The following is a 55027-nucleotide window of genomic DNA, read 5'->3' on the forward strand; positions in this document are numbered from 1 at the left end:
GCGGGGCGCTTTTCGTCAACGGGGTTCCGCTTAGCGGAACATCGCGCTGATCGATTCTTCGTTGCTGATGCGGCGAACCGCTTCAGCGACAACCGGTGCAATATCCAACTGGCGGATACGGTCACAGGCTTGAGCAGCGGCCGACAGCGGGATGGTGTTGGTCACCACCAGCTCGTCGAGTACCGACTTCTCGATGTTCTCGATCGCTCGGCCCGACAGAACCGGGTGCGTGCAATAGGCGTAAACCTTGGCAGCGCCGTGTTCTTTCAGAGCCTTGGCCGCGTGGCACAGTGTGCCGGCGGTGTCGACCATGTCGTCTACCAGGATGCAAGTGCGCCCTTCGACGTCGCCGATGATGTGCATCACTTCGGAGTGATTAGCCTTTTCACGGCGTTTGTCGATGATACCCAGATCGACACCCAGCGACTTGGCAACAGCCCGTGCACGCACGACGCCACCGATGTCTGGGGAGACGATCATCAGGTTCTCGAAACGCTGGTCTTCGATATCGTCGACCAATACGGGCGAGCCGTAGATGTTGTCGACCGGGATATCGAAGAAACCCTGGATCTGGTCAGCGTGCAGGTCGACAGTGAGAACACGGTCGATACCCACGACAGTGAGCATGTCAGCGACAACTTTGGCGCTGATGGCTACACGTGCCGAACGCGGACGGCGGTCCTGGCGGGCGTATCCGAAGTAAGGAATCACGGCGGTGATTCGGGAGGCTGAGGAGCGGCGGAAGGCGTCGGCCATCACTACCAGTTCCATCAGATTATCGTTGGTCGGAGCGCAAGTCGGCTGAATGATGAAGACGTCTTTACCGCGGACGTTTTCATTGATCTCAGTGCTGATCTCACCGTCGGAGAACTTACCGACAGAAACATCACCAAGTGGGATATGCAGCTGACGTACGACACGTCGAGCCAGATCGGGGTTAGCGTTCCCCGTAAAGACCATCATCTTGGACACGCGCAGTACCTGAAGGCTGAGGGTATACCTGGATGAGTATAGGAAAATGGCAGGGGCGGCTGGATTCGAACCAACGCATGGCAGGATCAAAACCTGCTGCCTTACCGCTTGGCGACGCCCCTGTATCTGTTGCTGCGAGTACTGTGTACTCGACTTCTAGAGCAGACTCTGTAGCTTGCGATGCAACATCGAAACGTTGCTTCCTTTTGCCACAAACCCTGTTTGAGTCTCTGAAAGAAGGGCCAGAACTTTATCAGCTTCGGCTTTGCTTGGGAAGGCCCCAAACACGCAACTTCCAGTACCGGTTAATCGAGCTTCAGTATATTTACCAAGAAGATTCAACGCATTGCGAACTTCCGGGTAACTTTGCTCTACCACCGGTTGGCAGTCATTTCGACTGTTTCCCTCGGGAACGGGGCGCATCTTAAGGGGGAGGGAATCACGTGTCAACTGCGGATGTGAAAAAATTTCCGCTGTGCTGACAGACACTTGCGGCACCAGCACGACATACCACGGCTCGGCCGGATCGACCGGGGTGAGCTGCTCGCCAACACCTTGGGCGAAGGCCGCATGGCCGCGCACGAACACCGGTACATCGGCGCCCAGGCTCAGTCCCAGCGCAGCCAGGCGATCAAGGTCCCAGCCCAGTTGCCACAGATGGTTGAGGCCGAGCAAGGTGGTCGCGGCGTCGGAGCTGCCGCCGCCAATGCCGCCGCCCATGGGCAGAAGCTTCTCCAGCCAGATATCCACACCTTGAGTGCAGCCTGACTGCTGCTGCAATTGGCGCGCAGCGCGCACGATCAGGTTGCTGTCGTGGTCGACTCCGGGGACGTCCGTCTGCAGGCGCACCTGATCGTCGTCGCGCAGGGCAAAGTGCAACTGGTCAGCGTGGTCAAGAAACTGAAACACGGTTTCCAGCTCATGGTAACCGTCATCGCGGCGGCCAATGATATGCAGCCACAGGTTCAGCTTGGCCGGTGCCGGCAGGCTCAGCGTGGTCATCGATCAATGCCCCAGTTGCCGCGGTTGCCAGTCTTTGACCACCAGGGTGACGTCGATGTCCTTGCCATGCAGCTTGATTCGCTCTGGCAGCCAGTAGCCATTCTGCTCGGTGTAGCTCAGGTACTGCACCTGCCAGCCATCCTGGTTCAGGCTGGCCAGGCGGCTGTCCTGGTCGAGGGTCAGTTGGCTCTTGCTGTCGGGGGCGGGCAGGCCGCGCACCCACCAGACCAGATGCGACACCGGCAATTCCCAGCCAAGCTGTTCGGCGAGCAGAGCCTCTGGGCTCGGCGCTTCATAGCGGCCCTGGTTGGCTACCTCCAGCACCACGCCGCCGGGACGACCGGTCAGACGCGCGGCACCGCGGCCGAGCGGGCCAGCCAGGCGGATGTCGTAGTAATCCTGGCGCTGCAGCCAGAACAAGGTGCCGCTACCGGAGTCCTTGGGCGCGCGGATGCCGACCTTGCCGTTGATCTGCCAGCCGTCGAGGCTGCTCAGCTGTTGTTTGTGTTGACGCCACAGTTGTGGGTCGCCCTGGCCCTGCACGGCTTCACGACTACCAAAGCTGCTGCAGCCAGCGAGCACGGCGATCAGGGTAAAGGTAAGGCAATGACGCAAAAACATGGCTTAGAGAGTCTCTGATCCGGTCAGGCGCAAGACGGTCTTGCGCAGGACACTACTGTCGGGTTGGGTTTCGAAGGCTTTGGCCCAGACCTGGCGCGCTTCGCGGCGCTTGCCATTGGCCCAGAGCACTTCGCCCAGGTGGGCTGCCACTTCGTGATCGGGGAAGCGCACCAACGCCTGGCGCAGGTAGCGCTCGGCTTCATCCAGATTGCCCAGGCGATAGTTCACCCAGCCAAGGCTGTCGAGCACGGCAGGGTCGTCCGGGGTCAGTTGGTGGGCTTTTTCGATCAGGGCTTTGGCTTCGGCATAGCGCGTGGTGCGGTCGGCCAGGGTGTAGCCGAGGGCATTCAGGGCCATGGCGTTTTCCGGCTCGCGGGTGATGATGGCGCGCAGGTCCTTTTCCATCTGGCCGAGGTCGTCACGCTTTTCGGCGAGCATGGCGCGGGTATAAAGCAGGTTGATGTCGTCCGGGTAGCGCTTGATAGCTTGCTGCAGGACCTTGTCGGCCTGCGCCGGCTTGTCGTTGTTGCCGTAGCTTTCGGCCTCGATCAGGTACAGCTGGATGGCGTAGTCGGGCTGTGCTTCGCGGGCTTCGGCGAGCAGGCGCGAGGCCTCGCGGCCGCGGCCGTTGGCGATGAGGATGTCGGCCTGGCGCAGTTGCGCCGGCAAGTAGTCAGCGCCTGGGCCCACCAGTGCGTATTCGCGCAGTGCCGCTTGCGGGTCGTTGCGCTGCTCGCGGATCCGGCCCAGGTTGAGGTGCGCGGCATCGACGTTGCTGTCGCGTTCGACCAGCTCTTGCAGATAGCCTTCGGCCTCGTCCCAGTCCTTGTTTTCCAGGCATACCAGCGCCAGGGAATAGCGCAGTTCGTCATCCTCCGGGTACTGCTGGAGCATGCTTTCGAACTCGGCCTTGGCGTCGCCGATGCGGTCCTGTTCGACCAAGGTGCGCGCATAGGTCAGGCGCAGGCGCTTGTCTTCCGGGTTGTCGCGGATTGCTCGGCGCAGCAGTGGCAATGCTTCAGGGCCGCGGTCGAGGGCTTGCAGCAGGCGTGCACGGAGCAGGATCGGAGCGATTTCGCCATTTTGCGGTGGGTGCTGCTCCAGCAGAGCCAGCGCTTGCTCCGGTTTGTCGTCCTGATTGAGCAGCAGCGCCTTGCCGAAGATCAGCTGGCCGTTCTCGGGGTACTTCACCAACAGGCGCTCGAAGCTCTGCATCAAGCCATCCCGGGTGCTTTGATCGGTCTCGGCTGCAGACAGCGCGAGGAAGTCGAAATGGGTATCGCCCTGACCTTGCAGGACCTTTTCCATGAATACCATCGACTCGTCGTAGCGCCCGCCACGCGCCAGCTGGATCGCGGCGGCGCGTTGGGCGTCGAGGTTGTCCGGGTCGTTGCGGGCCCAGATCAGCGCGGTATCCAGCGCCGGTTCGTCGGCACCAAGGTACTCGGCAATGCGGAAGGCCCGCTCGGAGACGCCTGGGTCCTGGGTTTTCTCGGCCTGGTCCACGTAGTTGGCCAGGGCGATATCGAAACGGTTGCGCTGGCCGGCCAACTCGGCGACGAGCAGGCTGTAGAGGGTTTCCGGCTTGAACGATCCGTACACCACGGGCTTTTCCTGCGCAGCCTTGGCGGCCTCTGCAGCAGGCGGCTCGGCGGCGTTCTGCGGGGCCAGGCTTTGGCAGCCCTGCAGCAGGGCGAAGGTGAGCAGCAGTGCGTGGGATCTATTCATAGATAAGGTATAAAAGTGCTATCCGGCGGTCGCAGCATGATGACACAAGCGCAGTGGCAAACCCACCTGCGAAGCCATACCGCGTGATTAAGAATCAGGCGCGTGTAGTGGCCATCATGGCCACGATCTATTACGACAATAGTGAACGGTGGTTGTTCTGGAACCTGCGAAGTAGGACAATTATCGGCTTCACGTCACAACCAGCGACCTTGCATGGCCTTTCTTGCACTTGGTATCAACCATAAGACTGCCTCGGTAGACGTACGCGAGCGCGTGGCGTTTACGCCCGAGCAGCTGGTCGACGCCCTGCAGCAGCTCTGCCGACTGACCGCCAGCCGCGAGGCAGCGATCCTGTCGACCTGCAACCGCAGCGAGCTTTACATAGAGCAGGACCAGTTGACCGCCGACGCGGTGCTGCAATGGCTGGCCGACTACCACCAGCTCAGCGTAGATGAACTGCGCGCAAGCGCCTACGTGCATGAGGAACATGACGCCGTGCGGCACATGATGCGGGTCGCCTCCGGGCTGGACTCGCTGGTGCTGGGCGAGCCGCAGATCCTCGGCCAGATGAAGTCGGCCTACGCCGTGGCGCGTGAGGCCGGCACCATCGGGCCGCTGCTGGGGCGCCTGTTCCAGGCCACCTTCAGCGCCGCCAAACAGGTACGGACCGACACCGCGATCGGCGAAAACCCGGTGTCGGTGGCGTTTGCCGCGGTCAGCCTGGCCAAGCAGATCTTCAGTGACCTGGGCCGTAGCCAGGCGCTGCTGATCGGTGCTGGCGAAACCATCACCCTGGTTGCCCGCCATCTGCATGAGCAGGGCGTGCGCCGTATCGTCGTGGCCAACCGTACCCTGGAGCGGGCAAGCATGCTCGCCGAGCAGTTCGGCGCCCATGCCGTACTGCTGGCGGACATCCCTCAGGAGCTGGCACACAGCGATATCGTTATCAGTTCCACTGCCAGTCAGTTGCCGATTCTGGGCAAGGGCGCGGTCGAAAGCGCGCTGAAGCAACGCCGGCACAAGCCGATCTTCATGGTCGACATTGCCGTGCCGCGGGATATCGAAGCGCAGGTCGGCGAGCTGGATGACGTCTACCTGTATACCGTTGATGACCTGCACGATGTCGTCGCCGAAAACCTCAAGAGTCGCCAGGGCGCGGCGCAAGCTGCCGAAGAGCTGGTTGCGGCCGGCGCCGGCGACTTCATGGTTCGCCTGCGCGAGCTGGCTGCGGTCGACGTGCTCAAGGCCTACCGCCAGCAAAGTGAACGGCTACGCGATGAAGAGCTGCAGAAGGCCCAGCGGCTGCTGGCCAACGGCGGCAACCCGGAGGACGTGCTGGCCCAGCTGGCCCGAGGGCTGACCAACAAATTGCTGCACGCACCCAGCGTGCAGCTGAAAAAGCTCTCGGCCGAGGGCCGCGTCGATGCGCTGGCCATGGCCCAGGAACTCTTTGCCCTCAACGAGGGCTCCACGGACAAACCCCCGCAATGAAAGCGTCGCTGCTGAATAAACTGGATATCCTCCAGGACCGCTTCGAGGAACTGACTGCTCTGCTCGGTGACGGCGAGGTCATTGCCGACCAGACGCGCTTCCGGGCCTATTCCAGGGAATACGCCGAAGTCGAGCCGGTGATGAGCGCCTACCAGGAATGGCGCAAGGTCCAGGCTGACCTCGAGGGCGCGCAGGCGCTGCTCAAGGACAGCGACCCGGACATGCGCGAGATGGCCGTCGAGGAAGTCCGCGAAGCCAAGGAGCAGTTGGTCGAGCTGGAGTCGCAGCTGCAGCGCATGCTGCTGCCCAAGGACCCCAACGACGGTCGCAACGTGTTCCTGGAAATCCGTGCTGGCACCGGCGGCGACGAGGCGGCGATTTTCTCCGGCGACCTGTTCCGCATGTACTCGCGGTATGCCGAGAAGCGCGGCTGGCGCCTGGAGATTCTGTCCGAGAACGTCGGCGAGCACGGCGGCTATAAAGAGATCATCGCCCGCATCGAAGGTGATAACGTCTACGCCAAGCTCAAGTTCGAGTCCGGCGCGCACCGTGTGCAGCGGGTGCCGGAGACCGAATCGCAAGGGCGTATCCATACCTCCGCCTGCACCGTGGCAGTGCTGCCCGAGCCCGACGAGCAGGTGGCGATCGAGATCAATCCGGCTGACCTGCGTGTAGACACCTACCGGGCCTCCGGTGCTGGCGGTCAGCACATCAACAAGACCGACTCGGCGATCCGCATCACCCACTTGCCGACCGGCATCGTGGTCGAGTGCCAGGAAGAGCGTTCCCAGCACAAGAACCGCGCCCGCGCCATGTCCTGGCTGTCGGCCAAGCTCAACGACATCCAGACCAGCGCTGCGCAGAACGCCATTGCCAGCGAGCGCAAGCTGTTGGTCGGCTCGGGTGACCGCTCCGAGCGCATTCGCACCTATAACTATCCACAGGGACGGGTGACCGATCACCGCGTCAACCTGACCCTGTACTCCCTGGATGACATCCTCGCCGGCGGCGTCGATGCCGTGATCGAACCGTTGCTGGCCGAATACCAGGCCGATCAATTGGCTGCCCTGGGGGACTGATGACCATTATTGCCAGCCTGCTGCGCAACGCGCAGTTGCCAGATTCGCCGACCGAACGGCTCGATGCCGAGTTGCTGCTGGCGGCTGCCCTGGGCAAGTCGCGCAGCTTTCTCCACACCTGGCCTGAGCGCATCGTCAGCAGTGAGGCCGCGCAGGTGTTTGCCGACTACCTCGCGCGCCGCCGTGACGGCGAGCCGGTGGCTTATATTCTCGGTCAGCAGGGGTTCTGGAAGCTCGACCTCGAGGTTGCGCCAGACACCCTGATCCCGCGGCCCGATACCGAGCTGTTGGTTGAAACCGCCCTCGAGCTGCAAGCCGGCGGCCCGGCGCGGTTGCTCGATCTGGGCACTGGCACCGGCGCGATCGCCTTGGCCCTGGCCAGCGAACGCCCGGTTTGGCAGGTGGTCGCGGTAGACCGGATCGACGCCGCCGTGGCGCTGGCCGAGCGTAATCGTCAGCGCTTGCAGTTGAGCAACGTCGAGGTGCGCAAGAGCCACTGGTTTGATGCCCTGGCTGGCGAGCGCTTCGCGATGATTCTGAGCAACCCGCCGTATATCCGTGCTGCCGACCCGCATCTGGTCGCTGGCGATGTGCGCTTCGAGCCGAGCAGTGCCCTGGTGGCAGGTGACGATGGCCTGGATGATCTGCGCGTGATCATCGCCCAGGCGCCTGAGCACCTCGTCGAAGGCGGCTGGTTGTTGCTTGAGCACGGCTACGATCAGGCTGATGCTGTGCGTGAACTGCTCAGCCAACAGGGCTTCACCGAGGTCGCCAGCCGGCGTGACCTGGGCGGCCACGAACGCATCTCGCTGGGGCGCCTGCCATGCTGAGTGATCAGGAACTGCTGCGCTACAGCCGGCAGGTCCTGCTGGCTCAAGTGGATATCGACGGCCAGTTGCGGCTCAAGCAGAGCAAGGCGCTGGTGGTCGGCGTCGGCGGCCTCGGCTCGCCGGTGGCGTTGTACCTGGCAGCGGCGGGGGTTGGCGAGCTGCATCTGGCCGACTTCGACACGGTCGACCTGACCAACCTGCAGCGGCAGATCATCCATGACACCGACAGTGTCGGCATGGGCAAGGTCGACTCGGCGATCAGGCGGCTGCAGGCGATCAACCCGGAGATCAAGCTGGTTGCGCACCGCTTGGCGCTGGACGAGGATTCCCTGGCAGCGGCTGTGTCAGCGGTCGATGTGGTGCTGGATTGCTCGGATAACTTCACCACTCGCGAGGCGGTCAATGCCGCGTGCGTAGCTGCGGCCAGGCCTCTGGTCAGCGGCGCGGCGATTCGCCTCGAAGGCCAGTTGTCGGTGTTCGACACCCGGCGCGATACCAGCCCTTGCTACCACTGCCTGTATGGCCACGGCAGCGAGGCCGAACTGACCTGCAGCGAAGCCGGTGTGATCGGCCCGCTGGTAGGCCTGGTCGGTAGCCTGCAGGCACTTGAAGCACTCAAGCTGCTGGCCGAATTCGGCGAGCCGCTGGTCGGTCGCCTGCTGCTGATCGATGCGCTGACTACGCGCATGCGCGAACTGCGGGTCAAGCGTGACCCGGCCTGCGCCGTGTGCGCTCAGCGCCATGGCTGAGCGCTCGGCGCCGGTCGGCGTGATGGACTCGGGGGTCGGCGGTTTGTCGGTGCTCGCCGAGATCCAGCGCCGACTGCCCAACGAATCACTGCTGTACGTGGCCGACAGTGGTCACGTGCCCTACGGCGAAAAATCCCCTGACTACATCCGCCAGCGCTTGCGCCATATCGCTGAGTTTTTTCAGCAGCAAGGTGCCAAGGCGATGGTGCTGGCCTGTAATACCGCGACCGTGGCCGCCGTAGCCGATCTGCGCGAGCAGTACCCGCAGTGGCCGTTGGTGGGGATGGAACCTGCGGTCAAACCGGCGGCGGCGGCGACTCGTTCAGGCGTAGTGGGAGTGCTGGCCACCACCGGTACTCTGCAAAGTGCCAAATTTGCCGCCTTGCTCGACCGCTTCGCCAGCGACGTCCGCGTCATCACCCAGCCCTGCCCGGGGTTGGTCGAGCGGATCGAGGCGGGTGACCTGATCAGCGCCGAGTTGCGCCGTTTGCTCGCAGGCTATGTTCAACCGCTGCTGCAGGCGGGTTGTGACACGCTGATTTTGGGCTGTACGCATTATCCCTTCTTGCGCCCGCTATTGGCCGAACTGGTTCCGGCAGATGTAGCGATCATCGATACCGGCGCTGCGGTGGCCCGGCAACTTCAGCGTTTGCTCGGCGAACGCGACCTGTTGGCAGAGGGGCCGGCGCAGCAGACCGCCTTCTGGACCAGCAGTGATCCGGACAATTTAAGAAAAATCCTACCTTTGTTGTGGAAGAAGTCCGACAGTGTGCGAAGCTTCCCACTGTAAAAAAAATGTGAAAAGACACCTAGAAAGCTGAACTATCGTACAAGCTTTGATTTCTATTAGGTGCCGATGAGGCATAACACTTAAAACAGCAAATGAAAGGGATGTTTCTCATGAAGAAACTGCTTGGTTTGGCGGCGGCTGCCGCCTTGGCGATGGGGCAAATGACAACGGCGCAGGCGGCGGACGTGTCGCTGTCGGTAGGGCAGACCGGCGATTCCACCATGGTCTACCGCCTGGGCCTGCAATCGAACTGGGATGCCAGCTGGTGGCAAACCAGTGTTGGTCGGGTAACCGGCTACTGGGATGGCGCCTATACCTTCTGGGACGGCGACACCACTGCCAGCAACCACAGCCTGTCGTTCGCGCCGGTATTCGTCTATGAATTCGCCGGTGACAGCGTCAAGCCGTACATCGAAGCAGGTATCGGTGTCGCTGCGTTCTCGCGCACCAAGCTGGAAAGCAATGACCTGGGCTCGTCGTTCCAGTTCGAAGACCGCATCGGCTTCGGCCTGCGCTTTGCTGGGGGCCACGAGATCGGCGTGCGCGCGATCCACTACTCCAATGCCGGGATCAAGCAGCCCAATGATGGTGTAGAGAGCTACTCGCTGCATTACCGTATGGCGCTGTAAGCGCGCCGTCAGGTAGCCGGGGCCGCCAGGCGGCCCCGGAACCGCTCTAGCGCGGTAACGGCCACAGGCTGCTCAGGCTCCACACTTCCAACACCAGTTCCGACTCCCGTTCAGCCAGGCTGCTGACCAGCACTTGCGCTGCGGTTTCGGCTGTCCATTGTTCGGGGATGGCATGCGCGGCTGTGACCGGCGCCTGCAGCGATTGTGGTGCGACCACGGTCAAATCGATGCTATGCGCCTGCAGAAGCTCGGGCGCGAGGTAATCAAAGGTTCCGGCATTGATGATCAGAGCATCCAGCGCGCCCCAGACCGCTTGCACCTGTGCAGCGGCCTCGGTGGCCTGGTGTGTGTCACACACTGCCCTCTAATCCTGCCGAGCGGGTAAGCCCTTGAAGGCCTCCAATGCGCGCTGGCGACTGCTTGCGAGATCCACAATTGGACTCTGATAAGAGGTAGCAAAAAGATCAGCAGATTTCATGGGCAAATGAATGGATTTATCGTCGCGGGCCTTCAATTGGGGGAGCCACTGACGAATAAAGCGCCCTTTGGGATCAAAACGTTGCGATTGCGTCACCGGATTGAAGATGCGGAAGTACGGTACCGAGTCGGTGCCGGTCGATGAGCTCCACTGCCAGCCACCATTGTTGGCGGCCAGGTCGCCGTCGATCAGATGACGCATGAAGTGCCGCTCTCCGTGGCGCCAGTCGATCAGCAGGTTCTTGCTCAGAAACATCGCGACGATCATGCGCAGGCGGTTATGCATCCAGCCAGTTGCCAGCAGTTGCTGCATCGCTGCGTCGATGATGGGGAAGCCGGTGCGGCCTTGTTCCCAGGCCTTCAAATCTTCCGGTGCATCGCGCCAGGGCAGGGCAGCGGTGTGTGCGCGGAATGGTTGGTGGCGGGAGACCTGTGGATAACCGACCAGGATGTGTTTGTAGAATTCACGCCAGAGCAGTTCGTTGATCCAGGTCTGCACGCCGGCACTACCGCTGTCGAACTCGCCGCGATTGGCCGACAACGCCGCATGCAGGCACTGCCGAGGGGAAATTACCCCCGCTGCCAGGTATGCGGACAACTGGCTGGTGCCGGGTTCGGCCGGTAAATCGCGCAGTTGCAGGTAATCATCGATGCTGTGTTCGGCAAACTCGGCGAGGCGCCGCTGCGCTTCTTTTTCACCGGCGGGCCACAATTCCCGCAACGCCTGAGTGGGCTCGGCAAATCCGTCGAAGCCAGATGGGATCGGGTCGCTGGCGATCTTCGTCGCAGCTTGTTTCGCAACTCTGCTGGCCATGGCAGGCATGCCATGCTGCAGACGCTCGAGGCAGGCACGCTTGAACTGGCCGAACACCTGAAAATACTGGCCGGCCTTGGTCAGCACGGTGCCGGGGTTGAGCAGCAACTGATCAAGGTAACGATGCACGCTGATGTCGCTGCTGCGCAGCAGGACCTCTGCGCACTCATCGCGGAGTTGCTCGTTGACGCCATATTCGTCATTCCAGTGCACTGCTTCCACCGCGTGCTCCCGGCAGATATCGAGCAGCACTTGCGGCACCTGAGCCCAGTCGTCCGTGTGGCGAATCAGCAGCGGGATGTTCAGTTGCTGCAGTGATTGGCTTAACTCGCGCAGGTTGCGCAACCAGAAGTCGACCTTGCACGGGGCATCGTCATGGCTCAACCATTGCGCGGGGCTGGCTATCCACACGGCCACGGTGGGGCCGCGTTCACAGGCAGCGCTGAGGGCGCTGTTGTCATCGATGCGCAGGTCGCTGCGCAGCCACATCAATTGCATGAAGGAGTCGTCTCTGGCGGGGTGAGCGCAAGTCGCTGAAGCAGGCGCAAGGCGGCCTGCGGTGTGTCGAACAGGGACAGGCCGGGTTGCTGCATGGCTTCCAGTTGGGTCTGGTGCAGGGCAATTGTTTCGCCACCCAGTAGTTTTGCCGCGTCGATGCCATGCAGTGCGCGCTCGAGGGCGGCATAGTCAACGCGCGGGCCGAGCAGCAGTACCAGTACCTGCGCTTGCAGCTCGCTCACGGCGCGTTGCAGCTGCGCGCCGGCGACCGCGAACTCGAGCACCTCGACGGCGCGGCCACTGCTGGTAAACAGCCAGGCGCACAGCCACAGATGCGCGTCGAAGCCGCGATCGCTGTCGACCACCAACAGCACCGGCGGCCCTGCAAGCTGCTGATTGTCGTGATACACCCGTGCGCCGAACTTGCTGCGCAGCCAGGTGTGAAAAAACGCCTGCTCGAGGCGGGCGTTGAAATGCGTTTGCCAGCGCCGGGCGAGGCTGTGCAGCAACGGCAGCAGCAGCTGTTCACAGAGCGTGACGGCCGGGTACAGCGCCATGGCCTGATTGAGCTGCTGGTCGAGGGTGCGCTGGGACAAGTTGCCCACCGCTTCGATCAACGCCTGCTCGCGCAACTGCCAGTCCCCTTGTGGGGCAACGCTTGGGGCGTGTTCAAGCAGCTCACGGACCTGGCCGACCGAAGCACCACGCTCGAGCCAGCGCAGGATCGCCTGCACCTGCTCGACTTGGTCGGAGCCGTACAGACGATGCCCCTTGGCCGTGCGTTGCGGCTTGAGCAAACCATAGCGCCGCTCCCAGGCTCGCAAGGTGACCGGGTTTACCCCAGTGCGGCGGGCAAGCTCGCCGATGGGCATCAAATCTTCAGACTGCATTGCGTAAACCTAGGCTTTCGGGGTGGGGCTGCAGATAGGCCTGCTGGCTGAGGTAGGGGTCTGGATGTACCCGCAGGTGGTGTTTGAGCAGGGTCATCGGTACTACCAATGGCACGATCCCTTGCTGATATTGGCCGATCACCTGCTGCAGCTCGGCGCGGTCACCCTGGTCCAGCGCATCGCGCAGATAACCGCTCAGGTGCAGCAGCACGTTGCAATGCGTGCCACGGTTTGCCGGGCGGCGCAGTGCCTGCATCAGGAGGCTGAAGTACTGCGCGCCGACCTGCTGCGGGTCGGCATCCTTGCGCATGCTGCCCAACATCCGGCCAAGCTCGCGATAGGCTTTGGGGTTGTTGGCCATCAGCAGGTATTTGTACCGCGAATGGAAACTCACCAACGCACCCCGGCTCAGCCCCGCAGCCAGTTGCTGCTGCCAGTCGGCGTAGGCATACACGCGGCTGATGAAGTTCTCCCGCAGTACCGGATCATGCAGGCGGCCCTCCTCTTCGACCGGCAGATCGGGGCGCCGCGCACAGAAAGCGTCGGCGTAGGCACCGCGGCCACCTTTGAGCGCAGGGTGGCCGTTGTCCTGATAGACCTTGACCCGCTCCAGGCCGCATGAGGGTGACTTCTGCATGAAGATATAACCGCATACATCGCCGATTTCATCAGCCATCTGCTCGCCGTAGGCGCGCAGTGGGGCAGAGTAGTTGGCGCCGGGGTTGCGCGTGGCAACCACTTCGGGCTGCTGCGGATCACCTACCAGGCGGATCGGATCGCGCGGAATACCCAGGCCGATGGCGACCTCAGGGCACAACGGTACCCAGTCGAAGTGCGCTTCGAAAGCACTCAAGCAGAGTTCGGAAGCCTTGTGCCCGCCGTTGTAGCGCACGTTCTCGCCGAGCAGGCAGGCACTGATGCCAATGCGGGGTTTCGCCGACGCGTTCATCGCTGCCTCCAGAAAACTTGTACAAGGTTGCTCCTTGTGTACAAGTCTATTCCAGCACAGCCACGCACTTATGCAAACAGTTTTTTCTGTATAGATTTACAGCCAGGTCTATTCCAGATGCTCGAGCAAGCGTCTTGCCGCTTCCTGGCCACTCAACCAAGCGCCTTCGACCCGGCCAGACAAGCACCAGTCGCCACAGGCGTACAAGCCCAAGTCAGCATCCGCGAGCGCCCCCCATTCATGGCCAGCGGCGGGGCGGGCATACAACCAGCGGTGGGCCAGGGCAAAGGTTGGGGCCGGCACCGCGCAGCCAATCAGCTCGGCAAATTCGCCGCTCAACTGCTCGATCACCAGCTCTTTGCTCAGGTCGATGTGCTGCTTGCTCCAGTCTGACGTGGCATGCAGCACCCAGGTGTCGAGCTGCTCGTCGCGCCCTGGTTTGCTGCGGTTGCGCGCCAGCCAGTCGAGTGGGTTGTCCTGCACGAAGCAACCTTGCATGGGCGTTTGCAGTGGCGTCTCGAAGGCCAGGGCGATGGCCCAGGTGGGTTCCATCTGCACGCCGGCGGCGACCGCTGCCAATTTTGGGGTTGCTGCCAGCAGTGGCGTGGCTTGCGGTGCGGGCACGGCAATCACGACCCGGCTGAAGGGGCCGTGGCTGCAGCCTTCGGTATCCTGCAGGTGCCAGTACTGCTTGCCGCGAAACACCTCGGCGATGCGGCAGCCGAAATTGACTGTGACGTCCTTGAGCAGGCCGCGAGTGATGGCGCTCATGCGCGGCACGCCGACCCAGCGCACTTGCTCGTCTGGGGAAGGGCTGAGGACGCCATCGCGATAGTTGTACAGCTGCGGTTTCCATTGCGCGGCATGGCCCGCGGCTTCCCACTGTTGCACCTGCTCGACGAAGCGCCGGTCACGGGCAGTGAAGTACTGCGCGCCCAGGTCGAGCGCACCGGCATCGCTGCGCTTGCTGGCCATCCGCCCACCACTGCCGTGGCCTTTGTCGAACAAGTGCACAGTCTGCCCGGCGGCCTGCAGGGCCTGGGCTGCGGAAAGGCCGGCAATGCCGGCCCCAATGATGGCAATAGGTACTGTCATGATGGCCTCTTCTAACCTTGCTCGAAGCAGATTACGCGGTCTTGCAAACCTGTACAATGCGTAAAGTTTGTATAAGGTTATTCCGCTCTATAGGCCAGCTTGGCCTATGTTTATCCGAGAGCGTGCGGTCAAGAAAGTGCCTTGTTGTTAAAAATAGACCACCCCGACGATCTGCGAGGACACAGCCATGCATATATTGCTGACAGGCGGTACCGGTTTGCTCGGCAGGCATCTTTGCCGTCTGTGGACTGGCCAGGGCCATCGGTTGACGGTCTGGAGCCGGCGCCCGGAACAGGTGCCGATGCTTTGTGGCAGCGGCGTACGCGGTATCGCCCAGCTGGATGATCTGGATGCCGATGACCCAATCGACGCAGTGATCAATCTGGCCGGCGCACCGATTGCCGACCGGCACTGGACCGCAGCGCGGCGCAATCTGCTTTGGGCCAGCCGCATTACTTTGACCGAGCAGTTGCTGGCGTGGCTGCAAAAGCGCGAGCAGCGCCCTGAAGTGCTGGTGTCAGGCTCAGCAGTGGGCTGGTATGGCGATGGCGGTGAGCGCGAACTGACCGAGGCTTCGCAACCGGTCAAAGAGGACTTCGCCAGCCAGCTGTGCATCGCCTGGGAAGAGACCGCGCAGCGTGCTCAAGCGCTTGGCATACGCGTGGTGCTGGTGCGGACCGGGTTGGTGCTGGCCAGCGATGGCGGCTTTTTGTCGCGCCTGCGCCTGCCGTTCAAACTCGGCCTGGGCGGGCCGCTGGGCAGTGGTCGGCAGTGGATGCCGTGGATCCATATAGATGATCAGATCGCTCTGATAGATTTTCTCATGCGCCACAACGACGCCAGCGGTCCTTATAATGCCTGCGCGCCAGAGCCTGTGCGCAACCGTACCTTTGCCAAATGCCTGGGCAAGGCGCTGCATCGACCGGCGTTGTTGCCCGTGCCGGCGTTGGTGTTGAAGGCCGGGCTGGGCGAGCTGTCGACTTTGCTTCTCGGTGGCCAGCGCGCGCGCCCGACGCGCTTGCTGGCGGCTGGCTTCACCTTCCGTTTCAACGATCTGCAATCGGCGCTGGACAACCTGTCCGGGCGCCTCTGACATAGGACGCTGCATGACCGATCATGCCCTGCTGCTGGTCAACCTGGGTTCGCCAGCCTCCACTTCGGTAGCCGACGTGCGCCGCTACCTCAACCAGTTTCTGATGGACCCGTACGTGATCGACCTGCCGTGGCCGGTGCGGCGCTTGCTGGTGTCGCTGATCCTGATCAAGCGCCCTGAGCAGTCGGCTCATGCCTACGCGTCGATCTGGTGGGATGAGGGCTCGCCGCTGGTGGTGCTGACCCGTCGTCTGCAAGCCGCCATGCATGCGCATTGGCCGCACGGCCCGGTGGAAGTGGCCATGCGCTATGGCCAGCCGGCGCTGCCGGAGGTGCTCAAGCGCCTGGCTGCGCAGGGCGTACGCAAGGTGACGCTGGCGCCGCTCTATCCGCAGTTCGCTGACAGCACGGTAACCACCGTGATCGAACTGGCGACGCAGACCATTGCGCAGCACCAGTTGCCGCTGGAGATGCGGGTGTTGCAGCCGTTCTATGATCAGCCGAGCTATATCGATGCGTTGGTGGCCAGTGCGCGGCCGTATCTGCAGGATGACTATGACCATCTGTTGTTGAGCTTCCATGGGCTGCCTGAGCGGCATCTGAAGAAGCTTGATCCGACCGGCAACCATTGCTTCCAGAGTGCCGATTGCTGCCAGCAGGCGTGTGCCAATGTGCGGGCCGTGTGCTATCGCTCGCAGTGCCTGGCCAGTGCGGCGGCGTTTGCCAAGGCGATGGGCATTGCGGATGGCAAGTGGTCGGCGTCGTTCCAGTCGCGGTTGGGGCGGGCCAAGTGGATCGAGCCTTATACCGAGACGCGGCTTGATGAGTTGGCCAAGGCTGGGGTGAAGCGGTTGCTGGTGATGTGCCCGGCGTTTGTTGCTGACTGTATCGAGACGCTCGAGGAGATCGGGGATCGGGGGCGGGAGCAGTTTATCGAGGCTGGGGGGGAGGAGTTGGTGCTTGTACCTTGCTTGAATGATCATCCGCAGTGGGCTCGGACGTTGGCTGGGCTTTGTGAGGGGGCTTGAGGGTTGGGGCCAGTTTCTAGTGGTGATAGTGCCGGCCCCTTTCGTACTATCCATTTGATTTATTGGCTATTCGGGCCCCTTTCGCCCTTACGGCGAGTCACTTTTTTGGCAAACGCCCCAAAAAAGTAACCAAAAAAGGGCTTGGCTCCACATCCGGCCCCTGCGCTGCGCTGCGGGGTTCCCTCGCTCCGGCCTTGCTCCCGGGAGGACCGCGCTGTACGGGCCTCCTGGCCCGCAGCGCTTGCCGGCCATCCATGGCCGTCACCTCCCTTCGCAAGACCTGTGCTCGGCCTCCTGAGTCGCCGGTGGATCAAGATCAAGGGCACGCCTCGCTGCGCTGGCGCAGATCAAGAGCCAAAGTCAAAGTCAAAAGCTTGCGCCGTGCTGCGGTCCCGGCAACCCCAAGTCAGGTAAAAAAAATACCGGATAAGCCCCAACAAAGCTGGGTCAGCCAATCACCTCTCAAGGCAACTGATCATCCAGCTTGTTGTTCTTCCACCCATCATTCCCAGGCAGCAACAGATTCAACACAATCGCCACAATGGCACACAGAGCAATCCCCTTCAGACCCCAGTCATCCGGCCCATCACCGCTGCCAATCAGTACGCCGCCAATCCCGAACACCAACGTCACCGAAACGATCACCAGGTTACGCGCCTCGCTCAGGTCGATCTTGTGGCGGATCATGGTATTCATCCCCACCGCCGCAATCGAGCCAAACAGCAAGCACAGGATGCCACCCATGACCGGCACCGGAATGCTCTGCAGCAGCGCACCAAACTTGCCGACAAACGCCAGGGTGATGGCAAACACCGCCGCCCAGGTCATGATCTTCGGGTTGTAGTTCTTGGTCAGCATCACCGCACCGGTCACTTCCGCGTAGGTCGTGTTGGGCGGCCCGCCGAACAGGCCGGCAGCAGTAGTGGCCAGGCCATCGCCCAGCAACGTGCGGTGCAGGCCGGGCTTTTTCAGGTAGTCGCGACCAGTCACGCTACCGACAGCAATCACTCCACCGATATGCTCGATTGCCGGCGCCAGGGCCACCGGAACGATGAACAGAATCGCCTGCCAGTTGAACGCTGGCGCGGTGAAATGCGGGATCGCCAGCCAAGGCGCCGCAGCGATCCTGGCAGTGTCGACCACGCCAAAGGCAAAGGCCATGGCAAAACCGACCAGGACCCCGGCAATGATCGGCACCAGGCGAAAGATGCCTTTGCCGAACACGGCCACGATCAGGGTGGTAAGCAGGGCCGGCATGGAAATCAGCATCGCGGTCTGGTACGGAATCAGCACGGCGCCATCGCCGCCCTTGCCCATGGCCATGTTGGCGGCAATCGGCGCCATGGCCAGGCCGATTGAAATGATCACCGGGCCGATCACCACCGGCGGCAGCATGCGGTCGATGAAACCGGTGCCCTTGATCTTCACCATCATGCCCATGAAGGTGTAGACGAAGCCTGCCGCCATCACTCCGCCCATGGTCTCGGCCAGGCCGAACTGACCCTTGGCGAGGATGATCGGGGTGATGAAGGCAAAGCTCGAGGCGAGAAACACCGGTACCTGACGGCCCGTCACCAGCTGGAACAGCAAGGTGCCGATGCCGGCGGTGAACAGCGCCACGTTAGGGTCGAGGCCGGTGATCAGCGGCATCAGCACCAGCGCGCCAAATGCCACGAAGAGCATCTGCGCGCCCGAGACGACCTGGCGCCAGAGCGGGTCGTTGAAGCCGTCCTGCATGATCAGGCGTCCTTCTGCTTGGTGCCGAAGATCTTGTCACCGGCATCGCCCAGGCCTGGGATGATGTAGCCGTGCTGGTTGAGGCGCTCGTCGATCGAGGCGGTGTAGATGCTCACATCCGGGTGGGCCTTCTCGACTGTGGCGATACCCTCGGGGGCCGCCACCAGCACCATCGCGCGGATCTCCTTGCAGCCGGCTTTTTTCAGCAGATCGATGGTGGCGACCATCGACGCACCGGTGGCCAGCATCGGGTCGATGATCAGTGCCAGGCGCTGGTTGATGTCCGGTGCCAGTTTCTCGAGGTAGGTGTGCGCTTCGAGGGTTTCTTCGTTGCGGGCGACGCCCACGGCGCTGACCTTGGCGCCCGGGATCAGGCTGAGCACGCCGTCGAGCATGCCGATGCCGGCACGCAGGATCGGTACTACAGTGATCTTCTTGCCGGCGATTTTCTCGACCTGGACTTTACCGCTCCAGCCGTCGATTTCGTAGGACTCCAGTGGCAGGTCTTGGGTGGCCTCATAAGTCAGCAGGGCGCCGACTTCCTGGGCGAGTTCGCGAAAGTTCTTGGTGCTGATATCGGCACGGCGCATAAGGCCGAGCTTGTGGCGGATCAGCGGATGGCGGATCTCACGAGTAGGCATGGGGGAGGGCTCCGGAAGGCGGGCAAAAAAACCGCGCTAGATTAATCTATTCAGCCTGAGCTGTCGCTTTGTCATTGTGCACGTTAGTCCATAAACGCTTGATCTGAGGCCAGCGGATGCGTACCTTTGCCCGCTTTTCCGATTCCGACCCCTGGGGAGCGCCATGTCCGCCGATCTCGAGCACATCCGCCAAGTCATGCGCGAAGCTGACTGCCTGTACAACGAAGCCGAGGTCGAAGCGGCCATTGCCAAGGTAGGCGAGCACATCAGCCGCGAGCTGCATGACAAGAACCCGGTCGTGTTCTGCGTCATGAACGGTGGCCTGATTTTCGCCGGCAAGCTGCTCACCCATCTGCAGTTCCCGCTGGAAGCGTCCTACCTGCACGCCACTCGCTACCGCAACCAGACCAGCGGCGGTGAGCTGTTCTGGAAGGCCAAGCCGGAAGTATCGTTCATTGACCGCGATGTGCTGATCGTCGATGACATTCTCGACGAAGGCCACACCCTCAGCGCGATCATCGAGTTCTGCAAGCATGCCGGCGCCCGTGAGGTGTATACCGCCGTGCTGATCGACAAGGAGCATGACCGCAAGGCCAGCCCGGACCTGAAGGCCAACTTCGTCGGCTTGCCATGCATCGACCGCTACATCTTCGGCTACGGCATGGACTACAAAGGCTACTGGCGCAATGCCAACGGCATCTTCGCCGTCAAGGGCCTGTAAGCCATGCGCGCGCCGGCATTCATCGACCAGTCCTTGTTTGCCGGCCTGGCCGAGCAGGCTGCGGCCAACCCGCGCGGGCGTCAGCACCATAACTTTCATGCCATGGCCGAACCGTGCCACCGCATGGCGGTTGGCTTGCAGCCTGACACCTACATCCCGCCGCATCGCCACCTGAGCGAAGACAAGGCCGAGACCTTGCTGGTGCTCAAAGGGCGCCTTGGCCTGCTGCTGTTCGACGAGGAGGGCGGGGTTATCGAAAAACGCCTGCTCGAGGCCGGTGGCGAGTGCCTCGGTGTCGACCTGCCACCGGGCGTCTATCACGCGCTGGTGGTGCTCGCCGCCGACAGCATTCTGTTCGAGTGCAAGGCCGGCCCTTATCGCCCGGTGGGTGAGGGTGAGCTGGCGCCATGGGCCCCGCGTGAGGGTGAGCCAGGGGTTGCCGCATACCAGGTGTGGATGCGCGCGCAGTTCGCCTGAGCGGGCATGCTAGAGTGCGGCTTCATGCCAAGGAGCCTCACATGCGTGCGTTCATTCCCTTGCTGTTGGCGCTGAGCCTGCCGTTGTCTGCGGCGCCCCTGCACAGCCAGTTTCTGCCACCTGATGACCAGTCGCTGCGCCAAGAGGCGCCGACCAGTCAACAGTTGCTGCAAGTCACCGACTACTCGGTAGTGGTCGGCACCCAGCGTCAGTCTGACCAACAACCGATCCCGATCACCGCCTCGCTGCAGATGCGCCTGAAAGGCAAGCCGCTGAGCAAGGGCGCGACGATTACCCAAGTATTGCTCAGCTTCGATGGTGAAGGTGGCAAGAGCCTGAAGAAGCCAGTCTACGACGACAAGACCCGCACCCTGAGCCTGAACTACCCGATGGCCGACTACCGGGTGATCATCGACCTGCTGCGCAACGAGACCCTCTACGTGCAGTTTCTGACTTACGCCAACGGCCATGTCTGGGCGGATCTGCATACCGGCACCGTACGTACGCGTTGAGGCCTGCGCATTGGCGGGGGTACACTGCCGCCCTGCGAAATTTGGTGATGGCTTAGGTGGAGTCGGCAATGCGTAAAGACAAGAAGCAAGTGATTGGTGACGAGATCAGTGACGACTACATCAAGTCGTTTCTGCAGTACGACCCGGCCGACGGCGTGACGTCGCCGTCCGCGCACAAGCTGGTCAAAGCCTATCGTGGCCTGCGCATCGATGACTTCGAGCGGTTTGTCGGGTTCTTCGTCGAGGCGGGTTATGAGCTGGACGGCAAGGACGAACACGGTCAGACCTTCGTCGAGCAGATCGCTGATCAGCGTAATGCGGCGGAGTACATCGAGATCATCAACAACGCCCGTGGTTGAGTGATCTGAGTCTGGAGTGATTTGGGGCCGCAGAGCGGCCCCTAGACCGGTCAGGCGTAATGCTGAGCCGGGCTGCTTTCAACCATCTGCAATACCTGGTCGTTATGCTCGCTGACCTTGCGGTACAGCGCTGCATCGCTGGCCAGGACACTTTCCCGGGCAGGGAAGATCTCGTGCAGCTTGCTCGCCCAGGCACCCTTGGCTTGCTCAGGGAAGCAGCGTTCGATCAGATCAAGCATGATCGACACCGTCACCGAAGCACCAGGCGATGCGCCCAGCAGGGCCGCCAGGCTGCCGTCGGCCGCCGCAACCAACTCGGTGCCAAATTGCAGCACGCCGCCTTTTTTCGGGTCTTTCTTGATGATCTGCACGCGCTGGCCGGCCACTTCCAGGCGCCAGTCTTCGGCTTTGGCTTCTGGGTAGAACCGGCGCAGCGAGTCCAGGCGTTGCTCCATCGACTGCATCACTTCACTGACCAGGTACTTGGTCAGGTCCATGTTGTCGCGCGCTACTGCCAGCATCGGGCCGAGGTTGCCCAGGCGTACCGACAGTGGCAGGTCGAGCAGCGAACCGTGCTTGAGGAACTTGGTGGTGAAGCCGGCGTAGGGCCCGAACAGCAGCGAAGTCTTGCCGTCGACGACACGGGTATCCAGGTGCGGCACCGACATCGGCGGAGCGCCTACAGCAGCCTGGCTGTAGACTTTGGCCTGGTGCTGCTTGACGATTTCCGGGTTGTCGCAGCGTAGCCACTGGCCGCTCACCGGGAAGCCGCCAAAGCCTTTGCTCTCGGGGATGCCCGAAGCCTGCAGCAATGGCAATGCCGCGCCACCAGCGCCGAGGAAGACAAAGCGTGCATCGACTTCACGGCTACCGCCGCTGTTGACGTCCTTGATGCTGACGGTCCAGCCGGCGCCGTTACGGCGCAGGCCGACGACCTTCTTGCTGTACTTGACCTGGCTGTCCGCGGTGTTGCCGAGCATTTTCAGCAGCTTGTTGGTCAAGGCGCCGAAGTTGACGTCGGTGCCTTTCATCACGCGGGTTGCGGCGATGTGCTGGTCGGCCGGGCGGCCGGGCATCATCAACGGCATCCAGTCGCGCATCACCGCCTTGTCTTCGGTGTACTCCATCTCGCTGAAGGCGTGGTGCTGCTTGAGCAGTTCGAAACGCTTCTTGAGGAAGGACACGCCCTTGTCACCTTCGACGTAGCTCAGGTGTGGCACGGGATTGATGAAGTCACGCGGCGCGCCGAGGCCGCCCTTGTTGATCAGGTACGCCCAGAACTGCCGTGACACCTCGAACTGGGTGTTGATGTGCACGGCCTTCTTGATGTCGATGCTGCCATCGGCGGCCTGCGGCGTGTAGTTCAGCTCGCACAGGCCGGCATGGCCGGTCCCGGCGTTGTTCCAGGGGTTCGAGCTTTCTGCAGCCCCGGAGTCCATCGCCTCGACGACCTCCAGTTTAAGGGCCGGGTCGAGCTCCTTGAGCAGTACGGCCAGGGTGGCACTCATGATGCCCGCGCCTACCAGTACTACATCAACCGATTCGTTCTGCGCCATTAACGCGTCTCCACAATCTACAGCACCTAATTGACAGCATAGGATCCCTGGGGTTGCCAGGCTCGCCATGTCCGACTCTTCGCAGTTCTTGCAACTTCGCGAACACCGCCAATCAGTCTCAGGGTTCAGCTATTGAACGCTGATTGCCACGGCTGCGGCAATTCGACTTATGGTCAAGGTGTCCGACGTGCGTTATGGACCGGCCTCAGTGACTCATCATGGATGAGCGCCAATACCGGCCATCAGGGGCTGTTGGGGACACATCTGCTGCTGTTGCACATGCCAGACTGTTCATTTGCTCGCCACACTCTTGTGAAGTTGTGAAAACCTGGTTTTTTCCACGCTCTTTTGGAGACGTGAACCTCAAAAAGGGACTGCGCGATGGCAACCCACAGGTTCATGCAGTGCAGAAGGCCAGAAAAAGCAGGCGCAACAGCCGGATGCAAGACCTGAAGTGGAAGGCTCTCTGTGGGCGAGGCGGTGAAGGTGCCGGGGTCAATCGGCAGGTGCGGGGCCCGATCAGGAGACGTCCTTATAATCGGGGGGAGATTATAGCGATGTCGCGGGCAGAAAGGTCGTTAATCGCGGTTTTTATTGCAGCATTTGTCAGGCGGGCAGGCTGCGTTGCTGCCAACGACGGCTTGCGCGGGCGCAAACCCGGGCGCTGGCAGGCAAGGTTCGGCCCAGCCAGGCTAGCTGCATGTCACTGACCTGAACCCAGCCGCTACCGCTGGGCGGCAGGCTGCACTGCTTGAAACCCAGGCAGCAACCGGTGCTGTCGAGGCGAGCATAGATAAGCTGGGGCGAGCGCTTGAACAGCAGGTTCCAGAGCGAGGCCATGGCGGCGAATCCTGTATGGAGTGGGCTGGGCCAAGGATAACGGCGCGGCCATGAAAGCATTATGACAAGCGGATATAGCCGATAGCTGGCGTTCAAGCGGCTGGGTATACTGTGGGCCTTTGCCGCATTTTCTGGAGAAACGCGCATGTTGCAACGTCTGCTGTTCGGTTTGCTCGCGGTGGCCAGCCTGAGCCTGGTCGGCTGTGCCCACAGCCCGCAACAACTCAGCCCGCAACCCAAGCTGACCACTCAGCTCAATCCGGTCGGTCGCGGCCAGCCAGTCGTGGTACGGGTGGTCGATGGTCGTCCTTCGCAGTCGCTCGGCACCCGTGGCGGCATGTACCCGGAAACCAGCACCATCAGCGTCAACGGCAACGATGTCGTGCCCAAGCTGCAGGCTCAGGCCGAAGCAGCGGTGCGTCTGCTCGGTTTCACCCCGACCCAGGGCGGCTCCAATGCGCCGCAGTTGACCGTGACCCTGGCCGAACTGAAGTACCAGTCGCCCAAGGACAAGATGTATGTGACCGAGGCGACCATCGGCGCGACCTTCCGTGCTGACGTAGCCAATGCCAACCGCCGTTACAGCGGCCGTTACGGCGCTTCGCTGGATCAGCGCTTCGGCATGGCGCCGAACCAGGAAACCAACACCAAGCTGGTCAGTGATGTGCTCAGCGATGCCTTGACCCGTCTGTTCAAGGACCCGACCATCGGTCAGGTGCTCGGCGAATAAGCGTTCGTCACAGCCAGGTCATAAAAAAACCGCTGCCTGAATCTCAGGCGGCGGTTTTTTTTGCTTCAGGACCAGGCGATAGCGCAGCGCAGAGAACAAAGGGTATGGCAGATGAAATCCGTCGGCAGTTGGTCGTAAAGCCGCAGCCAACGCGACCGGCTTGGGTAGAATGCTCGGCTTTGCTGTCGCGACTGCGAGGTCTGTAATGTCTGTGCAAGTACTCTGGGGGCTGCTGGCGGCCCATCCGGCCAAGCTGATCAACCTGCTGGCCCTGCTGATTACCTGCCCTGGTGGCCTGCTGCTGCAAAGCGCCCGGCGCCGGGCGGCGCTGACGCGGCGCAGCCTGGCGGTCGACGAAGGCCTGGTCGACGCCTTTGATCGGCGCGTGCCGCGTTACTACTACACCCTCGGCTCGGCGTGCCTGGCGCTGGCGCTGCTGTTGTCCTGGTTGAGTACCTGGGTCTGACGGCGGGGCTGCTGCCAGCCCCGCCGCGGTTCAGGCAACCTGGCTCTGGACCTTGACCTGATACTGATTGCGTACCGGCGTTGCGTACTGCAGCACCAGGTACGGCTGCTGTTCGACCGGGCAGGCGTCGAGGCGGCGTTGCCATTCCTGCTTGGCTTTGGCCAGCTCTTCAGCCTGGAACAGCTTCTCGGCAGGCGGCACGGCCAGTGCCGGGTCGGCATCCTGCCACATTGCGTAGGCCAGGTAGTGCACAGGGAACAAGCGGTAACCACCCAGGATCTGCCGGTCAACTTCCTGCGCCAACAGCTTGGTATCGGCAAAGAACTCCCTGACCGGTGCAGCGAAGTGGATATGCACGCGGCCTTTATAGCCGGTGATGCCCGTAGCGATGCTCTTGTCGTCTTCACCGGGCGCCTTGGTATAGCTGCCGGTGGTGGCGCGGATGTACAGCTCGCGCGCCTTGGCCTGATCGCAAGGGTCATACTCGTAGCTGATCGATACCGGCGTCAGGTTCAGGCCCTGGATCACCGCGCCGAATGGCTCGTCCTTGCGGCTCATGTGGAACATCTTGAGGATCGCCGAATCGGTACGGTCATCGCCGTCCTTGGCCCGGCCTTCAGCCTGGGCGATCCAGATCGACGCGCCATCGGTGCGGATCGAATGATTGATGTAGGCCGAGAGCAACTGATAAGCCGCCAGCTTCTCGCGCCGCCCGGTCAATGAGCGGTGCACGATGAAGCTCTTGTTCAGGCGCATCATGTCGCTGACAAAAGGCTTTTGCAGGAGGTTGTCGCCAATGGCGATGCGCGGCGTCGGCAGGCCGGCGTGGTACACCGCGTAGTTGACGAAGGCCGGATCCATGACGATGTCGCGGTGGTTGGCCAAAAACAGGTAAGCCGTACCTGCCTTGAGCTGCTCGACACCTGAATAGGTGACGCCGTCGGTGGCGCGATCGATGGTCTGGTCGACGTAATACTCGACTTTGTCCTGCAGGGTCGCGACGCAACTGACGCCGGCGAACTCTTTGCGCAGGCGGCGCGCGATCAACGGCTTGAGCAGCCAGCCGAAGGCACCGGCCGCCCGCGGGAAGCGGAAGTGGGTGAGGATATCGAGGAATGCCGGGTCGCTGAACAGGCGCGCCAGCACCGCCTGCACCTCAGCATCGTCATACGGTCGGATGGCATCGAATTCGCCCATCATGCTCTCTTGTTGGAAACGACTAGGGTAATAGATAGGGGGCGGCTCCGAAAAACGGCTCGGACGCGCGCAGGTCCCGTAAACAGACCGACAATTATACGCATAAGTCACCCTGGAGGCCGCGATGCTGGAAACTGCATTCTACGATTGCCCTTACTGTGGAGAGGGGGTGGAGACCACGGTTGATCTGTCCGGCGGTGATCAGCGCTACATCGAAGACTGTCAGGTCTGCTGCCGGCCGATCGTGTTCGACCTGCAGGTGCATGGCGACGAGTGGATGCTCGATGTGAAAAGCGAGGATGACGCCTGATGCGACGAATCTACGAGCCAGAGAACTTGCTGGAGGCCGAGCTGCTGGTGGCGGTGCTGGCTAGCGAGGGCATCGAGGTGCACCTGGTCGGCCGCGACCTGGTCGGCGCCGCCGGTGAGCTGCCATTGCACGGTTTGCTCGGCCTGGCGGTGGCCGATGAGCAGGCCGGCTACGCACGCGAGCTGATCGATGCGTACAATGTTGCCCAGCCAGTTGCTGGCGACGAACCGGAGAGTTACCCCGGGACACTGATTTGCTAGGTTGTATATCGCATGTGTGGACGCTACGCCCTGTTTCGCTGGACCCCGGCCTTTGCCGCACTGCCGGGCTACCCCGCCGACCAACAGGCGCAATGGAACATCGCGCCCGGCGCCTCGGTGCTGATCCAGCGCCAGCTTGACGGCCAGCTACAGGTGGCCAGAGCGCGCTGGGGGCTGACCCCGCCGTGGCTAACCGACTTGTCCAAGACGCCGGCGCAAGCGCGGGCCGAGACCCTGGCCGAACAGCCGATGTTTCGTCAGGCGTTTACCCAGCGCCGTTGCCTGATGCCGGCCAACGGTTTTTACGAATGGCGTGGCAGTGTGCGCAAGCGGCCTTACTGGTTGACGCCGGGCGAGGGCGCGGCGCTGTTCTTTGCAGCGATATGGGAGGCATACCCGGTGCAGGAGCAAGTCTGGCTAAGCTGCGCAGTGGTCACCCAGGCGGTGGTCAATCAGCGCCGGCCACTGATTCTCGACGAGGCCGGGCAGGCTGCCTGGCTTGATCCGGAGACGCCGCTGGCGCGTTTGCATGAGTTGCTTGCTGGCCCACCGGCTGCGCTACGCGAGCGGGCGCTGGCCAATTTCGTCAATGATCCCAAGCTGGATGCACCGGAGTGTCTGACGCCGGCTTGACGTGGTACAGATAAGCCTCGGGTTAAATCTTCCCTATGGCTCTGGCGGCGCCGGGCGTCTGCGCCTAGGATACGCGGCACGTACCCAGGGAGTGTTTTATGCGTAAGTCATTTGTTCTCAGCCTGCTCGCTGCCGGCGTCCTGCTGAGCGGCTGCCAGGCGGTGAATACCACCAGTGGCGGCGCCGTCGGCGTTGAGCGCAAGCAGTACATGTTCAGCATGCTGTCGACCGACGAGGTCAACAACATGTATGCCCAGTCCTATCAGCAGACCTTGAGCGAAGCCTCGAGCAAGGGCGTGCTCGATAAAAGCAGCGCCGAAGCCAAGCGCGTGCAGGCCATCGCCGATCGCCTGATCGCCCAAGCGCCGAAGTTTCGCCCGGATTCTGCGCAGTGGAAGTGGGAAGTCAACGTCATCAAGAGTGACGAACTCAACGCGAACTGCGGCCCTGGCGGCAAGATCATCGTCTACACCGGCCTGATCGATCAGCTCAAGCTGACCGACGCTGAAATCGCCGCCGTGATGGGCCATGAGATCGCTCACGCCCTGCGTGAGCATGGTCGTGAAGCGATGTCCAAGGCCTATGGGATCGAGATGGCCCGCTCCGGTGCTGGCGCCCTGCTGGGCCTGGGCCAGGACAGCATGGCCCTCGCCGACACCGTAGTGAACTACTCCATGACCTTGCCCAACAGCCGTGCCAACGAGAACGAGGCGGATCTGATCGGTCTTGAGCTGTCGGCCCGTGCCGGCTACGACCCGAACGCCGCGATCACCTTGTGGAACAAGATGAGCAAGGCGTCCGAGGGCGCCCCGCCTGAGTTCATGAGCACTCACCCGGCTTCGTCCAGCCGGATCGCCTCGTTGCAGGCTGCCATTCCCAAGGTGATGCCGTTGTATCAGGCTGCCAAGAAGTAAGCGGTTTTGGGGCTGCGAAGCAGCCCCAAAATCCCTGCTGAATCAGCCAATCCAGCCACTGCTCTTCATCGCCGAATACACCGCGACGATCGCCAGCACCACAAACGCCGTGGCAGCCAGGCGCCGAATCAGTGTCAGCGGCAACTTCTCCGCCGCAAAGTTACCCGCCAATACCACCGGTACGTTGGCAATCAACATGCCCAGGGTGGTACCGATAATCACCATGATCAGGTGCGGATACTGCGCCGCCAGCATCACGGTGGCGACCTGAGTCTTGTCGCCGATCTCGGCCAGGAAGAACGCAATCAAGGTCGTCACGAACGGCCCGAAGCGGCGTGCTGCGCTGCTTTCGTCGTCGTCCATCTTGTCCGGCACCAGGGTCCACAACGCGGTTGCGACAAAGCTTGCGGCGAGCACCCAGTGCAAAACCGACTCGGTGAAGAAACCACTTACCCACGCCCCAACTGCACCTGCCGCAGCGTGGTTGGCCAGGGTGGCGACAACGATACCGGCGATGATCGGCCAGGGTTTGCGAAAGCGGGCAGCAAGGATGAGCGCGAGCAGTTGCGTCTTGTCGCCTATTTCGGCGAGCGCAACGATGGCGGTTGGTACGAGAAGGGATTCCAGCATCAGGGTTCCTACGGGGGCGGGTCGACACGGCTATGACACGTACAGCCTTCCCGCCCCGGGTAAGGTGTGCGTGTCATAGGTCTTGTCAAACCCTGGGTCCGTCTGTGCGGACCGTGGGTCGTACGCGCCATGGTCTGAGGACCAAGTATGTTGACGCGTACCGGGCAAGCTTAGGTGCTTGCGGGAGACTACTCCCCTAGGACGGAGCGGATTCTGCCTAGGCAAATCCGTTTGGGCAAGCGCTATTTTCTATCCGCGTTTTGCCTGGTAAATCCTGAAACCCTGTTCTTCGATCAGCGTCTTGCAGTTGCCCAGGGCCTGCTGGATGTACGGTTGATAGCGCAGGAAGGTGTTCGCAACAAGGCGAAGTTCGCCACCTGATCGCAGATGTTCAGCCGATTTTTTCAGCAGTGTTTCCGAGGCGTTGTAGTCAGTGTGGACGCCGGTATGGAACGGCGGATTGCTCAGGATTACCTGCAGATCACGCGGTGCAGCATCGATTCCATCGCCACTGATGACTTCAGCTTGCAAGCCGTTGGCGGCAAGGGTGAGGCGGCTGCTGGCCACCGCGAAGGCATCGACGTCGAGCATGGTTACCTGGCTGTCCGGGTAACGGCGCTTGACGATCGAGCCGATTACGCCCGCGCCGCAGCCGAAGTCGAGTACCGGGCCAACCGCCAGGCCGTCCAGATGCTCAAGCAACAGGGCGGTGCCGCGGTCCAGCCGGCCATGGCTGAACACCCCGGGCAGGCTGACGATCTGCAGCGGACCATCGGCCAGCGGCAGTTCGAAGCGTTCAGCCAGGCTTTCCAGTGGGGTGGCGGCCGGGGCGTTGTCGACGGTTACCTGCCACAGCTGGCAGTGGCGTGCACTGTCGAGCTTGCGCGGCTTGCCGAAGGCTTGCAGCAGCTTGGCGCCGCCTTCGATCCCGCCGCGCTTTTCACCGACCAGATACAGCTCACGGCCAGCCAGGCGCGAAGCCAGGGCGTTGAGCAGGTAGGCGGCCAGTTCGCGCGACTTGGGCATGAACACTACCGCGGCATCGAACGGCACCTGCGGCGGCTCGACGCCATGCTGGTTGCGCCCGGCAAAGCGCGCTTCGAGCAGGGCCTGGTCGCCGGCGTGCCAGGTCCAGCCGTGGGCCTGCGGCAGTTGGCCGAGCAGATCGTCGGCGGGCAGGCCGGCAAGCAGCACCGAGCCCTGGAACAACTCCGCCTGACGGAGCAACACTTCACTGCGCGGGTCCATGGACGACGCCTCCTGAAAAAAGTCGCGCAGTGTAGCAGAGGCTGGCTTGGCTCAGCTGACCACGCGGCGCGGCGCGCCGGCAAAGAACGCCTGGGCGTTTTCGCTGAGCTGCGCAACGATGCGCTGCCGTGCCTCGACCGCGCCCCAGGCACTGTGCGGAGTAACGATCAGGCGTGGCACGTCCGACTCCAGCAGTGGGTTGCCGTTAACCGGTGGCTCGACGCTGAGCACGTCGGTTGCCGCGCCGCCCAGATGACCGCTGCGCAGGGCGTCGGCCAAGGCCTGTTCATCGATCAGGCCGCCGCGGGCGGTGTTGACCACCAACGCGCCGGGCTTGAGCAGGGCCAGTTCACGGTGGCTGATCATGTGCCGGGTGTGTTCATTGAGCGGGCAATGCAGGGTCAAGGCATCGACCTGCGGCAGCAGTTCATCCAGCGGCAGGCGCTCGGCACGTGCAGGGCGACCGGGGATCTGCCCGCTCAGAACGCGCATGCCAAAGGCCTCGGCCAGGCGTGCCACGGCGCCGCCCAGCTCGCCGTGGCCGAGCAGGCCGAGGGTCTTGCCTTCAAGTTCGACGATAGGGAAGTCGAGCAGGCAGAACTGGCTGGCCTTGGCCCATTGACCGTCGGCGACCGCGCGCTGGTAGTCGCACAGGCGGGTCGCCAGCGCCAGCAGCAAGGCCAGGGTGTGCTGCGCCACCGAGGGAGTGCCGTAGCCCTGGCAGTTGCACACGGTAATGCCCTGGGCACGCGCGGCGTTCAGGTCGACGTTGTTGGTGCCGGTTGCAGCCACCAGGATCAGTTGCAACTGCGGGTTGGCCGCCAGTACGTCCGCACCCAGCAGCACCTTGTTGCTGATTGCCACAGTAGCGCCCTGCAGGCGTTCGGCAACCTGCTCCGGCGCGGTCGCGCCGTGTAGCGTAAGAGTACCGAAGCAGGCCCTGAGCGCGCTTAGGTCGAGGTCGCCGAGGTCCAGTGAGTCATGGTCAAGAAATACAGCAGTGTGGCTGGAGGTCATGGTCTGTCCTGTGCTCTGGCAGCGTGCGCGAAGGGGAGGGTAATAGACCCTACAGAATCACGTGAAAAAACGCATGTCGACTAGTTGAAATCTGTCATGCGACCTTGGCCGCTGCCCCGATCTCTGGCTGCAGCGTGCAGAGGGCATCAGCAGTTTCGTGCTCGAATGCTTCCAGCGCCGCGTGCAGCCCCTGCAAGGAGGTGATCTGTGCGCGAACTGCAGCTTTCTTGTCGGCGAGCGCCTGTTGCACCTGCAGCCAGGGAATCTGACCGTCTGGGTAAGGCTGCAGGATGGCCTGCATCTCTTTCAGCTTGAATCCAAGTTGCTGCGCGCATTTGATCAGGCGCAGGCGATCTACGCTCTGTTCGCTGTAGATCCGGTAGTTGCCTGCGCGTTGCGGCTCGGGCAGTAGGCCGAGCTTCTCGTAGTGACGGATGGATTTGACGCTGGTGCCCGCAAGTTGGGCTGCTTTTCCGATGTACATGGGGGCTTCCTTGCGTGATCGATGCGCCAGCCTGGGCTGGCGATTCATCTTACACAAGCAGCTGAACGCGTCTACGTGGCTAGCTGGCGGCCAGCTTGCGGGCCTGCAGCACCCAACGCTCGCGCTGGCTGGTACTGGAGCCGAGTACCGGCCCGAACGTCAGGGTGCGGGTCGGCTTGATGCCGCAGAAGGCCAGGGTGGTTTTACGCATCTGATGCAGGCCAGGCATGCGATAGACCCAACGGTAGTACCAGGGCGGCGTGTCCATGGTCACCAGCAAATGGGCGGTGCGGCCCTTGAGCAGTTGCTCAGGGAATGGCGAGTCTTCGCGGTACTTGAAGGCAAAGCCAGGCAGGAAAGTACGGTCGAAAAAGCCCTTGAGCAACGCCGGGGTAGCGCCCCACCAGATCGGAAAGACAAACACCAGTTGTTCGGCCCAGAGGATGTCCTCCTGGGCTTGGCGCAAGTCCGGTTCCAGCGGCTGGATCTGCCGATAGCCGTGGTGCAGTACCGGGTCGAAGGTCGCTTTCGGCAGGTCAAGAATACGCACGGCATGCCCGGCCTCGCCGGCGGCGAGGATGTAGGCCTGGCCCAATGCGGCGCAAAAGCTGTCCGCGGCGGGGTGGCCGAGGATCACCAGAATACGTTTGCTCATGTCAGCTCCAGTCAATCAAGCCAACGAGGCTAAGGCCTGCCCCTAGCGGTAGAGTCAACAGCGGCACTCATACCCGCGCCGCGCAAATCATTCCTTCGGCTGATTTGGCTGTCACATCTGCGCTCTAGAGTAAGCGCCTGACCTCGCCCGACTCGAAAAAGGGATAACCATGCTGCAGACGCGCATCATCCAACCCGCTGAAGGTGCTTACCAATTCCCGCTGCTGATCAAGCGCCTGCTGTTGTCTGGCAGCCGCTACGAGCGCACCCGCGAGATCGTCTACCGTGACCAGTTGCGCCTGACCTATCCACAACTGGTCGAGCGCATCGCGCGCCTGGCCAATGTGCTTAGCGAGGCCGGGGTCAAGCCGGGCGACACCGTCGCCGTGATGGACTGGGACAGCCATCGTTACCTGGAATGCATGTTTGCCATCCCGATGATCGGCGCGGTGGTGCACACCATCAATGTGCGCCTGTCGCCCGAGCAGATCCTCTACACCATGAACCACGCCGAGGACCGGCTGGTGTTGGTCAACAGCGATTTCATCGGCCTGTATCAAGGCATCGCCGGGCAGCTGACCACGGTTGAAAAGACCCTGCTGCTGACCGACGGCCCGGACAAGCGCGCCGAACTGCCGAACCTGGTCGGCGAGTACGAACAACTGCTGGCCGCCGCCAGCCCGCAGTACGCCTTCCCTGATTTCGACGAGAACTCGGTGGCGACCATGTTTTACACCACCGGCACCACCGGCAACCCTAAGGGCGTGTACTTCACCCATCGGCAACTGGTGCTGCATACCCTGGCGGAAACTTCGGTACTGGGCAGCATCGACAGCGTGCGCCTGCTCGGCAGCGATGACGTGTACATGCCGATCACGCCGATGTTCCACGTTCACGCTTGGGGTATCCCGTACGCAGCCACGCTGATGGGCATGAAGCAGGTCTACCCTGGCCGATACGAGCCGGACATGCTGGTCAAGCTCTGGCGTGAAGAGAAGGTCACTTTCTCCCACTGCGTACCGACCATCCTGCAGATGCTGCTCAATTGCCCGGCGTCCCAGGGCCAGGACTTCGGCGGCTGGAAGATCATCATTGGCGGCAGTGCGCTCAACCGTGCGCTGTATCAGGCCGCGCTGGCCCGTGGCATTCAGCTCACTGCAGCTTATGGTATGTCCGAAACCTGCCCGCTGATCTCCGCGGCGCACATCAACGAAGAGCTGCAGGCCGGCGGCGATGACGAGCGGGTCAGCTATCGGATCAAGGCCGGGGTGCCGGTGCCGCTGGTGGAAACCGCAATTGTCGACGGCGATGGCAATTTCCTCCCGGCCGATGGTGAGACTCAGGGCGAACTGGTGCTGCGGGCGCCGTGGCTGTCGATGGGGTATTTCAAGGAGCCGGAAAAAAGCACCGAGCTGTGGGCTGGCGGCTGGCTGCATACCGGAGACGTCGCCACCCTCGACGGCATGGGCTATATCGACATCCGCGACCGCATCAAGGATGTGATCAAGACCGGCGGCGAGTGGATTTCCTCGCTCGACCTTGAAGACCTGATCAGCCGCCATCCGGCGGTGCGTGAAGTGGCAGTGGTCGGTGTCGCCGATCCACAGTGGGGCGAGCGTCCGTTTGCCCTGCTGGTTGTTCGCGACGGGCAGAGCCTTGACGCCCGCGCGCTCAAAGAACATCTCAAACCGTTCGTCGAGCAAGGTCATATCAACAAGTGGGCGATTCCCAGCCAGATTGCCGTTGTTACGGAAATTCCCAAGACCAGCGTCGGCAAGCTGGACAAGAAGCGCATCCGCCTCGACATCGTCGAATGGCAGGCCAGCAACAGCGCGTTCCTGTCGACCCTGTGAAGCGCAGCGGGTCATCGGCGAATTAGGCGCGACCCGCATTGCAGAGAGGATGGCGCCTTGTCAAATGGGAAAATTGGGCCATGCTAGAGCACTGTCAGCTCGCACACCGGACCAGATCGGGGCGAGCGACGGGCACGGAACGCAAATCACACTTTAGAGGGATCTAGCGTCCGAGCCTGCTGGCTATAGTCGGGGCCAGGGGTTTTCAGAAACGGAGGGGGAGCGCTGCGTGCAACTCGCAGCGTCGCAGGTGCAAGCCTGCCTACCGGTCAGCCGGACCGTTTCTGCAAGGACTCACTGCCATAACAAAAAAGAACATGGAGTAGCGTCGATGAAATCTGCACACCCGTTCTGGCGTCGGGCAAGACTGCCCTTTGCCGTCAGCCTCGCTTCTACGCTCGCAAGCCCTGCATTCGCGGTCAGTTTCAACATCGGTGAAATCGAAGGCCAGTTCGATTCGTCGCTGTCGGTCGGTGCCAGTTGGTCGACAGCCAGCCCGAACAAGAACCTGATCGGCGTCAACAATGGTGGCAAAGGGCTTTCGCAGACCTCCGACGATGGCCACCTGAACTTCAAGCGCGGTGAGACCTTCTCGAAAATCTTCAAGGGCATCCATGACCTCGAACTGAAGTACGGCGACACCGGCATCTTCGTCCGGGGCAAGTACTGGTATGACTTCGAGCTCAAGGATGAACACCGCGAGTTCAAGGACATCAGCGACTCCAATCGCAAGGAAGGCGCCAAGTCTTCCGGGGCCGAGCTGCTCGATGCGTTCGTCTATCACAACTACTCGATTGCCGACCAACCCGGTTCGGTGCGTTTCGGCAAGCAGGTAGTCAGCTGGGGTGAAAGCACTTTCATTGGCGGTGGCATCAACTCGATCAACCCGATTGACGTGGCTGCCTTCCGCCGCCCTGGCGCCGAGATCAAAGAAGGCCTGATCCCGGTCAACATGTTCTATATCTCGCAGAGCCTGACCGACAACCTCTCGGCCGAGGCCTTCTACCAGCTGGAATGGGACCAGACGGTTGTCGATAACTGCGGCACTTTCTTCTCTCAGCCGGACATCATTGCCGACGGCTGTACCGACAATCTGCGGGTGCTCAGCAGTGGGCGAACTTTGAGCGGGCTGCCACCTATAGCGCAGGGCATCCTGGCCGGGAGCGGGGTGGACTACAACAACGAAGGCGTGCTTGTGCGGCGCAGTGCTGACCGCGATGCCCGTGACAGTGGCCAGTTCGGGGTCGCGCTGCGCTACATGTTCGAGCCATTGGACACCGAGTTCGGCGCCTACTTCATGAATTATCACAGCCGTGCGCCGATCTTCAGTGCCACCGGTGCCGATCCATCGGTGTTCGCTGGCCTCGCCGGTTTGCCGCCACCGCTGCAGGGTCTGGCGCCGCTGATCGTTGCGGGCAACTCGAAGTACTTCGTCGAGTACCCGGAAGACATCCGCCTGTACGGTTTGAGCTTCTCCACCACGCTGCCAACCGGTACCGCCTGGAGCGGTGAAGTCAGCTACCGGCCAAACGCGCCGGTGCAGCTCAACACCACCGACATCCTGTTCTCCGGCGTACGTCCGATCGGCGGCGGGTTGACCAACGCATCGTTGCTCACTGGCACACCTGGGCAGGACCTGCACGGCTACCGTCGCAAGGAAATCACTCAGTTCCAGACCACCCTGACGCACTTCTTCGATCAAGTGATGGGCGCCAGCCGCATGACTGTGGTCGGCGAAGTCGGCGTGACTCACGTTGGCGGCCTGGAGAACGCCCGCGAAATCCGCTATGGCCGTGACCCGGTCTATGGCCCGGGGCCGCTGCCAGCGACCGGTGGCGCGGATACCTGTGTGGCGCTCAATAACAGCACAATCGGTGGCGCCGGCGCGGGCGCATCCACCGCCAACCTCAGCCGCAAGTGCGAAAACGATGGCTATACCACCAGTACTTCGTGGGGCTACCGAGGCCGCGTGATCTGGGACTACAACGACGTCTTCGCTGGGGTCAACCTCAAGCCAAGCGTGGCCTGGTCGCACGACGTGTCCGGCTACTCACCTGGCCCCGGCGCCAACTTCGAAGAAGGGCGCAAGGCCGTAAGCCTGGGCCTCGATGCCGAATACCAGAACACCTACACAGCGAGCCTGTCGTACACCAACTTCTTTGACGGCAAGTACACCACCGTGGATGACCGCGACTTCGTTGCGCTCAGCTTCGGCGTGAACTTCTAAGCCCATTGATCCAGGACGACCAACCAATGAACAAGACCAGAAGTCTGCTGAAGGCCGGTGTACTGGGTATGTCCCTGCTGGCAACCAGCGTCATGGCTGCGGTTTCCGCTGACGAGGCGGCCAAGCTCGGCAGCACCCTGACGCCGATGGGTGCGGAAAAAGCCGGTAACGCCGACGGCTCCATCACGGCCTGGCAACCGCTGTCGAAAACCGCTGGCAGCGTCGATGCCAAGGGGTTCCTGTCTGACCCGTATGGCAGCGAGAAGCCCAAATTCACCATCACCGCGCAGAACGTCGAGCAGTACAAGGACAAGCTTTCGCCTGGTCAGTACGCGATGTTCAAGCGCTACCCGGAGACCTACAAGATTCCGGTCTACCCGACCCATCGCGGCTCGACCGTGCCGGATGAAGTGTTTGCCGCGATCAAGCGCAACGCCACCAAGACCAATCTGGTGGCGGGCGGCAACGGCCTGGAGAACTTCGAGACGGCTATCCCGTTCCCGATTCCCAAGAGCGGCGTCGAGGTGATCTGGAACCATATCACCCGCTATCGGGGTGGCAGCGTGACGCGCCTGGTTACCCAGGTCACGCCGCAACCCAACGGCTCCTACAGCCCGGTATCGTTCTCGGACCAATTTGTGTTCCGCGACAAGTTGAAAGATTACGATCCAGCCAACCCGGGCAACGTGCTGTTCTACTTCAAACAGAAGGTCACCGCGCCTTCGCGCCTGGCGGGCACCGTACTGCTGGTCCACGAGACCCTTGACCAGGTCAAGGAGCCGCGCAAGGCCTGGGTCTACAACGCCGGCCAACGCCGCGTGCGCCAGGCACCGCAGGTGTCCTACGATGGTCCGGGTACTGCGGCGGACGGGCTGCGTACATCCGATAACCTCGACATGTTCAACGGCGCGCCAGATCGCTACGACTGGAAGCTTGAAGGCAAGAAAGAGATGTACATCGCCTCCAACACCTACAAGCTCGATTCGCCAAGCCTGAAATACGCCGACATCGTCAAGCCCGGCCACATCAACCAGGACCTTAGCCGCTATGAGCTGCGCCGGGTCTGGCATGTGGTCGCGACCTTGAAGCCGGGCCAGCGGCATATCTATGCCAAGCGCGACTTCTATATCGATGAGGATACCTGGCAAGCCTCGGTGATCGACCAGTACGACGGTCGCAACCAGTTGTGGCGCGTGTCCGAAGCGCATGCTCAGGACTATTACAACAACCAGGTACCGTGGTACACCCTCGAGGCGATCTATGACCTGCAGTCGGGTCGCTACCTAGCCCTGGGTCTGAAAAACGAAGAAAAACGTGCCTATGACTTTGGCTTCACCGCCAGCAAGGCCGACTTCCAGCCAGCAGCGTTGCGCCAGGACGGTATTCGTTAATCAACGCAGCTAAAACTCCGCGTGACTCCCAGAACGCCCCGGCCCGCCGGGGCGTTTTGATTTCCGGTGCGCGCTGATGGGTTGCCGTAAATCAGCTCTGTCGCTTTTTGTCGTAGTCTTTTACCGGATAAACACACCCATCATCTTCAAATAGGCTGCGATACCCGCTAGTCTCGCAACAACCTGCTGTGCTGATGTCTCCCTCATAACGAGCCGGCCATGACTGATCTGTCCCGTACGCATGGATACACCAGCCAGGCCTTGGGCCTGCTGGACGGGCGTTTTTTCCGGCCACCGTTGCCCGATGGCCACGTGCCCCGTGGGCGCTTGTGCCAGCGTCTGCATGCGGGGCTGTCTGGCAGGCTGTTGCTGATCAACGCGCCAGCCGGCTTCGGCAAAAGCTCACTGGCGATCGAGTTCTGCGAGTCCCTGCCTGATCACTGGCGCAGCCTGTGGCTGGGGTTGAGCCAAAGGGATGCCGACCCTGGGCGCTTCCTCGAGCGCCTGCTGGAAGGTTTGCAGCAGTACTGCCCGGCCTTGGGCGGGCAGGCCATGGGCCTGTTGAAGATGCGCCAGCGTCATCAGCCGTTCGCCTTCGAAGAGTGGCTCGACGGCCTGCTCGACGAGCTGGCGCTGTACCTGCAAAGCGATAGCCCGATCCTGCTGGTGCTTGACGACTACCATCTGGCGCAGGGGGCGGTGCTCGACCGGTGTTTGCAGTTCTTCCTCAATCACCTGCCAAACGGCCTGGTGCTGATGATTACCAGCCGCCAGCGCCCCGATTGGCACCTGGCCCGTCTGCGCCTGTCGCGCCAACTCAGCGAACTCAACGAGCAGGACCTGCGCCTTACTGGCGACGAAGCGCTGGCGGTGCTCGGCCGACAGCCCACCGGCTTGCGCGGGCAGGCACTGGACAACCTGATCCAGCGCAGCGATGGCTGGGTAGCGGGGCTGCGCTTCTGGCAGCTGGCAGCCAGCGAGTCGGGCGACGAACATGCCTTGCCGCAGGCATTGCATGGCGGCGAAGGGCTGATCCGTGACTATCTGCTCGAAGAAGTGATCGATATCCTGCCGGCCGACGTGCAGGCGTTTTTGTACGAAACCGCCTGCCAGGAGCGCTTCTGCGCCGAGCTGTGCGACGCCCTGCGCGCACGTCAGGACAGCGCCGGCATCCTGCGCTACCTGCAAGCGCATCAGGTGTTTCTGGTGCCGCTGGATGAACACGGCCATTGGTATCGCTACCATCATCTGTTCTCTGACTTGCTGCGCAGCCGCCAGCACAGCGCGCCGCTGGCTGATCTGCACCTGCGCGCCTGCCGCTGGTTTCAGGCCCAGGGCCTGCTTGACGAAGCGGTCGAGCAGGCCCTGCGCGCCGGCCATTTGGATGTGGCGGCGGACCTGGTGCAGAGCCTGTCCGAGGAGCAACTGCTGGCCGAGCAGAACGTCGGCATGCTCCTGCGCTGGAAGATGGACCTGCCCGACAGCCTGTTGATCAGCACGCCGCGGCTGATCGTGCTGTACAGCTGGGCGTTGGGCCTGGCCTGCCAGTTGGATGCTGCCGAAGAACTGGCGGCGCACCTCAGCCGGTTTTTGCCGGCGCCCTCGGCCACCGCCCAGCGCTCGATGCTGGCGCAGTGGCTGGCGCTCAGTGGCGTTATCGCTCGAGGCCGCGGCGACCGTGAACGCACCATGAGCTATTGCAGCGAGGCGCTACAGAGCCTGCCCAACAAACGCTACGGCCAACGTCTGGTGTGCCTGTCGACGCTGTCCAACCTGGCCATTGCCGACGCCGACTTCTGGCGCGCGCGTGGCTGGAACCGCGAAGCGCTGGAGCTGGCCCAGCGGGTCGGCAACCCGTTGTTCGAGGCACTCGCCCATTACGATCGGGCGCGAGTGCTGCACGCCCGTGGTGAAATCTGCCGGGCGCTGGATGAAGTCCGTCAGGGCTTGTTGCGCCTGCAGGATCTGTCAGCGCAGCGGCTGTACGCGGTGCGCGCCAGGCTGACCTTGTACGAGGGCCATTTGCTCGCGGCGCACCTGCAACCGGCCCAGGGCCGCGCGCGCTTGCGCGCGGGCCTGAGTGAGGCGCGCGCCTGTCGCGATATCAGCGTGCTGATCGGGCACTGCGTGATTGCCTCGCTGGATGGCCGCGAAGGGCAGTATGCCGAAGCCTTCGCCGAACTGGCCGAAGCCGAGCGCTTGATGCATATCTGGGACGTACCGCCGATCTTCTACCTGGCGATGATCACCCTGGTGAAGTGCGAGCTGTGGCTGGCCCAGGGCCGAACCGACCTGGCCGAATCATGGCTGCTGCGGCTCGGTCAGACCTACGGCGGCGAGCAGCCCGCTGCGGCGCCGGAATTTCACCCATTACTGCCATTGCACATCGAACTGCAACAGGCGCTGCTGGAGCGCGTCCAGGGCCGTTCGGCGCAGGCTGTCGAGCGCCTGCAGAGGCTGGTCGAGCGCGGCCAGGCCAGTGGCGGTCAGTTGCTGGCGGCCAGCGCCTTGTGCCAGCTGATTGGCCTGCATCTGGCCGAGGGCCGTGAGCAGTCCGCTGCCAGCCTGTTGCCGCAAGCGCTACTGGCCGCCCAGGGTGGCGCTTTGCAAGCGTTTCAACGGTTGCTGGAAGATCAGCCGCTGTGGCTGCGCGAGCAGCTGTCGACGCGCCCCGCCAGCAGCGTCCAGCTCGACCTGCTGGCGCGCCTGCCGCAGCCGCAGGTGGTTGCCAGTGGCACCGGCGAAGCCCTGAGCGGGCGGGAGTTGGCGGTGCTTGAGTTGATCGCCCAAGGCTGCTCGAACCAGCAGATCAGTGAGCGCCTGTTCATCTCGCTGCACACCGTCAAGACCCACGCCAGCCACATCAACAGCAAGCTTGGCGTGGAGCGCCGCACCCAGGCGGTAGCCAAGGCCAAGGCGCTAGGCCTGCTGCCCTGAGCCTGCGCCACGGCCTGTGAATTCGCCCTCAGCTTTCTCTACCTGCTGCCGATAAACAGGTCGGCGACACGCATCGCCTCGGGTCATTTTCCATCCTCTGCCATGACAGGTCGTGTTGATGCTGCAGTACGGGCAAAAAAGCTTTCTGATCGTCGACGACTTCACCGACTTTCGCACCTCGGCCCGCTCCATGCTCCGCGAGCTGGGCGCGCGCGATGTGGACACCGCTGACAGCGGCGAACAGGCGCTGCGCATGTGCGCGCAGAAACGCTATGACTTCATCCTGCAGGACTTTCACCTGGGCGATGGCAAGAAGAACGGTCAGCAGGTACTCGAGGACCTGATCCTCGACAAGTTGATCAGCCACGAGTGCGGGTTCCTCATGGTCACCGCCGAGAGCAGCCAGGCCATCGTTCTCAGCACCCTCGAGCACGAGCCGGATGCCTACCTGACCAAGCCGTTCAACCGTGTCGGTCTGGCCCAGCGCCTGGAAAAACTGCTGCAGCGCAAAACCCTGCTCAAGCCGATTCTGCAGGCACTTGATCGCGGTCGCCCGGCCGAAGTGATGGCCGCCTGTGCTGCCCTGTGCAAGCAGGACCCGCGCTTTTCCCCGCTGTGCCTGCGCTACCGCGCCGATGCCCTGCGCGATCTCGGCCGCTTCGAAGAGCTGGAGAAGTTTCTCTCGTCGATCCTCGCCAGCAGGCCGCAGCCGTGGGTCTACTCGATGCTCGGCAGCGTGCTGCACAAACGCGGCCAGAACGATCAGGCCAAGGGCGTGTACGAGCAGGCGCTGAAAGCCTTCCCGATCATGCCGGGGCTGTATGACGGCATGGCCGATGTGCTGGTCGCCCAGGGCGATAACAAGCGTGCCCAGCACATGCTCGAGGAGGCCGTGCGCCTGTCGCCACTGGCGGTACGCCGGCAGGCCGCGCTGGGCAAGCTGGCGATGGGCAACGACGATTTCGAAAGCGCGTCCAAGGCCTTCCGTCATGCTGTCAGCCAGGGCCAGAGCTCGCGCTACAAGGACGCCGAAACCAACCTTGGCCTGGCTCAGGCGCTGATGAGCAAGAACGCAGGTTTTGGCCTCGACGCACGCACCCGGGTCGAGATCAACACCGTGCTCAGTGAGGTAGCCAAGGAGAACGGCGAGGACCAGGGCCTGCAAGTGCGTGCCCGGTTGATGAAGGCGGCCAGCCTGCAACAGGCCGGCGACCCTGAAACCGCCGCCAAGTTGACCGAGCAGGCCATGCAGCGGCTGGACAACATGGACCAGTTCTTCTCGGTCGACGCCGCCTTGACCGTGGCCAAGCAGCTCCAGCAACTGGGCCAGGAGGCAGCCGGCACCAGCATCCTCAAGGGCTGCGTGGAAACCTACGGCGATGACCCCAAGGTCATGCAGAGCGTAGCCAAGATGACCGACGACCCAACGGTGCTGGGCGCCGTGACCGAAGCGGTCGATCTCAACCGCCAAGGGGTACGCTGCTATCAGACCGGCCAGCTCGACGAGGCCTTGGGCATGTTCCGCCGAGCGCTGTCGCTACAGCCAAAAAATATCAGTATCGCCTTGAACACGGCTCAGGCCCTGTTGCGTATCGCCGGTGAGTCGCCTTCGCCCGAATACATGCTGGAGTGTCGCAGCTGCCTGCAAAGCGTGGCCGGCATCCCCGCCAGCGACAGCCGCTACGAGCGTTATCGAAAACTGCATATGCGGGTGTTTGGCGCATGAACCAGGAAAGCCCGGGGCTGGATTTCTCGACAGTGATCGCCTCCACTGTCCACGACATGAAAAACTCACTGTCAGCGTTGATCCAGGCGCATAACCAATGGCTGGCGCGGCTGCCCGAAGCGCAGCGGCAAGGCAACGAGCAGGGCGTTATTGAGCACGAATTCGGCCACCTCAACGGCATGCTGGTGCAGATGCTCGGGCTGTACAAGCTGGGCGTCAATCAGCTGCCGATCTGCCCTGGCTACCACGAGCTGGAAGATTTCATTGAGGCGCAGTTGGCGGCGCATCAGGAGATCCTCAAGCACCGCGATATCCTCGCCACCTGGCGTATCGAAAGCGCCAGCCCGCTGGGCTTCTTCGACCGCGAGCTGGTGGCTTCGGTGATCTCCAACGTGCTCACCAACGCCATTCGCTACGCCGGCCACGCCTTGCTGATCGGTATTGAAGAAGACGGCGAGCAGTTGATCATCAGCGTCAACGACGACGGCCCGGGTTATCCCGAGCGCATGCTCGAGCGGCAGCAGGATTACATTCAGGGCCTCGACGCCAGCACCGGCAGCACTGGCCTGGGCCTGTACTTCGCGGCACGGATTGCGGCCCTGCATGAGCGCAATGGCGTTACCGGCCGAATCGAAATCAGCAACGGTGGCGCCCTCGGTGGCGGTTTGTTCAGGCTCTATCTGCCCTGAGTCGAGGTATCATGCTCAGCATTCTTCAGCTGAGCACAACCCCCATGACCAGCGCCGCCCCAAGCCTTATCCGCGAAACTTTCCCGGTCGGGCCGTTTCAGTGTAACTGCACCCTGATCGGTGATCCGCTGAGCAAGAAAGCCATCGTCGTCGACCCAGGCGGTGATCCAGAGAAGATCGTCGCCCGCTTGCAGGCCCACGGCCTGACGCTGGTCAGCATCATCCACACCCATGCCCACCTTGATCACTTTCTCGCCTCTGGCCGGCTCAAGGAGCTGACCGGCGCGACCTTGCACCTGCACAAGGACGACCAGCCGCTGTGGGACAACCTGGAGATGCAGTGCCAGATGTTCGGTGTGCCGTATACCCCCGCACCACCACCGGATCGCTGGCTCGCCGATGAAGAGGAGCTGGCCTGCGGCTGTGGCGTCGCCCTGCACACGCCTGGGCATAGCCCGGGCTCGATGAGCTTCTGGTTTGCCGATGCCAAGCTGCTGATTGCCGGCGACACCTTGTTCCGCCGCGGGATTGGCCGCACCGATTTGTGGGGTGGCGACCAGCGCACTATCGTTCGTTCGATCAAGGACCGTTTATACCGGCTGGATGAAGACGCGGTGGTGGTGGCCGGGCATGGCCCAGATACGCGCCTGGGCGATGAGATGCGCGAGAATCCTTTCGTACGCGCTTGAATATTCATGGAATTATTCAGCCCAGCAATGATCCAAACCCAGCATGGGTCAACGTACGATCACTGCACACTTGAATTTCTGTAGGAGCTTTCCATGATGCGTCGTCTGATTATCGTCGCTACTGCCGCTGCCCTGATGGCAGGTTGTGCTGGCCAGAACCCTTATGACAACCAAGGCCAGGGTTCTGGCGGCATGAGCAAGACTGCCAAGTACGGCGGCCTGGGTGCTCTGGCCGGTGCTGTAGCCGGCGCTGCGATCGACCACAACAACCGCGGCAAGGGCGCGCTGATCGGCGCGGCTGCGGTAGGTGCTGCCGCTGCCGGTTACGGTTACTACGCCGACAAGCAGGAAGCTGCGCTGCGCGAGAGCATGGCCAACACCGGCGTCGAAGTGCAGCGTGAAGGTGACCAGATCAAGCTGATCATGCCAGGCAACATCACCTTTGCCACCGACTCGGCGAACATCTCGCCAAGCTTCTACACCCCGCTGAACAACCTGGCGGGCTCGTTCAAGCAGTTCAACCAGAACACCATTGAAGTGGTCGGGTTCACCGACAGCACCGGTAGCCGCCAGCACAACATGGACCTGTCGCAACGTCGCGCGCAGGCGGTCAGCACTTATCTGACCTCGCAGGGCGTGGATGCTTCGCGGGTGTCGGTACGTGGCCTTGGCCCGGATCAGCCGATTGCGAGCAACGCCGATGCCAACGGGCGTGCGCAGAATCGCCGGGTTGAAGTCAACCTGAAGCCGATTCCTGGGCAGCAGTATCAGCAGTAATCTGCGTTTGCGTTGAGATTTTTGGGGCCGCGTTGCGGCCCTTTCGCGACACAAGGCCGCTCCTACAAGGACCGCGCGCTTATGTAGGAGCTGCCTTGTGTAGCGAAAGGGCTGCAAAGCAGCCCCAAGATCCACTCAAATATTCCTGCTGGCCTGAATCGCCGTCAGCGCAATGGTATGCACAATGTCATCCACCTGCGCCCCGCGCGGCAGGTCGTTCACAGGTTTACGCAAACCCTGCAGCATCGGCCCCAGGCTGACCCCGTCAGTACTGCGCTGCACCGCCTTGTGGGTGGTATTGCCAGTATTCAGGTCAGGGAACACGAACACCGTCGCGCGCCCAGCCACCGGGCTTTGCGGCGCGAGTTGGCGGGCGATCTCCGGGTTGGCGGCAGCGTCATACTGCAACGGCCCATCGATCACCAGACGTTGTTCGGCCTGCTGCGCCAGACGCGTTGCCTCACGCACCTTGTCGACTTCCTCATCACTGGCCGAATCACTCGAATAGCTGATCATCGCCACCCGCGGCGCAATGCCGAAGGCCTCGGCTGACTGCGCGCTCTGCTGGGCGATCTCGGCCAGCTCGGCGGCGCTCGGGTGCGGGTTCATCACGCAGTCGCCGTACACCAGCACCTGTTCCGGAAACAGCATGAAGAACACCGACGACACCAGGCTGCTGCCCGGCGCGGTCTTGATCAGTTGCAGGGCCGGGCGAATGGTGTTGGCGGTCGAATGCACCAGGCCAGAGACCAAACCGTCGACCTCATCCAGCGCCAGCATCATGGTACCGATCACCACCGGGTCTTCCAGCTGCTGTTCGGCCATCGGCGCATTGAGGTTCTTGCTCTTGCGCAGATTGACCATCGGCTCGACGTAACGCCCACGGATCAAATCAGGGTCGAGAATTTCCAGATCCGGCGGCAGGGTAATGCCCTGCGCGCGGGCGACCGCCTGGACTTCTTCGGGCTTGGCCAGCAGCACGCAGCGGGCAATCCCACGCGCCTGGCAAATCGCGGCCGCTTGTACCAGCAGCGGCTCGGCGCCCTCGGGCAGGACGATACGCTTGTTGGCCTGCTGGGCGCGCTGGATCAGCTGATAGCGGAACACCGCCGGCGACAGGCGCAGTTCACGCGGCGTGCCGCAGCGCTGGTGCAGCCAGGCGGCATCGAGTTGGCCGGCGACAAAGTCGGTGATGAATTCGGCGCGCTCGCGGTCGTCGACCGGGATCTCGCGGTTGAGCGAGTTGAGCCGGTTGGCGGTGTCGTAGGAGCCGGTGCTCACCGACAGGATCGGCAGGCCGGCCTGCAGTGCGCCTCGACACAGTTCGAGAATGCGTGGGTCAGGCTTGCTGTCGCTGGTCAGCAACAGGCCCGCCAGCGGCACGCCGTTGATTGCCGCCAGACTTACGGCAAGGATGATGTCGTCGCGATCGCCAGGGGTCACCACCAGCGTGCCGGGCTTGAGCAGCGGCACTGTGTTGGCCACGGTGCGGGCGCAGATGATGATGGTGTTCATCCGCCGTTGCTCGTAGTCACCGGCGTTCACTACCTGAGCGCCGAGCAGATCGGCCACATCGCGGGTGCGTGGCGCGTTCAGCTCGGGTTGATAGGGGATGCAGCCGAGCAGGCGGAAGTCATTGCCGCGCAGCAGCGGCGAATGCTCACGCAGGCGGCTGGCGAACTCGCTCATGCTCTCTTCGGTGCGGACCTTGTTGAGGATCACCCCAAGTACCTTTGGATCACGCGGGCCGCCGAACAACTGCGCTTGCAGCTCGACACGGCCAGACAGTTCGCTGAGCACTTCGTTTTCCGGCGCCGACACCAGAATCACCTCGGCATCCAGGCTTTTCGCCAGATGCAGGTTGACCCGCGCCGCGTAGCTGGCATGCCGGGTCGGCACCATGCCCTCGACCACCACCACGTCCTTGCCGACGCAGGCCTGTTGGTACAGGCGAATGATTTCTTCAAGCAGTTCGTCGAGCTGGCCGTCGCCGAGCATCCGCTCGACCTGGCCCAGGCTCAGCGGCGTCGGCGGCTTCAGGCCGTGGGTGCGCGCCATCAGCTCGGTCGAGCGCTCCGGGCCGGTGTCACCCGGATGGGGCTGGGCGATGGGCTTGAAGAAGCCGACCTTGAGGCCGCCGCGCTCGAGCGCGCGGACCAGGCCGAGGCTGATGGAGGTCAGGCCGACACCGAAGTCGGTCGGTGCGATGAAAAATGTCTGCATGCGTGCTTCTCGAAATAAGCGGTGCAAAGAACCAATCGCCAAGGGTATCGCTAATCGGCGCCTTGTGCGCACCATCCACACGCGAATGTCTGGCCGATGCGCTGTTCGCGCTCGGCGGCCTCGAGCACCCACGGGCGTGCTTGCCAGGGTGGTTGATGGCGCAGGTGCTGGGTATGCCCGCACGTCAGCTCGACCACCCAGTGGCCCTGATCATCCTGATGAAAACCGCTGACCCGACTGACGGGGCGGGCATCGCCTGCAGTGCGTTCGCAATCGGGCGATGCGTTGGTTACACTTGTCCGCTCTACATTCTTTTGCAAAAGGTCTCGCCCCCATGCCGATCGCCGCCAACAAGGCCGTCTCCATCGACTATACCCTGACCAACGACGCCGGGGAGGTGATTGACAGCTCCTCTGGCGGCGCGCCGCTGGTTTACCTGCACGGTTCCGGCAACATCATCCCAGGCCTGGAAAAAGCCCTGGAAGGTAAAGACGTCGGCGAAGAACTGAACGTTACCATCGAGCCGGAAGACGCCTACGGCGAATACCTGGCCGAGCTGGTCAGCACTCTCAACCGCAGCATGTTCGAAGGTGTCGACGTGCTCGAAGTCGGCATGCAGTTCCACGCTTCGGCGCCGGACGGCCAGATGCAGATCGTCACCATCCGTGACCTGGACGGCGACGACGTAACTGTCGACGGCAATCACCCACTGGCCGGTCAGCGCCTGACCTTCCAGGTCAAGGTCGTTGCGGTCCGTGATGCCAGCGAAGAAGAAGTTGCCCATGGCCACGTCCATGGCGAAGGCGGCCATCAGCACTGATATCTGCGCTAAGCTCAGACAGTCGCCAGGCGCTCGGGCAAGCCGTATTTGCCCTCCATCGGAGGGTTGACGGTTGGCCCGCGCGCCTTTTTAGTGGGCGCCGTTTGCTCCAGCGACAATCAAAACGCAGGAAAGGGGAGTCATCATGAGTGCATTTCACGAGCTGACGTTGCATGCGTTGGACGGCGAGGATCTGCCCCTTGCGCCGTTCAAGGGCCAGGTGGTGCTGGTGGTCAATGTGGCCTCCAAGTGTGGCCTGACCCCGCAGTACGCCTCGCTTGAATCGCTGCACCAGCTGTACAAGGCCAAGGGCTTCAGCGTGCTCGGCTTGCCGTGCAACCAGTTCGCCGGCCAAGAGCCGGGCAGCGAGCGTGAAATTCAGGAATTCTGCAGCCTCAACTACGGGGTGAGTTTTCCGCTGAGCAGCAAGCTTGAAGTCAATGGTCCTCAGCGCCACTCGCTGTATCGGCTGCTGGCGGGCGAGGGTGCCGAGTATCCGGGCGATATCAGCTGGAATTTCGAAAAGTTTCTGGTGGGCAAGGACGGCCGCGTGCTGGCTCGCTTCGCCCCGCGCACTGCACCGGATGACCCTGCACTGGTGCAGGCGATCGAAAAAGCCTTGGCTTAACGGCGCTGTTGCGAGCGGCCGGGGCTGGCTAACCGGCCCAGCGCGGGCAATGGTAGCGGCGCTCTGGCGCTGGTTGCGTCGCAGGCCTGCTGCCAGGCATCGCACAAATACCCTTCGAACTGCTCGACGATGGCTGGCCAACCTTGGCGGCTGGCATGCTGTCGCGCATTCAGGCGAACCCGGCGCAGGGTTTCGCTTTCCTCCAGTAACCAGCACGCTGCATCGATGAACCCGATCTGATCCCCTGGCATCGCCACGGCCCCGCTGTGCCCATGACGCACGTGCTGAGCCGCTGCGGCTTGGTCATAAGCGACCACGGCCAGGCCTGAGGCCATGGCCTCGAGGACGACGTTGCCAAACGTCTCGGTCAGGCTTGGGAACAGAAATACATCGCCGCTGGCGTAGTGCTCGGCAAGGTGTTGACCACGCTGCGCGCCGCAGAACACCGCGTCTGGCAGTTGCTGCTCGAGGCTGGCCCGCTGTGGGCCGTCGCCGACCATGATCAGGCGCAGGCGCTGTTGTGGATAACGCTGCTGGAGGGCTTGCAGGCACGGCTTGAGCAGGTTCAGGTTTTTTTCTGCAGCCAGCCGGCCGACATACATTATCGCCAGGTCTTGCTCGGCCAAGCCCCATGCTTCACGCAGCCTCTGGCTGCGGCGGGCGGGATTGAACAGGCAGGCATCGACTCCGCGTGCGAGCAAGGCCAGTTGGGTAAAACCGCGTCGTTCGAGATCCACCCGCTGGCTGACGCTTGGTACCAGCGTTACCGCGCTGCGCCGGTGGAACCAGCGCAGGTAGTGGGTCAGCAGCCGGGCCAGCAGGCCAAGCCCGTACTGGCCTGCATACTGCGGGAAATTGGTGTGAAAGCCGCTGACCACGGCAATCTTCAAACGGCGTGCGGCGCGCAGCGCACTCAGCCCCAATGGGCCCTCGGTGGCGATATAGATCACATCTGGCCGCTGCCTGCGCCAGCGCCGCAGCAACTTGTGCAGGGAAATACCGCCCCATTGCAGGTCGGGGTAACCCGGCAGCGGCCAGCCTTTGCACAGCAGCAGGTCAGCATCGTCAAGGCGCAGTGGATCGTGGGCCTGGCGCGGGCGCACCAGCTCAACGCTGTGGCCGCGCTCGCGCAGACCATCACTGAACCGGCCGAGGGTATTGGCCACGCCATTGACTTCAGGGGCAAATGTCTCACTGACAAAGGTGATGCGCAGGCTTGGAGTGTTCATGACAGAAGTTTCCACCTGCCCGATTGCGTTCCCATGACCACTTTATGACCGGCAAGTGACGCCTGGTTGCGCAATGCCTAGTGCGCTGAATATTTCCCCGCAGGCCGCTCAAGAACGCTCATATATCTGCCGATGCAGATGGATTCGGATGGCCGGTGCGCTCCAGGAGTGCGGTAATGTTCAACAGCAAGCTCAAGAAAGAAAATCAGCAACTGCGCGAGGACTTGATGTCCATGGAGCAGGTCAAGGACAGCCTCGACAGCGAAATGCTGGTGCTGCAGCTCGATCCGCAGGGGCGCATCGAAACGGTCAATGCCAACTTTGAGCGTGAAATGTTCTATCGCGCTGACCAGTTGCTCGGCCGCAGCCTTGAAGAGATCGTTCCGGCGCACGTCAAGAAACTCGATTTCTATGAGCGCATGAAAGCCGCCATCAGCACCGGCGCCCACCTCAATGGCGCTTTCCGCCTACTGCGTGGCAATGGCGAAGAGGCGTGGCTGCGCTCGATACTGCAGCCGGTGCGCGATTTCGAGGGCCGCATCAAGTACTTCACGCTGCACTCCAGCGACCTGACCCGGACCATTGCCAGTTCGCGTGAGCACGAGAGCCTGATCAATGCACTGATGCGCTCAACGGCTGTCATCGAATTCAGCCTCGATGGCCATGTACTGACCGCCAACGAGCGCTTCCTGCAGACCATGGGCTATCGCCTGGAGCAGGTCAAAGGCAAGCATCACCGCCTGTTCTGCGAGTCTGAAGAAGCCAACTCAGCCGGTTACCAGGTGTTCTGGGACAAGCTGCGCCGTGGCGAGTTTGTCGCTGACCGGTTCAAGCGGGTAGATGCCAATGGCCGCGTGGTGTGGCTCGAAGCGTCCTACAACCCAATCATCGACGCCCACGACGTGCTTTACAAAGTGGTCAAGTTCGCCACAGTGATTACCGACCAGGTCAACCAGGAGCAGGCTGTCGCCCAGGCAGCCGATATCGCCTACAGCACCTCGCTTGGTACCGATGCCAGCGCCTGCAAGGCCAATGATGTGGTGACTCAGACCGTCAGCGTGATGCGCGGCCTGGAAGCCTCGATGCAGCAGGCTGCCGAAGGTATTCAGGCGCTGGATACCCAGTCACGGGTGATTGGCTCGATTATCAAGACCATCAGCGATATTGCCGGGCAGACCAACCTGCTGGCGCTCAACGCCGCCATCGAAGCGGCCCGCGCCGGTGAGCAGGGCAGGGGCTTTGCCGTGGTCGCCGATGAAGTACGCCAGTTGGCTTCGCGCACCAGCACCGCCACCGAAGAGATCGCCCGGGTCGTGCAGCAGAACGAGCAGTTGGCGTTGGCCGCGGTGGCTATCATCGACACCAGCAAGCGCCAGGCCGAGCAGGGCCTGAGCCTGGCCGGCGAGACTGGCGCGGTGATCACCGAGATTCAGGATGGCGCCAAGCGCGTGGTCGAAGTGGTGGGGCAGTTTTCCAGCCAGTTGGGTTCTTGAGCCTTGCTCTGGGACCGTGCACCGGCCCCAGAGCCGATCAGCTGCGCTCGCGCACCCAGAACAACGTAGCCCCCGCCACCGCTGCCGGCATCATCACGATGTTGACGAATGGGATCATCAGCGCCAGGTAGGTGATGCCGCCAAAGCCCATGCTCTGCCAGCGCTTCTGGCGCAGCCAGGCGAGCATGTCCTGCCAGCTCATCTTGTTGTTGTCGGCCGGATAGTCGATGTACTGGATGGCCATCATCCACACGCCGAAAATCAGCCACAGTGGTGCGGCAATGACGTTCACCACCGGAATGAACGAGAGAATGAACAACGCCAGTGCGCGCGGCAAGAAGTAGCCCAGCTTGCGCATTTCGCGGCTCAAGGTGCGCGGCACCATGGCGATCAGCTCGCCCCAGCTGAACGGCGGGAAGGTGTCCTGGCCGCGCACCACCACTTCGACCTTTTCTGCCAGAAAGCCGTTGAACGGCGCCGCGACAATGTTGGCTACAAGAGTGAAGGTGAAGAACACCATCAGCACTACCAGCGCCACGAACAGCGGCCAGATGATGTAGGTGAGAAAGCTCAGCCACTCCGGCAGAGTCGGCATCAGCGTGTCGACCCACAGGCTGAACTGATGCGCGGCCAGGTACACCAGACCACCGAACAGCAGCAGATTGATCGCCAGCGGCAGCAGCACGAACAGGCGCAGGCCGGGGGTAAGGATCAGCTTGAGGCCTTCACGCAGGTAGTGCGGGCCGGATAGAACAGGGGCTTGCATGGAGACGCTCCGCAGAAGGTAAACGCGCTGACCTTACCGAGTTTGCTGGCATGACGGAAGCCGGCTGAGCAGCGCGCAACCGGCTGTAACAAAACCTCGCGGGACCTCTCTATCGATTTTGCTGGTGGATAGAGCGTGTCTATAAGGTGGATTGTCTGAGGATATTTCCTTAATCTCTGCGACCTCGCTACAGTGCGCTCAACTTTAAAGGTTTCGGACTTGCGCGTTATAGCCTTCCCCAAGTGCTGCGTGGGTCCATTTTATTTCCAGCCGCCGCCGGCGCTTTGCAGCCGAACCCGTGCGGCCCGCTCGACAGGAGTTCGACATGTCTGAAGTACGTCATTCGCGGGTGATCATTCTCGGTTCCGGCCCTGCCGGCTACAGCGCTGCGGTCTACGCTGCGCGTGCCAACCTCAAGCCGCTGTTGATTACCGGCATGCAGGCCGGTGGCCAGCTGACCACCACCACCGAAGTCGACAACTGGCCGGGCGACCCCCATGGCCTGACCGGCCCAGCGCTGATGCAGCGTATGCAAGAGCACGCCGAGCGCTTCGAGACCGAGATCGTCTTCGACCACATCAACGCGGTTGACCTGGCCAACAAGCCGTTCACCCTGCAGGGCGACAGCGGCACCTACACCTGCGACGCGCTGATTGTCGCCACCGGTGCCAGTGCGCGTTACCTGGGCCTGCCGTCGGAAGAAGCGTTCATGGGCAAGGGCGTGTCTGCCTGCGCAACCTGCGACGGCTTCTTCTACCGCAACAAGCCGGTAGCGGTCGTCGGCGGCGGCAACACTGCCGTTGAAGAGGCGCTGTACCTGGCCAACATCGCCAGCAAGGTGACCCTGGTGCATCGCCGCGAAACCTTCCGCGCCGAGAAGATTCTGGTCGACAAGCTCAACGCGCGGGTTGCCGAAGGCAAGATCGAGCTCAAGCTCAACGCCACCCTCGACGAAGTGCTGGGCGACAACATGGGCGTGACCGGTGCGCGCCTGAAAAACAACGACGGCAGCAGCGACGAGATCACCGTTGACGGCGTGTTCATCGCGATCGGTCACACCCCGAACACATCGCTGTTCGAAGGCCAGCTGACCTTGAAGGACGGCTACCTGGTAGTCAGCGGCAGCCGTGAAGGCAACGCCACTGCAACCAACGTCGAAGGTGTATTCGCCGCCGGCGACGTGGCCGACCACGTTTACCGTCAGGCGATCACCTCGGCGGGTGCTGGCTGCATGGCTGCACTGGACGTCGAGCGGTACCTGGACGGCCTGGCCAACGCTTCGTTCTAAGCCGCCAGCATCAAAACGCGGGGCAATGGGCACGGTTCGCAACCGGCGCCCATTGCCCCGCGTTGCGTTTACAGGCTCAAGCGCATCGACAGGTCGACCGCTTTGACGTCCTTGGTCATTGCGCCGATCGAGATGTAGTCGACCCCGGTCTCGGCGATCACCCGCAGGGTGCTTTCATTGACACCGCCGCTGGCCTCGAGCTTGGCCTTGCCGGCATTGATCCGCACCGCTTCGCGCATTTCATCCAAACTCAGCTCGTCAAGCATGACGATATCGGCCCCGGCCGCCAGCGCCTGGCGCAGTTCATCCAGACTCTCCACTTCGACCTCGACCGGCTTGCCCGGCGCGATGCGGTGCGCTGCAGCTACTGCTTCGGCAACGCCACCGCTGGCGGCGATGTGGTTTTCCTTGATCAGAAACGCGTCATACAGGCCGATGCGGTGGTTGTGGCATCCGCCACAGGTCACCGCGTACTTCTGCGCCAGGCGCAGGCCGGGTAGGGTCTTGCGGGTATCGAGCAAGCGCACCTGGGTGCCTTCGACCAGGTCCGCGAGGAACCGCGCCCGGGTGGCCACGCCTGACAGCAGCTGGAGGAAGTTAAGCGCTGAACGTTCGCCGGTCAGCAGCGAGCGGGCTGGGCCTTCGAGGTGAAACAGCGGCTGGTTGGCCTTGGCCAGGTCGCCATCGACCACTTGCCAGTGCACCGCGACCCGCGGATCGAGCTGGCGAAACACCGCATCGACCCAGGCACTGCCGGCCACCACGCAGTCTTCGCGGGTGATGATGGTGGCCTTGGCCAGGCGCTCGGCCGGGATCAGTTGTGCGGTGATATCGCCATTGCCGACGTCCTCGAGCAACGCGCGGCGCACGTTGGCTTCGATTTCGGCAGTCAGGTCGGCGAGGCGTAGGTTCGGCATGGTCGGCTCCACAAGCTAGATGCCGGCGATTATAGGGCAGGGGGGCGGTGTGTACAGTCATGCCGCTGATGACCTTTGGTCAGAACAGGGGAGCATTTCGTCTGATTAGTGGTCTTTTCACCGGGACATGCACTACGTGCTGGCAGCTGTAAGACTTTTTGTCGATAATAGCGTCCAGTATTTGGCGTCATGGCTTTGACGATTTCCTGCAAGGAGTTAGGGATGCATACAGAAGGCAAGGTGGTGCCCTTGGTGGCGGCCGCCGACAGAGGTGCGCGCGTGCCCTCGCTGAGCCTTCCGATCGTGCTCCTGCAGGTACGGGACAAGGCTGTCCTGCAATTGCGCCAAGGCCTGCAGGCGTTGTTCGACAATGCTGACGACAGGCTGTTCGAGATGGCCGACCGGGCCGGTGAGCGGGTCGATCAGAACCTCTACTTCGAAGCGATGCGCGACCTGCGGCTGAAGCGCAAGAGTATCGAGCGGGAGTTTCTCGATGCGTTCTATGACGCCTTCGCCCGTATCGGCCAGGCCGAGCGCGTACCTTATCTGGCGATTACCGAATCGCTGCGCAACGCTTCTCAACCGGAGCGGGCGGTGGCCATCGAGGGCATGCTGGCACGGGTGTTGTCGCGTGATGGCTTTGCCCTTGATCAGCTGGGCTTGCGCTTCCAGGCGCTGCTGGAAATGCCCCTTGAACTGCGCCGCAATCCATTGGGCCCGGAGTGCCTGTGCGGGTTCTTTCTGGATGCCGGGCGCAGCCTGGGGGTTGGCCCGCAGGTCAAGCTGATCCTGCTCAAGCTGTTCGAACGCTATGTGCTGCGTGATCTTGATCTGCTGTACGGCGAAGCCAATCAACTGCTCGCTGCAGCCGGCATCCTGCCCGAACTGATGCCCGCGCCGCGGCGCCGCGCCGAAGACCGGCCGCTGACCCACCTGCACAGCGCTGACTGTCACGCCCAGGCCGATCCGGCCGACGGCGACATTACTGGCCAGGACTTCTTCGCCAGCCTGCAACCGCTGCTGGCGCCTGCTCGCGGGCGTTTCGCGCCGCGTCTGCAGAGCGTGGCAACTGCCGAGCCAATCAATACCGCCGATCTGCTGCGGCTGCTGTCGCATTTGCAGCACTACGTGCCCGGCGTGGCTGATGCCGACGACTTCAACCTGAGCCAGCAGCTGGAACAGTTGCTGCTGCGGGTCGGCGTACGCAGCGGCAGCCGCCGGCGGATCGGCAACTACGACGAAGATGTGATCAAC

General features: G+C 62.4%; 54 protein-coding genes, 1 tRNA gene, 2 pseudogenes and 1 riboswitch (1 of these 58 only partly in view). Of the genes and pseudogenes, 32 read left to right on the plus strand and 25 right to left on the minus strand.

The features are described 5' to 3' along the window. Positions 1-30: 30 nt before the first annotated feature. From IDM28_RS03120 to IDM28_RS03140, 5 genes are all read right to left on the minus strand, one after another. Positions 31-972, minus strand: a complete 942-nt coding sequence (locus tag IDM28_RS03120) for a ribose-phosphate pyrophosphokinase (RefSeq protein WP_099773531.1) — start codon at positions 970-972, stop codon at positions 31-33. A 47-nt stretch (positions 973-1019) separates the two neighbouring features. Continuing rightward, a tRNA-Gln gene (locus IDM28_RS03125) sits at positions 1020-1094 on the minus strand. A 34-nt stretch (positions 1095-1128) separates the two neighbouring features. Further along, the gene (gene ispE, locus IDM28_RS03130; RefSeq protein ID WP_188035356.1) at positions 1129-1974 is read right to left on the minus strand and encodes a 4-(cytidine 5'-diphospho)-2-C-methyl-D-erythritol kinase; all 846 of its coding nucleotides are present in this window, start codon (positions 1972-1974) and stop codon (positions 1129-1131) included. Between the two features lie 3 nt (positions 1975-1977). Further along, on the minus strand, positions 1978-2595 hold the full coding sequence (gene lolB / locus IDM28_RS03135; protein ID WP_103436032.1) for a lipoprotein insertase outer membrane protein LolB: 618 nt from the start codon (positions 2593-2595) through the stop codon (positions 1978-1980). A 3-nt stretch (positions 2596-2598) separates the two neighbouring features. Further along, entirely contained in the window at positions 2599-4323 is a 1725-nt protein-coding gene (locus tag IDM28_RS03140) for a tetratricopeptide repeat protein (protein ID WP_188035357.1), read from the minus strand. 213 nt (positions 4324-4536) lie between these two features. On the opposite strand from IDM28_RS03140, the gene hemA reads away from it, so the two are divergent. From hemA to IDM28_RS03170, 6 genes are all read left to right on the plus strand, one after another. Continuing rightward, positions 4537-5814 carry a glutamyl-tRNA reductase gene (hemA, locus tag IDM28_RS03145; protein ID WP_101316492.1) on the plus strand — a complete coding sequence of 426 codons (1278 nt, stop codon included), beginning with the start codon at positions 4537-4539 and terminating at the stop codon, positions 5812-5814. Beyond that, a complete protein-coding gene (prfA, locus tag IDM28_RS03150) occupies positions 5811-6893 on the plus strand; it encodes a peptide chain release factor 1 (RefSeq protein ID WP_101316494.1) in 1083 nt (360 codons plus the stop codon). Before hemA ends, prfA begins: the two co-directional genes overlap by 4 nt. Further along, a complete protein-coding gene (prmC, locus tag IDM28_RS03155; protein WP_101316496.1) occupies positions 6893-7723 on the plus strand; it encodes a peptide chain release factor N(5)-glutamine methyltransferase in 831 nt (276 codons plus the stop codon). The genes prfA and prmC overlap by 1 nt, the downstream gene beginning before the upstream one ends. After that, entirely contained in the window at positions 7717-8472 is a 756-nt protein-coding gene (locus IDM28_RS03160; protein WP_101316498.1) for a molybdopterin-synthase adenylyltransferase MoeB, read from the plus strand. The genes prmC and IDM28_RS03160 overlap by 7 nt, the downstream gene beginning before the upstream one ends. After that, positions 8465-9262 (plus strand): glutamate racemase, encoded by a 798-nt coding sequence (murI, locus tag IDM28_RS03165; RefSeq protein WP_101316500.1) that lies wholly within the window; start codon positions 8465-8467, stop codon positions 9260-9262. The genes IDM28_RS03160 and murI overlap by 8 nt, the downstream gene beginning before the upstream one ends. A gap of 101 nt (positions 9263-9363) precedes the next feature. Next, on the plus strand, positions 9364-9891 hold the full coding sequence (locus IDM28_RS03170) for an acyloxyacyl hydrolase (protein ID WP_101316502.1): 528 nt from the start codon (positions 9364-9366) through the stop codon (positions 9889-9891). A 46-nt stretch (positions 9892-9937) separates the two neighbouring features. On the opposite strand, the gene IDM28_RS03175 is transcribed toward IDM28_RS03170, so the two are convergent. From IDM28_RS03175 to IDM28_RS03195, 5 genes are all read right to left on the minus strand, one after another. Continuing rightward, positions 9938-10249, minus strand: coding sequence for a hypothetical protein (locus IDM28_RS03175; RefSeq protein WP_150570051.1), 312 nt, complete (start codon positions 10247-10249; stop codon positions 9938-9940). Between the two features lie 6 nt (positions 10250-10255). Continuing rightward, on the minus strand, positions 10256-11680 hold the full coding sequence (gene phrB / locus IDM28_RS03180) for a deoxyribodipyrimidine photo-lyase (protein WP_150570052.1): 1425 nt from the start codon (positions 11678-11680) through the stop codon (positions 10256-10258). Continuing rightward, positions 11671-12570, minus strand: coding sequence for a MerR family transcriptional regulator (locus IDM28_RS03185; RefSeq protein WP_101316508.1), 900 nt, complete (start codon positions 12568-12570; stop codon positions 11671-11673). Before IDM28_RS03185 ends, phrB begins: the two co-directional genes overlap by 10 nt. Continuing rightward, positions 12560-13519, minus strand: coding sequence for a DUF523 and DUF1722 domain-containing protein (locus IDM28_RS03190; protein ID WP_101316510.1), 960 nt, complete (start codon positions 13517-13519; stop codon positions 12560-12562). The genes IDM28_RS03185 and IDM28_RS03190 overlap by 11 nt, the downstream gene beginning before the upstream one ends. 108 nt (positions 13520-13627) lie before the next feature. Beyond that, positions 13628-14614: an NAD(P)/FAD-dependent oxidoreductase gene (locus IDM28_RS03195; RefSeq protein WP_101316511.1), complete on the minus strand. Its 987-nt coding sequence runs from the start codon at positions 14612-14614 to the stop codon at positions 13628-13630. A gap of 187 nt (positions 14615-14801) precedes the next feature. Here IDM28_RS03195 and IDM28_RS03200 point away from each other — a divergent pair, with 187 nt between their 5' ends. Beyond that, complete coding sequence (locus tag IDM28_RS03200; RefSeq protein WP_101316513.1) at positions 14802-15707, plus strand: TIGR01777 family oxidoreductase; 906 nt, start codon at positions 14802-14804, stop codon at positions 15705-15707. Positions 15708-15720: 13 nt separating this feature from the next. Beyond that, the gene (hemH, locus tag IDM28_RS03205; RefSeq protein ID WP_181108298.1) at positions 15721-16734 is read left to right on the plus strand and encodes a ferrochelatase; all 1014 of its coding nucleotides are present in this window, start codon (positions 15721-15723) and stop codon (positions 16732-16734) included. Between the two features lie 462 nt (positions 16735-17196). On the opposite strand, the gene IDM28_RS03210 is transcribed toward hemH, so the two are convergent. Together IDM28_RS03210 and upp are read right to left on the minus strand one after the other, a co-directional pair. Continuing rightward, complete coding sequence (locus IDM28_RS03210) at positions 17197-18471, minus strand: uracil-xanthine permease family protein (RefSeq protein ID WP_101316517.1); 1275 nt, start codon at positions 18469-18471, stop codon at positions 17197-17199. Between the two features lie 2 nt (positions 18472-18473). Then, positions 18474-19112 carry a uracil phosphoribosyltransferase gene (upp, locus tag IDM28_RS03215; protein ID WP_101316519.1) on the minus strand — a complete coding sequence of 213 codons (639 nt, stop codon included), beginning with the start codon at positions 19110-19112 and terminating at the stop codon, positions 18474-18476. A 163-nt stretch (positions 19113-19275) separates the two neighbouring features. Between upp and IDM28_RS03220 the strand changes: the two genes are divergently transcribed. From IDM28_RS03220 to IDM28_RS03235, 4 genes are all read left to right on the plus strand, one after another. Continuing rightward, the gene (locus IDM28_RS03220; protein WP_101316521.1) at positions 19276-19833 is read left to right on the plus strand and encodes a hypoxanthine-guanine phosphoribosyltransferase; all 558 of its coding nucleotides are present in this window, start codon (positions 19276-19278) and stop codon (positions 19831-19833) included. Between the two features lie 3 nt (positions 19834-19836). Beyond that, positions 19837-20310, plus strand: coding sequence for a WbuC family cupin fold metalloprotein (locus tag IDM28_RS03225; protein WP_101316523.1), 474 nt, complete (start codon positions 19837-19839; stop codon positions 20308-20310). Between the two features lie 41 nt (positions 20311-20351). Further along, entirely contained in the window at positions 20352-20822 is a 471-nt protein-coding gene (locus tag IDM28_RS03230; protein WP_103436047.1) for a hypothetical protein, read from the plus strand. 68 nt (positions 20823-20890) lie between these two features. Continuing rightward, complete coding sequence (locus IDM28_RS03235) at positions 20891-21181, plus strand: PA4642 family protein (protein WP_101316527.1); 291 nt, start codon at positions 20891-20893, stop codon at positions 21179-21181. A 50-nt stretch (positions 21182-21231) separates the two neighbouring features. Here IDM28_RS03235 and mqo read toward each other — a convergent pair whose 3' ends face one another. Further along, entirely contained in the window at positions 21232-22737 is a 1506-nt protein-coding gene (gene mqo, locus IDM28_RS03240; protein WP_101316529.1) for a malate dehydrogenase (quinone), read from the minus strand. Between the two features lie 606 nt (positions 22738-23343). Continuing rightward, on the minus strand, positions 23344-23577 hold the full coding sequence (locus tag IDM28_RS03245) for a hypothetical protein (RefSeq protein WP_150570058.1): 234 nt from the start codon (positions 23575-23577) through the stop codon (positions 23344-23346). A 145-nt stretch (positions 23578-23722) separates the two neighbouring features. Here IDM28_RS03245 and IDM28_RS03250 point away from each other — a divergent pair, with 145 nt between their 5' ends. Further along, entirely contained in the window at positions 23723-24307 is a 585-nt protein-coding gene (locus tag IDM28_RS03250; RefSeq protein WP_101316532.1) for a YajG family lipoprotein, read from the plus strand. 205 nt (positions 24308-24512) lie between these two features. Then, entirely contained in the window at positions 24513-24773 is a 261-nt protein-coding gene (locus IDM28_RS03255) for a hypothetical protein (RefSeq protein WP_101316534.1), read from the plus strand. Between the two features lie 30 nt (positions 24774-24803). On the opposite strand, the gene IDM28_RS03260 is transcribed toward IDM28_RS03255, so the two are convergent. Continuing rightward, entirely contained in the window at positions 24804-25973 is a 1170-nt protein-coding gene (locus IDM28_RS03260; protein ID WP_188035358.1) for a 1-acyl-sn-glycerol-3-phosphate acyltransferase, read from the minus strand. Between the two features lie 121 nt (positions 25974-26094). On the opposite strand from IDM28_RS03260, the gene IDM28_RS03265 reads away from it, so the two are divergent. The 4 genes from IDM28_RS03265 to IDM28_RS03280 all read left to right on the plus strand — a co-directional run bounded on the left by IDM28_RS03265 (position 26095) and on the right by IDM28_RS03280 (position 28087). Further along, positions 26095-26280, plus strand: coding sequence for a CPXCG motif-containing cysteine-rich protein (locus tag IDM28_RS03265; RefSeq protein WP_101316538.1), 186 nt, complete (start codon positions 26095-26097; stop codon positions 26278-26280). After that, on the plus strand, positions 26280-26540 hold the full coding sequence (locus tag IDM28_RS03270; protein ID WP_101316540.1) for a putative signal transducing protein: 261 nt from the start codon (positions 26280-26282) through the stop codon (positions 26538-26540). Before IDM28_RS03265 ends, IDM28_RS03270 begins: the two co-directional genes overlap by 1 nt. 12 nt (positions 26541-26552) lie before the next feature. Continuing rightward, on the plus strand, positions 26553-27173 hold the full coding sequence (locus IDM28_RS03275) for an SOS response-associated peptidase (protein WP_181089871.1): 621 nt from the start codon (positions 26553-26555) through the stop codon (positions 27171-27173). Positions 27174-27271: 98 nt separating this feature from the next. After that, positions 27272-28087, plus strand: coding sequence for a M48 family metallopeptidase (locus IDM28_RS03280; RefSeq protein ID WP_188035359.1), 816 nt, complete (start codon positions 27272-27274; stop codon positions 28085-28087). Between the two features lie 42 nt (positions 28088-28129). Here IDM28_RS03280 and IDM28_RS03285 read toward each other — a convergent pair whose 3' ends face one another. The 5 genes from IDM28_RS03285 to IDM28_RS03305 all read right to left on the minus strand — a co-directional run bounded on the left by IDM28_RS03285 (position 28130) and on the right by IDM28_RS03305 (position 32121). Next, a complete protein-coding gene (locus tag IDM28_RS03285) occupies positions 28130-28714 on the minus strand; it encodes a TMEM165/GDT1 family protein (RefSeq protein WP_178080814.1) in 585 nt (194 codons plus the stop codon). Positions 28715-28805: 91 nt separating this feature from the next. Then, positions 28806-28926, minus strand: a riboswitch (yybP-ykoY riboswitch). A gap of 40 nt (positions 28927-28966) precedes the next feature. Continuing rightward, a complete protein-coding gene (locus tag IDM28_RS03290) occupies positions 28967-29965 on the minus strand; it encodes a class I SAM-dependent methyltransferase (protein WP_103436056.1) in 999 nt (332 codons plus the stop codon). 51 nt (positions 29966-30016) lie between these two features. Beyond that, positions 30017-30982 (minus strand): 2-hydroxyacid dehydrogenase, encoded by a 966-nt coding sequence (locus IDM28_RS03295; protein ID WP_188035360.1) that lies wholly within the window; start codon positions 30980-30982, stop codon positions 30017-30019. 94 nt (positions 30983-31076) lie between these two features. Next, positions 31077-31466 (minus strand): MerR family transcriptional regulator, encoded by a 390-nt coding sequence (locus IDM28_RS03300; protein WP_150573439.1) that lies wholly within the window; start codon positions 31464-31466, stop codon positions 31077-31079. A gap of 79 nt (positions 31467-31545) precedes the next feature. Continuing rightward, the gene (locus IDM28_RS03305; RefSeq protein ID WP_150573436.1) at positions 31546-32121 is read right to left on the minus strand and encodes an NAD(P)H-dependent oxidoreductase; all 576 of its coding nucleotides are present in this window, start codon (positions 32119-32121) and stop codon (positions 31546-31548) included. Between the two features lie 169 nt (positions 32122-32290). Between IDM28_RS03305 and IDM28_RS03310 the strand changes: the two genes are divergently transcribed. From IDM28_RS03310 to IDM28_RS03345, 8 genes are all read left to right on the plus strand, one after another. Continuing rightward, the gene (locus tag IDM28_RS03310; protein ID WP_150573437.1) at positions 32291-33973 is read left to right on the plus strand and encodes a fatty acid--CoA ligase; all 1683 of its coding nucleotides are present in this window, start codon (positions 32291-32293) and stop codon (positions 33971-33973) included. A 331-nt stretch (positions 33974-34304) separates the two neighbouring features. Next, complete coding sequence (locus tag IDM28_RS03315) at positions 34305-36200, plus strand: DUF1302 domain-containing protein (protein WP_150570065.1); 1896 nt, start codon at positions 34305-34307, stop codon at positions 36198-36200. Positions 36201-36226: 26 nt separating this feature from the next. Continuing rightward, positions 36227-37591 (plus strand): DUF1329 domain-containing protein, encoded by a 1365-nt coding sequence (locus tag IDM28_RS03320; protein WP_181089864.1) that lies wholly within the window; start codon positions 36227-36229, stop codon positions 37589-37591. A 219-nt stretch (positions 37592-37810) separates the two neighbouring features. Continuing rightward, entirely contained in the window at positions 37811-40528 is a 2718-nt protein-coding gene (locus tag IDM28_RS03325) for a LuxR C-terminal-related transcriptional regulator (RefSeq protein ID WP_188035361.1), read from the plus strand. 118 nt (positions 40529-40646) lie between these two features. Further along, positions 40647-42254 (plus strand): tetratricopeptide repeat-containing response regulator, encoded by a 1608-nt coding sequence (locus IDM28_RS03330; protein ID WP_188035420.1) that lies wholly within the window; start codon positions 40647-40649, stop codon positions 42252-42254. Next, entirely contained in the window at positions 42251-42943 is a 693-nt protein-coding gene (locus IDM28_RS03335; protein ID WP_188035362.1) for a sensor histidine kinase, read from the plus strand. The genes IDM28_RS03330 and IDM28_RS03335 overlap by 4 nt, the downstream gene beginning before the upstream one ends. A 44-nt stretch (positions 42944-42987) precedes the next feature. After that, positions 42988-43632, plus strand: coding sequence for an MBL fold metallo-hydrolase (locus IDM28_RS03340; protein WP_188035421.1), 645 nt, complete (start codon positions 42988-42990; stop codon positions 43630-43632). Positions 43633-43725: 93 nt separating this feature from the next. Beyond that, positions 43726-44409: an OmpA family protein gene (locus IDM28_RS03345; protein ID WP_178080745.1), complete on the plus strand. Its 684-nt coding sequence runs from the start codon at positions 43726-43728 to the stop codon at positions 44407-44409. A 135-nt stretch (positions 44410-44544) separates the two neighbouring features. Here IDM28_RS03345 and pta read toward each other — a convergent pair whose 3' ends face one another. Together pta and IDM28_RS03355 are read right to left on the minus strand one after the other, a co-directional pair. Further along, positions 44545-46632: a phosphate acetyltransferase gene (gene pta / locus IDM28_RS03350; protein ID WP_101316566.1), complete on the minus strand. Its 2088-nt coding sequence runs from the start codon at positions 46630-46632 to the stop codon at positions 44545-44547. 50 nt (positions 46633-46682) lie between these two features. After that, positions 46683-46952, minus strand: coding sequence for a DUF3565 domain-containing protein (locus tag IDM28_RS03355; RefSeq protein ID WP_101316568.1), 270 nt, complete (start codon positions 46950-46952; stop codon positions 46683-46685). A 14-nt stretch (positions 46953-46966) separates the two neighbouring features. On the opposite strand from IDM28_RS03355, the gene IDM28_RS03360 reads away from it, so the two are divergent. Beyond that, on the plus strand, positions 46967-47452 hold the full coding sequence (locus tag IDM28_RS03360) for a peptidylprolyl isomerase (RefSeq protein ID WP_101316570.1): 486 nt from the start codon (positions 46967-46969) through the stop codon (positions 47450-47452). Between the two features lie 145 nt (positions 47453-47597). Next, positions 47598-48080 (plus strand): glutathione peroxidase, encoded by a 483-nt coding sequence (locus IDM28_RS03365; RefSeq protein WP_101316572.1) that lies wholly within the window; start codon positions 47598-47600, stop codon positions 48078-48080. Here IDM28_RS03365 and IDM28_RS03370 read toward each other — a convergent pair. Beyond that, positions 48077-49309 carry a glycosyltransferase family 4 protein gene (locus IDM28_RS03370; protein WP_188035363.1) on the minus strand — a complete coding sequence of 411 codons (1233 nt, stop codon included), beginning with the start codon at positions 49307-49309 and terminating at the stop codon, positions 48077-48079. The two genes, IDM28_RS03365 and IDM28_RS03370, sit on opposite strands and share 4 nt — an antisense overlap. Before the next feature lie 266 nt (positions 49310-49575). Here IDM28_RS03370 and IDM28_RS24130 point away from each other — a divergent pair. Together IDM28_RS24130 and IDM28_RS24135 are read left to right on the plus strand one after the other, a co-directional pair. Continuing rightward, positions 49576-50214 (plus strand): annotated as a pseudogene (locus IDM28_RS24130) (PAS domain-containing protein); the annotation flags it as partial. Positions 50215-50397: 183 nt separating this feature from the next. After that, positions 50398-50802, plus strand: a pseudogene (locus tag IDM28_RS24135) (methyl-accepting chemotaxis protein); the annotation flags it as partial. A 37-nt stretch (positions 50803-50839) separates the two neighbouring features. On the opposite strand, the gene cysZ reads toward IDM28_RS24135, so the two are convergent. Beyond that, positions 50840-51568, minus strand: coding sequence for a sulfate transporter CysZ (cysZ, locus tag IDM28_RS03380; protein WP_150570072.1), 729 nt, complete (start codon positions 51566-51568; stop codon positions 50840-50842). Between the two features lie 325 nt (positions 51569-51893). Between cysZ and trxB the strand changes: the two genes are divergently transcribed. Continuing rightward, on the plus strand, positions 51894-52856 hold the full coding sequence (trxB, locus tag IDM28_RS03385) for a thioredoxin-disulfide reductase (RefSeq protein ID WP_101316581.1): 963 nt from the start codon (positions 51894-51896) through the stop codon (positions 52854-52856). Between the two features lie 68 nt (positions 52857-52924). Here trxB and nadC read toward each other — a convergent pair whose 3' ends face one another. Continuing rightward, a complete protein-coding gene (gene nadC / locus IDM28_RS03390; protein WP_188035365.1) occupies positions 52925-53773 on the minus strand; it encodes a carboxylating nicotinate-nucleotide diphosphorylase in 849 nt (282 codons plus the stop codon). A gap of 222 nt (positions 53774-53995) precedes the next feature. Between nadC and IDM28_RS03395 the strand changes: the two genes are divergently transcribed. After that, on the plus strand, positions 53996-55027 hold the beginning of the coding sequence (locus tag IDM28_RS03395; RefSeq protein WP_188035366.1) for a DUF1631 domain-containing protein. The gene runs 1137 nt beyond the window's last position; 1032 of the gene's 2169 nt are visible here — the first part of the coding sequence; the start codon lies at positions 53996-53998; the stop codon falls past the right edge of the window.

Source organism: Pseudomonas sp. EZ-C24 (assembly GCF_014525325.1).
Classification (GTDB): domain Bacteria; phylum Pseudomonadota; class Gammaproteobacteria; order Pseudomonadales; family Pseudomonadaceae; genus Aquipseudomonas; species Aquipseudomonas shirazensis.

What these genes read in the sequence shown, in the direction of transcription:
- ispE (WP_188035356.1), bottom strand. Translation starts at nt 1,974, where the DNA reads ATGACCACGCTGAGCCTGCCGGCACCGGCCAAGCTGAACCTGTGGCTG.
- lolB (WP_103436032.1), bottom strand. Translation starts at nt 2,595, where the DNA reads ATGTTTTTGCGTCATTGCCTTACCTTTACCCTGATCGCCGTGCTCGCT.
- IDM28_RS03140 (WP_188035357.1), bottom strand. Translation starts at nt 4,323, where the DNA reads ATGAATAGATCCCACGCACTGCTGCTCACCTTCGCCCTGCTGCAGGGC.
- hemA (WP_101316492.1), top strand. Translation starts at nt 4,537, where the DNA reads ATGGCCTTTCTTGCACTTGGTATCAACCATAAGACTGCCTCGGTAGAC.
- prfA (WP_101316494.1), top strand. Translation starts at nt 5,811, where the DNA reads ATGAAAGCGTCGCTGCTGAATAAACTGGATATCCTCCAGGACCGCTTC.
- prmC (WP_101316496.1), top strand. Translation starts at nt 6,893, where the DNA reads ATGACCATTATTGCCAGCCTGCTGCGCAACGCGCAGTTGCCAGATTCG.
- IDM28_RS03160 (WP_101316498.1), top strand. Translation starts at nt 7,717, where the DNA reads ATGCTGAGTGATCAGGAACTGCTGCGCTACAGCCGGCAGGTCCTGCTG.
- murI (WP_101316500.1), top strand. Translation starts at nt 8,465, where the DNA reads ATGGCTGAGCGCTCGGCGCCGGTCGGCGTGATGGACTCGGGGGTCGGC.
- IDM28_RS03170 (WP_101316502.1), top strand. Translation starts at nt 9,364, where the DNA reads ATGTTTCTCATGAAGAAACTGCTTGGTTTGGCGGCGGCTGCCGCCTTG.
- phrB (WP_150570052.1), bottom strand. Translation starts at nt 11,680, where the DNA reads ATGCAATTGATGTGGCTGCGCAGCGACCTGCGCATCGATGACAACAGC.
- IDM28_RS03185 (WP_101316508.1), bottom strand. Translation starts at nt 12,570, where the DNA reads ATGCAGTCTGAAGATTTGATGCCCATCGGCGAGCTTGCCCGCCGCACT.
- IDM28_RS03190 (WP_101316510.1), bottom strand. Translation starts at nt 13,519, where the DNA reads ATGAACGCGTCGGCGAAACCCCGCATTGGCATCAGTGCCTGCCTGCTC.
- IDM28_RS03195 (WP_101316511.1), bottom strand. Translation starts at nt 14,614, where the DNA reads ATGACAGTACCTATTGCCATCATTGGGGCCGGCATTGCCGGCCTTTCC.
- IDM28_RS03200 (WP_101316513.1), top strand. Translation starts at nt 14,802, where the DNA reads ATGCATATATTGCTGACAGGCGGTACCGGTTTGCTCGGCAGGCATCTT.
- hemH (WP_181108298.1), top strand. Translation starts at nt 15,721, where the DNA reads ATGACCGATCATGCCCTGCTGCTGGTCAACCTGGGTTCGCCAGCCTCC.
- IDM28_RS03210 (WP_101316517.1), bottom strand. Translation starts at nt 18,471, where the DNA reads ATGCAGGACGGCTTCAACGACCCGCTCTGGCGCCAGGTCGTCTCGGGC.
- upp (WP_101316519.1), bottom strand. Translation starts at nt 19,112, where the DNA reads ATGCCTACTCGTGAGATCCGCCATCCGCTGATCCGCCACAAGCTCGGC.
- IDM28_RS03220 (WP_101316521.1), top strand. Translation starts at nt 19,276, where the DNA reads ATGTCCGCCGATCTCGAGCACATCCGCCAAGTCATGCGCGAAGCTGAC.
- IDM28_RS03225 (WP_101316523.1), top strand. Translation starts at nt 19,837, where the DNA reads ATGCGCGCGCCGGCATTCATCGACCAGTCCTTGTTTGCCGGCCTGGCC.
- IDM28_RS03230 (WP_103436047.1), top strand. Translation starts at nt 20,352, where the DNA reads ATGCGTGCGTTCATTCCCTTGCTGTTGGCGCTGAGCCTGCCGTTGTCT.
- IDM28_RS03235 (WP_101316527.1), top strand. Translation starts at nt 20,891, where the DNA reads ATGCGTAAAGACAAGAAGCAAGTGATTGGTGACGAGATCAGTGACGAC.
- mqo (WP_101316529.1), bottom strand. Translation starts at nt 22,737, where the DNA reads ATGGCGCAGAACGAATCGGTTGATGTAGTACTGGTAGGCGCGGGCATC.
- IDM28_RS03245 (WP_150570058.1), bottom strand. Translation starts at nt 23,577, where the DNA reads ATGGCCTCGCTCTGGAACCTGCTGTTCAAGCGCTCGCCCCAGCTTATC.
- IDM28_RS03250 (WP_101316532.1), top strand. Translation starts at nt 23,723, where the DNA reads ATGTTGCAACGTCTGCTGTTCGGTTTGCTCGCGGTGGCCAGCCTGAGC.
- IDM28_RS03255 (WP_101316534.1), top strand. Translation starts at nt 24,513, where the DNA reads ATGTCTGTGCAAGTACTCTGGGGGCTGCTGGCGGCCCATCCGGCCAAG.
- IDM28_RS03260 (WP_188035358.1), bottom strand. Translation starts at nt 25,973, where the DNA reads ATGATGGGCGAATTCGATGCCATCCGACCGTATGACGATGCTGAGGTG.
- IDM28_RS03265 (WP_101316538.1), top strand. Translation starts at nt 26,095, where the DNA reads ATGCTGGAAACTGCATTCTACGATTGCCCTTACTGTGGAGAGGGGGTG.
- IDM28_RS03270 (WP_101316540.1), top strand. Translation starts at nt 26,280, where the DNA reads ATGCGACGAATCTACGAGCCAGAGAACTTGCTGGAGGCCGAGCTGCTG.
- IDM28_RS03275 (WP_181089871.1), top strand. Translation starts at nt 26,553, where the DNA reads ATGTGTGGACGCTACGCCCTGTTTCGCTGGACCCCGGCCTTTGCCGCA.
- IDM28_RS03280 (WP_188035359.1), top strand. Translation starts at nt 27,272, where the DNA reads ATGCGTAAGTCATTTGTTCTCAGCCTGCTCGCTGCCGGCGTCCTGCTG.
- IDM28_RS03290 (WP_103436056.1), bottom strand. Translation starts at nt 29,965, where the DNA reads ATGGACCCGCGCAGTGAAGTGTTGCTCCGTCAGGCGGAGTTGTTCCAG.
- IDM28_RS03295 (WP_188035360.1), bottom strand. Translation starts at nt 30,982, where the DNA reads ATGACCTCCAGCCACACTGCTGTATTTCTTGACCATGACTCACTGGAC.
- IDM28_RS03300 (WP_150573439.1), bottom strand. Translation starts at nt 31,466, where the DNA reads ATGTACATCGGAAAAGCAGCCCAACTTGCGGGCACCAGCGTCAAATCC.
- IDM28_RS03305 (WP_150573436.1), bottom strand. Translation starts at nt 32,121, where the DNA reads ATGAGCAAACGTATTCTGGTGATCCTCGGCCACCCCGCCGCGGACAGC.
- IDM28_RS03310 (WP_150573437.1), top strand. Translation starts at nt 32,291, where the DNA reads ATGCTGCAGACGCGCATCATCCAACCCGCTGAAGGTGCTTACCAATTC.
- IDM28_RS03315 (WP_150570065.1), top strand. Translation starts at nt 34,305, where the DNA reads ATGAAATCTGCACACCCGTTCTGGCGTCGGGCAAGACTGCCCTTTGCC.
- IDM28_RS03320 (WP_181089864.1), top strand. Translation starts at nt 36,227, where the DNA reads ATGAACAAGACCAGAAGTCTGCTGAAGGCCGGTGTACTGGGTATGTCC.
- IDM28_RS03325 (WP_188035361.1), top strand. Translation starts at nt 37,811, where the DNA reads ATGACTGATCTGTCCCGTACGCATGGATACACCAGCCAGGCCTTGGGC.
- IDM28_RS03330 (WP_188035420.1), top strand. Translation starts at nt 40,647, where the DNA reads ATGCTGCAGTACGGGCAAAAAAGCTTTCTGATCGTCGACGACTTCACC.
- IDM28_RS03335 (WP_188035362.1), top strand. Translation starts at nt 42,251, where the DNA reads ATGAACCAGGAAAGCCCGGGGCTGGATTTCTCGACAGTGATCGCCTCC.
- IDM28_RS03340 (WP_188035421.1), top strand. Translation starts at nt 42,988, where the DNA reads ATGACCAGCGCCGCCCCAAGCCTTATCCGCGAAACTTTCCCGGTCGGG.
- IDM28_RS03345 (WP_178080745.1), top strand. Translation starts at nt 43,726, where the DNA reads ATGATGCGTCGTCTGATTATCGTCGCTACTGCCGCTGCCCTGATGGCA.
- pta (WP_101316566.1), bottom strand. Translation starts at nt 46,632, where the DNA reads ATGCAGACATTTTTCATCGCACCGACCGACTTCGGTGTCGGCCTGACC.
- IDM28_RS03360 (WP_101316570.1), top strand. Translation starts at nt 46,967, where the DNA reads ATGCCGATCGCCGCCAACAAGGCCGTCTCCATCGACTATACCCTGACC.
- IDM28_RS03365 (WP_101316572.1), top strand. Translation starts at nt 47,598, where the DNA reads ATGAGTGCATTTCACGAGCTGACGTTGCATGCGTTGGACGGCGAGGAT.
- IDM28_RS03370 (WP_188035363.1), bottom strand. Translation starts at nt 49,309, where the DNA reads ATGAACACTCCAAGCCTGCGCATCACCTTTGTCAGTGAGACATTTGCC.
- cysZ (WP_150570072.1), bottom strand. Translation starts at nt 51,568, where the DNA reads ATGCAAGCCCCTGTTCTATCCGGCCCGCACTACCTGCGTGAAGGCCTC.
- trxB (WP_101316581.1), top strand. Translation starts at nt 51,894, where the DNA reads ATGTCTGAAGTACGTCATTCGCGGGTGATCATTCTCGGTTCCGGCCCT.
- nadC (WP_188035365.1), bottom strand. Translation starts at nt 53,773, where the DNA reads ATGCCGAACCTACGCCTCGCCGACCTGACTGCCGAAATCGAAGCCAAC.